At 58.3% G+C, this 56,143-nt stretch carries 55 protein-coding genes and 1 pseudogene (2 of these 56 only partly in view); 13 read left to right on the top strand and 43 right to left on the bottom strand.

Annotated elements, in window-relative coordinates:
* Positions 1-231 carry the end of a hypothetical protein gene (locus CPPEL_RS11015; protein WP_123961160.1) on the top strand. Its footprint begins 375 nt before the window's first position, so only the last 231 of its 606 coding nucleotides appear in the window; the start codon falls outside the window, past its left edge; it ends in the stop codon at positions 229-231.
* Here the strand turns inward: CPPEL_RS11015 and CPPEL_RS11010 are convergent.
* From CPPEL_RS11010 to CPPEL_RS10980, 7 genes and pseudogenes are all read right to left on the bottom strand, one after another.
* Positions 228-1,412, bottom strand: a complete 1,185-nt coding sequence (locus CPPEL_RS11010; protein ID WP_123961159.1) for an N-acetylmuramoyl-L-alanine amidase — start codon at positions 1,410-1,412, stop codon at positions 228-230. The genes CPPEL_RS11015 and CPPEL_RS11010 overlap by 4 nt on opposite strands.
* A 94-nt stretch (positions 1,413-1,506) precedes the next feature.
* Positions 1,507-1,830: a thioredoxin gene (gene trxA, locus CPPEL_RS11005; RefSeq protein WP_123961158.1), complete on the bottom strand. Its 324-nt coding sequence runs from the start codon at positions 1,828-1,830 to the stop codon at positions 1,507-1,509.
* A gap of 49 nt (positions 1,831-1,879) precedes the next feature.
* Positions 1,880-2,809, bottom strand: coding sequence for a thioredoxin-disulfide reductase (trxB, locus tag CPPEL_RS11000; protein ID WP_123961157.1), 930 nt, complete (start codon positions 2,807-2,809; stop codon positions 1,880-1,882).
* Positions 2,810-2,973: 164 nt separating this feature from the next.
* Positions 2,974-3,510, bottom strand: a complete 537-nt coding sequence (locus CPPEL_RS10995; RefSeq protein WP_164470426.1) for a sigma-70 family RNA polymerase sigma factor — start codon at positions 3,508-3,510, stop codon at positions 2,974-2,976.
* A gap of 262 nt (positions 3,511-3,772) precedes the next feature.
* Complete coding sequence (locus tag CPPEL_RS10990) at positions 3,773-7,081, bottom strand: murein biosynthesis integral membrane protein MurJ (RefSeq protein WP_123961155.1); 3,309 nt, start codon at positions 7,079-7,081, stop codon at positions 3,773-3,775.
* 47 nt (positions 7,082-7,128) lie between these two features.
* Positions 7,129-9,714 (bottom strand): DUF6049 family protein, encoded by a 2,586-nt coding sequence (locus CPPEL_RS10985; protein ID WP_123961154.1) that lies wholly within the window; start codon positions 9,712-9,714, stop codon positions 7,129-7,131.
* A gap of 8 nt (positions 9,715-9,722) precedes the next feature.
* Positions 9,723-10,232: pseudogene (locus CPPEL_RS10980) on the bottom strand (NUDIX hydrolase); the annotation flags it as partial.
* Between the two features lie 294 nt (positions 10,233-10,526).
* Here CPPEL_RS10980 and CPPEL_RS10975 point away from each other — a divergent pair.
* Both CPPEL_RS10975 and CPPEL_RS10970 read left to right on the top strand, forming a co-directional pair.
* Positions 10,527-11,963: a CCA tRNA nucleotidyltransferase gene (locus CPPEL_RS10975; protein ID WP_123961152.1), complete on the top strand. Its 1,437-nt coding sequence runs from the start codon at positions 10,527-10,529 to the stop codon at positions 11,961-11,963.
* Positions 11,960-12,565 carry a YqgE/AlgH family protein gene (locus tag CPPEL_RS10970; protein WP_123961151.1) on the top strand — a complete coding sequence of 202 codons (606 nt, stop codon included), beginning with the start codon at positions 11,960-11,962 and terminating at the stop codon, positions 12,563-12,565. The genes CPPEL_RS10975 and CPPEL_RS10970 overlap by 4 nt, the downstream gene beginning before the upstream one ends.
* A 4-nt stretch (positions 12,566-12,569) precedes the next feature.
* On the opposite strand, the gene CPPEL_RS10965 is transcribed toward CPPEL_RS10970, so the two are convergent.
* The 10 genes from CPPEL_RS10965 to CPPEL_RS10920 all read right to left on the bottom strand — a co-directional run bounded on the left by CPPEL_RS10965 (position 12,570) and on the right by CPPEL_RS10920 (position 21,779).
* Complete coding sequence (locus CPPEL_RS10965) at positions 12,570-12,869, bottom strand: hypothetical protein (RefSeq protein WP_123961150.1); 300 nt, start codon at positions 12,867-12,869, stop codon at positions 12,570-12,572.
* Positions 12,870-12,882: 13 nt separating this feature from the next.
* Positions 12,883-13,833, bottom strand: a complete 951-nt coding sequence (locus CPPEL_RS10960) for a bile acid:sodium symporter family protein (RefSeq protein WP_123961149.1) — start codon at positions 13,831-13,833, stop codon at positions 12,883-12,885.
* A gap of 95 nt (positions 13,834-13,928) precedes the next feature.
* Positions 13,929-14,315, bottom strand: coding sequence for a Rieske (2Fe-2S) protein (locus CPPEL_RS10955; RefSeq protein ID WP_123961148.1), 387 nt, complete (start codon positions 14,313-14,315; stop codon positions 13,929-13,931).
* Between the two features lie 126 nt (positions 14,316-14,441).
* On the bottom strand, positions 14,442-15,275 hold the full coding sequence (trpA, locus tag CPPEL_RS10950) for a tryptophan synthase subunit alpha (RefSeq protein WP_123961147.1): 834 nt from the start codon (positions 15,273-15,275) through the stop codon (positions 14,442-14,444).
* Between the two features lie 5 nt (positions 15,276-15,280).
* Complete coding sequence (gene trpB / locus CPPEL_RS10945) at positions 15,281-16,516, bottom strand: tryptophan synthase subunit beta (protein WP_123961146.1); 1,236 nt, start codon at positions 16,514-16,516, stop codon at positions 15,281-15,283.
* On the bottom strand, positions 16,509-17,942 hold the full coding sequence (gene trpCF / locus CPPEL_RS10940) for a bifunctional indole-3-glycerol-phosphate synthase TrpC/phosphoribosylanthranilate isomerase TrpF (protein WP_123961145.1): 1,434 nt from the start codon (positions 17,940-17,942) through the stop codon (positions 16,509-16,511). The genes trpB and trpCF overlap by 8 nt, the downstream gene beginning before the upstream one ends.
* On the bottom strand, positions 17,932-18,945 hold the full coding sequence (gene trpD, locus CPPEL_RS10935; protein WP_123961144.1) for an anthranilate phosphoribosyltransferase: 1,014 nt from the start codon (positions 18,943-18,945) through the stop codon (positions 17,932-17,934). The genes trpCF and trpD overlap by 11 nt, the downstream gene beginning before the upstream one ends.
* 7 nt (positions 18,946-18,952) lie before the next feature.
* Entirely contained in the window at positions 18,953-19,606 is a 654-nt protein-coding gene (locus CPPEL_RS10930) for an anthranilate synthase component II (RefSeq protein ID WP_123961143.1), read from the bottom strand.
* A complete protein-coding gene (locus tag CPPEL_RS10925; RefSeq protein WP_123961142.1) occupies positions 19,603-21,132 on the bottom strand; it encodes an anthranilate synthase component 1 in 1,530 nt (509 codons plus the stop codon). The genes CPPEL_RS10930 and CPPEL_RS10925 overlap by 4 nt, the downstream gene beginning before the upstream one ends.
* Before the next feature lie 197 nt (positions 21,133-21,329).
* Entirely contained in the window at positions 21,330-21,779 is a 450-nt protein-coding gene (locus CPPEL_RS10920) for an SdpI family protein (protein ID WP_123961141.1), read from the bottom strand.
* A gap of 140 nt (positions 21,780-21,919) precedes the next feature.
* Here CPPEL_RS10920 and CPPEL_RS10915 point away from each other — a divergent pair, with 140 nt between their 5' ends.
* Positions 21,920-23,161, top strand: a complete 1,242-nt coding sequence (locus tag CPPEL_RS10915) for a dicarboxylate/amino acid:cation symporter (protein WP_123961140.1) — start codon at positions 21,920-21,922, stop codon at positions 23,159-23,161.
* Here the strand turns inward: CPPEL_RS10915 and panC are convergent, their stop codons facing one another.
* Positions 23,162-23,980, bottom strand: coding sequence for a pantoate--beta-alanine ligase (panC, locus tag CPPEL_RS10910; protein ID WP_123961139.1), 819 nt, complete (start codon positions 23,978-23,980; stop codon positions 23,162-23,164).
* Complete coding sequence (panB, locus tag CPPEL_RS10905; RefSeq protein ID WP_123961138.1) at positions 23,980-24,819, bottom strand: 3-methyl-2-oxobutanoate hydroxymethyltransferase; 840 nt, start codon at positions 24,817-24,819, stop codon at positions 23,980-23,982. Before panB ends, panC begins: the two co-directional genes overlap by 1 nt.
* Before the next feature lie 44 nt (positions 24,820-24,863).
* On the opposite strand from panB, the gene CPPEL_RS10900 reads away from it, so the two are divergent.
* Positions 24,864-26,354: a DUF1846 domain-containing protein gene (locus tag CPPEL_RS10900; protein WP_123961137.1), complete on the top strand. Its 1,491-nt coding sequence runs from the start codon at positions 24,864-24,866 to the stop codon at positions 26,352-26,354.
* Here the strand turns inward: CPPEL_RS10900 and CPPEL_RS10895 are convergent.
* The 9 genes from CPPEL_RS10895 to CPPEL_RS10855 form a co-directional block, all read right to left on the bottom strand.
* Positions 26,351-27,793 (bottom strand): lipase family protein, encoded by a 1,443-nt coding sequence (locus CPPEL_RS10895; RefSeq protein ID WP_245990455.1) that lies wholly within the window; start codon positions 27,791-27,793, stop codon positions 26,351-26,353. The genes CPPEL_RS10900 and CPPEL_RS10895 overlap by 4 nt on opposite strands.
* Positions 27,794-27,865: 72 nt before the next feature.
* A complete protein-coding gene (gene dhaM / locus CPPEL_RS10890; protein ID WP_123961136.1) occupies positions 27,866-28,504 on the bottom strand; it encodes a dihydroxyacetone kinase phosphoryl donor subunit DhaM in 639 nt (212 codons plus the stop codon).
* Positions 28,501-29,127 (bottom strand): dihydroxyacetone kinase subunit DhaL, encoded by a 627-nt coding sequence (gene dhaL / locus CPPEL_RS10885; protein WP_123961135.1) that lies wholly within the window; start codon positions 29,125-29,127, stop codon positions 28,501-28,503. Before dhaL ends, dhaM begins: the two co-directional genes overlap by 4 nt.
* Positions 29,128-30,120: a dihydroxyacetone kinase subunit DhaK gene (dhaK, locus tag CPPEL_RS10880; RefSeq protein ID WP_123961134.1), complete on the bottom strand. Its 993-nt coding sequence runs from the start codon at positions 30,118-30,120 to the stop codon at positions 29,128-29,130.
* 46 nt (positions 30,121-30,166) lie between these two features.
* Positions 30,167-31,225 (bottom strand): HNH endonuclease signature motif containing protein, encoded by a 1,059-nt coding sequence (locus CPPEL_RS10875; protein ID WP_123961133.1) that lies wholly within the window; start codon positions 31,223-31,225, stop codon positions 30,167-30,169.
* A 90-nt stretch (positions 31,226-31,315) separates the two neighbouring features.
* Positions 31,316-32,476: a hydrogenase formation protein HypD gene (gene hypD / locus CPPEL_RS10870; protein ID WP_123961132.1), complete on the bottom strand. Its 1,161-nt coding sequence runs from the start codon at positions 32,474-32,476 to the stop codon at positions 31,316-31,318.
* Between the two features lie 10 nt (positions 32,477-32,486).
* Positions 32,487-32,750, bottom strand: coding sequence for a HypC/HybG/HupF family hydrogenase formation chaperone (locus tag CPPEL_RS10865; protein ID WP_123961131.1), 264 nt, complete (start codon positions 32,748-32,750; stop codon positions 32,487-32,489).
* Positions 32,741-32,974, bottom strand: coding sequence for a HypC/HybG/HupF family hydrogenase formation chaperone (locus tag CPPEL_RS10860; protein WP_206608932.1), 234 nt, complete (start codon positions 32,972-32,974; stop codon positions 32,741-32,743). Before CPPEL_RS10860 ends, CPPEL_RS10865 begins: the two co-directional genes overlap by 10 nt.
* Positions 32,949-34,001: a nickel-dependent hydrogenase large subunit gene (locus CPPEL_RS10855; protein WP_123961130.1), complete on the bottom strand. Its 1,053-nt coding sequence runs from the start codon at positions 33,999-34,001 to the stop codon at positions 32,949-32,951. Before CPPEL_RS10855 ends, CPPEL_RS10860 begins: the two co-directional genes overlap by 26 nt.
* Before the next feature lie 30 nt (positions 34,002-34,031).
* On the opposite strand from CPPEL_RS10855, the gene CPPEL_RS10850 reads away from it, so the two are divergent.
* Entirely contained in the window at positions 34,032-34,364 is a 333-nt protein-coding gene (locus CPPEL_RS10850; protein ID WP_123961129.1) for a hydrogenase maturation nickel metallochaperone HypA/HybF, read from the top strand.
* On the opposite strand, the gene CPPEL_RS10845 is transcribed toward CPPEL_RS10850, so the two are convergent.
* From CPPEL_RS10845 to CPPEL_RS10820, 6 genes are all read right to left on the bottom strand, one after another.
* Positions 34,361-34,816 carry a hydrogenase maturation protease gene (locus tag CPPEL_RS10845; protein WP_123961128.1) on the bottom strand — a complete coding sequence of 152 codons (456 nt, stop codon included), beginning with the start codon at positions 34,814-34,816 and terminating at the stop codon, positions 34,361-34,363. The two genes, CPPEL_RS10850 and CPPEL_RS10845, sit on opposite strands and share 4 nt — an antisense overlap.
* Positions 34,817-36,055 carry a Ni/Fe-hydrogenase, b-type cytochrome subunit gene (gene cybH / locus CPPEL_RS10840; RefSeq protein ID WP_123961127.1) on the bottom strand — a complete coding sequence of 413 codons (1,239 nt, stop codon included), beginning with the start codon at positions 36,053-36,055 and terminating at the stop codon, positions 34,817-34,819.
* Entirely contained in the window at positions 36,052-37,824 is a 1,773-nt protein-coding gene (locus CPPEL_RS10835; protein ID WP_123961126.1) for a nickel-dependent hydrogenase large subunit, read from the bottom strand. Before CPPEL_RS10835 ends, cybH begins: the two co-directional genes overlap by 4 nt.
* Entirely contained in the window at positions 37,824-39,014 is a 1,191-nt protein-coding gene (locus CPPEL_RS10830) for a hydrogenase small subunit (protein WP_245990454.1), read from the bottom strand. The genes CPPEL_RS10835 and CPPEL_RS10830 overlap by 1 nt, the downstream gene beginning before the upstream one ends.
* A gap of 210 nt (positions 39,015-39,224) precedes the next feature.
* The gene (gene hypB / locus CPPEL_RS10825) at positions 39,225-39,974 is read right to left on the bottom strand and encodes a hydrogenase nickel incorporation protein HypB (protein WP_123961125.1); all 750 of its coding nucleotides are present in this window, start codon (positions 39,972-39,974) and stop codon (positions 39,225-39,227) included.
* Positions 39,974-40,345, bottom strand: a complete 372-nt coding sequence (locus CPPEL_RS10820) for a hydrogenase maturation nickel metallochaperone HypA (RefSeq protein ID WP_123961124.1) — start codon at positions 40,343-40,345, stop codon at positions 39,974-39,976. The genes hypB and CPPEL_RS10820 overlap by 1 nt, the downstream gene beginning before the upstream one ends.
* On the opposite strand from CPPEL_RS10820, the gene hypF reads away from it, so the two are divergent.
* On the top strand, positions 40,344-42,602 hold the full coding sequence (gene hypF / locus CPPEL_RS10815) for a carbamoyltransferase HypF (RefSeq protein WP_123961123.1): 2,259 nt from the start codon (positions 40,344-40,346) through the stop codon (positions 42,600-42,602). The genes CPPEL_RS10820 and hypF overlap by 2 nt on opposite strands.
* Here the strand turns inward: hypF and hypE are convergent.
* The 3 genes from hypE to CPPEL_RS10800 are packed head-to-tail and all read right to left on the bottom strand — an operon-like array spanning position 42,599 to position 45,547.
* Positions 42,599-43,696, bottom strand: coding sequence for a hydrogenase expression/formation protein HypE (gene hypE / locus CPPEL_RS10810; RefSeq protein ID WP_123961122.1), 1,098 nt, complete (start codon positions 43,694-43,696; stop codon positions 42,599-42,601). The genes hypF and hypE overlap by 4 nt on opposite strands.
* 27 nt (positions 43,697-43,723) lie before the next feature.
* On the bottom strand, positions 43,724-44,332 hold the full coding sequence (locus CPPEL_RS10805) for a response regulator transcription factor (RefSeq protein ID WP_123961121.1): 609 nt from the start codon (positions 44,330-44,332) through the stop codon (positions 43,724-43,726).
* 9 nt (positions 44,333-44,341) lie between these two features.
* Positions 44,342-45,547, bottom strand: a complete 1,206-nt coding sequence (locus tag CPPEL_RS10800; protein WP_123961120.1) for a histidine kinase — start codon at positions 45,545-45,547, stop codon at positions 44,342-44,344.
* 116 nt (positions 45,548-45,663) lie between these two features.
* Between CPPEL_RS10800 and CPPEL_RS10795 the strand changes: the two genes are divergently transcribed.
* Together CPPEL_RS10795 and CPPEL_RS10790 are read left to right on the top strand one after the other, a co-directional pair.
* A complete protein-coding gene (locus CPPEL_RS10795; RefSeq protein WP_123961119.1) occupies positions 45,664-46,722 on the top strand; it encodes an ABC transporter permease in 1,059 nt (352 codons plus the stop codon).
* Between the two features lie 16 nt (positions 46,723-46,738).
* Positions 46,739-47,446 carry an ABC transporter ATP-binding protein gene (locus CPPEL_RS10790; protein WP_123961327.1) on the top strand — a complete coding sequence of 236 codons (708 nt, stop codon included), beginning with the start codon at positions 46,739-46,741 and terminating at the stop codon, positions 47,444-47,446.
* A gap of 6 nt (positions 47,447-47,452) precedes the next feature.
* Here the strand turns inward: CPPEL_RS10790 and CPPEL_RS10785 are convergent, their stop codons facing one another.
* The 4 genes from CPPEL_RS10785 to CPPEL_RS10770 all read right to left on the bottom strand — a co-directional run bounded on the left by CPPEL_RS10785 (position 47,453) and on the right by CPPEL_RS10770 (position 49,277).
* The gene (locus CPPEL_RS10785) at positions 47,453-47,953 is read right to left on the bottom strand and encodes a hypothetical protein (protein WP_123961118.1); all 501 of its coding nucleotides are present in this window, start codon (positions 47,951-47,953) and stop codon (positions 47,453-47,455) included.
* Positions 47,954-47,966: 13 nt separating this feature from the next.
* Entirely contained in the window at positions 47,967-48,347 is a 381-nt protein-coding gene (locus CPPEL_RS10780; protein ID WP_123961117.1) for a hypothetical protein, read from the bottom strand.
* A gap of 111 nt (positions 48,348-48,458) precedes the next feature.
* Entirely contained in the window at positions 48,459-48,785 is a 327-nt protein-coding gene (locus CPPEL_RS10775; RefSeq protein ID WP_123961116.1) for a hypothetical protein, read from the bottom strand.
* Between the two features lie 165 nt (positions 48,786-48,950).
* The gene (locus tag CPPEL_RS10770) at positions 48,951-49,277 is read right to left on the bottom strand and encodes a hypothetical protein (protein WP_123961116.1); all 327 of its coding nucleotides are present in this window, start codon (positions 49,275-49,277) and stop codon (positions 48,951-48,953) included.
* Positions 49,278-49,484: 207 nt separating this feature from the next.
* Here CPPEL_RS10770 and CPPEL_RS10765 point away from each other — a divergent pair, with 207 nt between their 5' ends.
* From CPPEL_RS10765 to CPPEL_RS10750, 4 genes are all read left to right on the top strand, one after another.
* Complete coding sequence (locus CPPEL_RS10765) at positions 49,485-49,778, top strand: hypothetical protein (RefSeq protein ID WP_123961115.1); 294 nt, start codon at positions 49,485-49,487, stop codon at positions 49,776-49,778.
* 406 nt (positions 49,779-50,184) lie between these two features.
* Positions 50,185-50,580, top strand: coding sequence for a hypothetical protein (locus CPPEL_RS10760; protein WP_164470425.1), 396 nt, complete (start codon positions 50,185-50,187; stop codon positions 50,578-50,580).
* A 90-nt stretch (positions 50,581-50,670) separates the two neighbouring features.
* The gene (gene leuS / locus CPPEL_RS10755; RefSeq protein ID WP_123961113.1) at positions 50,671-53,520 is read left to right on the top strand and encodes a leucine--tRNA ligase; all 2,850 of its coding nucleotides are present in this window, start codon (positions 50,671-50,673) and stop codon (positions 53,518-53,520) included.
* A 153-nt stretch (positions 53,521-53,673) separates the two neighbouring features.
* On the top strand, positions 53,674-54,219 hold the full coding sequence (locus tag CPPEL_RS10750; RefSeq protein ID WP_123961112.1) for an OB-fold protein: 546 nt from the start codon (positions 53,674-53,676) through the stop codon (positions 54,217-54,219).
* Between the two features lie 5 nt (positions 54,220-54,224).
* Here CPPEL_RS10750 and CPPEL_RS10745 read toward each other — a convergent pair whose 3' ends face one another.
* Both CPPEL_RS10745 and CPPEL_RS10740 read right to left on the bottom strand, forming a co-directional pair.
* Positions 54,225-55,610: an MFS transporter gene (locus CPPEL_RS10745; RefSeq protein WP_123961111.1), complete on the bottom strand. Its 1,386-nt coding sequence runs from the start codon at positions 55,608-55,610 to the stop codon at positions 54,225-54,227.
* Positions 55,611-55,613: 3 nt separating this feature from the next.
* On the bottom strand, positions 55,614-56,143 hold the end of the coding sequence (locus tag CPPEL_RS10740) for an NAD(P)H-hydrate epimerase (protein ID WP_164470424.1). The gene runs 964 nt beyond the window's last position; the window shows 530 of its 1,494 coding nt (coding positions 965-1,494); its start codon lies off the right edge, out of view; the stop codon is at positions 55,614-55,616.

The following is a 56,143-nucleotide window of genomic DNA, read 5'->3' as shown; positions in this document are numbered from 1 at the left end:
TGGCAGCACAAGGCCTTGGCCGTTGAAGCCTTCGGCTATAGCAGTACCGAGGATCCTCTTGCCTTGAGGAAAGAAGAGATTGGGCTCATGCCGGCGCAGTTATTGCAGGCTGCAGGCTTTGAAGTAGTAGCCCCGCATCCCAGCCTGCCCAGGCTACGCATAGAGTTACCGCCTGAGCACATGTTGAGTGCGCAGGCGGCAGAAGAGTTATTGGCAAGCGCGTTGGCTTAGGCGCGAGCCTCTTGCTCTAGCAGCTCATCAAAGCGGAAGGTGCCGGTGGGCTGATCGTCTTGTTCCTGCAAGTAGAGGCGCTTGACGGCCACCACGATGGCCTCTGCGATGGCGTCGCGGGCGGCAGGATCGGTGAGGATCTTCACGTCTTCAGGGTTGGTCAGATACCCAACCACTACTTCCACCGTGGGCATTTGGGTAACGCGAAGCAGGTCCCAAGTCCTTGCGTGATTCCCGCAGTTAATCAGGCTGGTGCGAGCGACGATCTCGCGTTGGATAAAGCCACTGAGCAGCTCGCCAATGAGCGAATTTGAGCCCATCTCCGAGCCGAAGTAGAAGCTGGCGCAACCAGATGCTTTCTCGTTTTGGTAGCGATCAGCTTGCAGGCAGATCATGAGGTCTGCATCGAAGGCGTTGGCGATTTCGGCCCGAGAGGTTTGAGAGGGATCATCCTGGCGTGGCCTGGAGATGATGGTTTCCATCCCCGCGGCGATCATGCGGCCTTCCACGCGGGTGGCGAGATCCCAGATGAGCTCTTCTTCGGAAATTTCCCCGAAGCGACCCTTGACTACCTGGCCACGGTTGCTGCCACCAAGGGCAGGGTCGATCACCACGCGCTTGCCAGCAAGGCGCGGGCCGGATTCGCGCACGCGCTCACGTTCACGCAACTGCTGCGGCGAACCACCGGTGATGCGGCGACCCAACAACCCGAAGGCGCGGATGGTATCTGGCCCACAGATGCCATCGACTTGGAGGCCGTAGTTCATTTGGTAGTTCATCAAGGCCGCATGGGTTTGTTCACCGAAGCGGCCATCGAGGCGGTCGGTATAAAAGCCCAGTTCCTGGAGCTGTTGTTGGAGCTGGAGTACGTCGTCGCCAACAAAGAGGTTATTGGGTTGAAAGCTTAAGACTCGCGAGCCCAGGGCATAGCTGGCCTCACGCAATACCCGCAGGGTGGGATCGTTGATGATCCCGGAGGCAATGATGCCACGGGCCTGCTGGAAAGCCTTGAGTGCCTCAGCGAGGGGTTCGTCGAAAAGCTTTTCTTCTTCGGTGAACGTCTGGCCTTTGCTACTGGAGACTTGGCGTGAGGTGCCCTGCAAGAAGCCTAGGCGTGCGAGTGCGTCCCTAACCTCGGCGACCCGGGCGCTTCGGTCGCCGACGCGGAGAATGTCAGACACACTGATCCTTTCCATTCACTGTATTCACACTGGTCACACTAACGGGCTTAAGTATAAGCCATTGTTAGTGGGTTCTAGCAGTCGAGAATACCAGTTAGGCGTGCTGAGTCAGTGCCTCGACAAGCGCAGCCTTGGGCTTTACGCCCACAAACTCGGCAACTTTTTGCCCACCAGAGAACACCAACACCGTGGGAATGGACATGATCTGGAACATCGCGCCCAAGGTGCGCTCGGCATCCACATCCACCTTGCCCACTACGGCCACGCCCTCGACCTCTTCGGCTACCTCGTCGATAATCGGGCCGAGCTTCTTACAAGGCCCGCACCATTCGGCCCAAAAGTCCACCAGCACGGGCTTATCAGACTCGATAACGATCTCGCGGAAATTCTCCTGAGTAATGGTGATTGGCTTTGCCATGCCCTGGCCTTTCTGTGCAGTGATAGTTACTTCCGAAGGAGTCTAGCCCCTAAATTTCCGCCAAGTAATGTTCCGCGTCGATCGCGCCGCGGCAGCCGGAACCGGCAGCAGTAATGGCCTGCTGGTAGGTGGCATCCACCAAATCGCCAATAGCAAAAACACCAGGAATATTCGTGCGGGTAGAAGGATGCTGGACCCGCACGTAGCCGGCATCATCGCACTCGACCTCGTCGCGGAAGAGCTCGGAGCGCGGATCGTGGCCGATGGCCACGAACATGGCGGTCACATCGAGGGTGGAAGTCTCGCCGGAGAGCGAATCGACAAGCTCCAAGCCCTCAACGGTATTTTCGCCAAGCACGCGGGAGACTTGCTTGTTGGTCAGGATGCGGATCTTCTCGTTTTCCTTGGCGCGCTCCAGCATGATCGCAGAGGCGCGGAATTCCTCGCGGCGGTGCACGATGGTGACGGACTTTGCAAACTTGGTTAAAAAGATCGCCTCTTCCATCGCGGAATCGCCACCACCGATCACGGCAATGTCGTGGTCGCGGAAGAAGAAACCATCGCAGGTTGCGCAGGCAGACACGCCGCGGCCGAGCAGTTGCTGCTCACCATCAACACCCAAGTAGCGAGGTGCCGAACCGGTAGCCAAGATCACCGCGCGGGCCTGGAATTCTTCATCATCAACCCAGATCTTCTTAATCTCGCCCTCAAGCTCCACGCGGGTGACCAGCTCCATGCGCAGATCAGCACCAAAGCGTTCCGCCTGTGCACGCATTTCTTCCATCAGCTCAGGGCCTAAGATGCCGTCTTTAAAGCCGGGGAAGTTTTCTACCTCGGTGGTGGTCATCAGCGAGCCGCCATATTCAATGCCCTCGAACACGATGGGGCGAAGCTCTGCGCGCGCGGCGTACAGGGCTGCGGTATAGCCGGCCGGGCCGGAACCAATGATGGCAACATCGTGAATCGTGGCATCAGACATGCTTGAAAAACCTTTCCTAGGAATACGTGAGCAGCAATCCCAGTCTAACCGTCACTGAGAGGCGTGCTGCTTTCACTGCAACGCAGCACCCCGCACACTATTCCCGGTTCGCTGCCGCCGCGCTAGGCGCCGTAGGCCAGCCGCTAGCCGCCCTAGGCCAGTCGCTATGAGTCATAGGCCAAGCGCTCGCGCAGCGCAGCCCTGGCCCTGGACCGCCGAGATTTCATGGTGCCGGGCTGCACGCCTTCGATCGCGGCGGCCATGGAAATTTCCACGCCCACAAAATCAACGAGGTAAATGGCGCGGCGTTGTTCCTGTGGCAGGGTGCGCATGGCCAGGCGTACCGCAGAGGTGGTGGCAAGATCGAGCCCGCCTTCTTGGTGCCGCGATCCCCCATACATCTCGGTGTCCAATGGGATGGTCGGCCGGTGCTTATTGCGGTGAACAAAGTCATAGGCGGTATTGGCCACGAGGCGATGCAGCCAGGTGTGCAGGCTTGCTTCCCCGCGATAGGAGCTGATCTTCTCGCTGGCTTTGAGCAGCGCTTCTTGGAGCACTTCCTCGGCATCAAAGTGATTGTGTACGTAGCGGCGCACCAAAAACCAGAGGCGGCGGTGGTGGTGTCTGAGGATTGCTTCGAAATCGGCGCTGGCGTTGTTTGGGATGCTTGGTGTTGGTGGGTGGTCGATGACGGTCTGCACGAACATTTCCCCCTGAAAAGTGGTGCATGGCTTGGTCGGTGGCGCTGTGGGACCTGCCGCGTTGCCACGGTGTTCCTGCAGCACTTGTGATTATGGAAAACGTAGCCATCAACCGCATTCGGAGCAGATGCCCAATGCATTGGGCATGCGCTGTGGGGGTAATCGTGCTGCTAGAACGGCTGAAATTACCCCCGAAATTCCACAGGCGTAATTTCCCTCCTTTGGGGGCAGAAACTAGCTTTTCGACGCCCCCGCTTCCAACCTAAGGCCTCGCCACCACCTGCACGTCTTTCACCTCAAGCGGTTCACCCTCGGGGATGCTTTCAAACCACACCAACACCGCAGTGGTTTCAGGCTGCTGGCGAAGCTTCACGCTTCCGCTGCCACCACGGACCTCACCATCACCTAAGAGCGTTGCAGTGTTGAGGTTGAAGGCATCTTCACCCACATACACCTCCACCTTGGTTTGCTCATCTACGTTCACAATCACCTTGGTGGGCTCAATTGGCTGCGCAAAGCTCAACAGCACGCCGCGCGCATTGCCCTGAGCCAACCAGGTGGTGGTGGCGTCATTATCCACCACCGCGGGAATCTCTTCCTGCTCTCCTGCACCATCGGCCCACACAGAAGCCTTTTCCGCCTTGGCCAAAATGGGGATCGCCTTTTCTAGGTGCTCGCGGCTAATGGAGTTGGTATCGATGGGAGCCTTCTCATCCCGAGCGCCAATCACGGCGGTGAGATAGGCGGTGCCAAGGGCAATCATCGTCACCAACGCCACCACAGCCAAAGCAACCGCGGTACGCCCGGTGCGCGTCATGTTCTTAGAACCAAAGCCAGGCTCATTGCTGGGCTTGGGGCTGCGATCGGCAGACACCTGGAGCTGATCTGGGCTTTGATCCGCAGTATCCGGCAGGGCTCTCAAAGCCTCGGGCAGATCAGCGGCCGGCACCTGCATGAGTTCAGCCACGGGCGCGGGAGCCTGCTCTGCATCCACCAGCGTGCACAGCGCGGTGCGTAAACAGGATTGATCGCGTTCCACGCTCGCATCGGGCAAGACTGCCGGGAAGGCCAAGACGGCCACACCATCGGTGCTGATGCGAATACGCGAACGATTATCCAAGCCCAAAGGCGTGTGAGCCTTGAGCTTGGCGGCCTCTGTGGCATCGCCAAGCAACTCCAAGGCATAGGCAGCAGCGAAAGGATCAGCGCCTTCTTCAGCCACCGACGCCAAAGTGGTGCCCGCCACCCAATCGGCAACCACAAGGCAGCCATTGCGATAAGAAAGCACCTCAATATTCGGAGCAATAGCCGGGTGGCGCAGCTTGCCCAGTGCCCGAGTGCGGCGGGACACCTCGGCGGCAGCCCCGGCGGCGGCAGCGGGGCTCAAAGGAGCCTGTGGTGCCGAACCGGAAGTATCCACAAAGACCAGGGCCACTTCCCTATCGGTGGCGACCTCGCGGGCCTGCCAGAAGCGGGCCTGGCTTACAGAGCCGTGATCGGCCAGCAGCCTAAAACGCCCATCAGATACGCGCGCACCCGGCACCAAACGCGGACCGCGCACCACACCGGCAGACATTGGTGGCGGCACGGGGGTGGCGTTGAAAGTATCGTCCAAGGCCAAAAGCTCAGGCGTTAAGGAGGTGGCCGCAGGAGCGCTCATAAGCTCCTTCTCCTTGACCTTGATAATTCTGTTCAGGCCCGGGATGCGCTGCAAGGAACCGCCGAGGCTTGCCACTTCCTGCAGGCCGGAACGCGAAAGCACAATGCCAGTAATGGCCAGGAAAACCACGCCGACGATGGCGAGCTCGACCAGCACACCTACGCTGCCCAAGGCCTCTAAGACGCCGATGCGGCGAATGAGGAAATCAAGGCCCAAAGCAATGGCCACGCCCACCAGCGAAGCACCCAAAGCCCACACACTGGTATGCACCACCGCGCCGGTGCCAAGGGAGCCGAGTTTGCGGCGCAGCAGCGTTGCACCGATGATGGCGCCGGCGAGGAAGCCGAAACCATTGGCGGCACCCAGCAGGATCACCACCTTCGAAGGATCAGTGGCCAGCACCGGAGCAAGGTAGGAAAGCAGAATCTTGGTGGTGGTAATACCGGCGATAATTAACGTGGGCGTCCACGCCTCCTCGCGGGCATAAAACACGCGCAGGTGCAGCAAGACCAAGGCATAAGGCAGCAGCGTGAAGGCCGAGAAACTTAGAGTCCAACCAAGGATCGAAGCGAGCGTGGCATCGAATTCGCGGTAGGCGAATAAGCCACGGCCAATCTGCTCACCGAAGGCGGTGAAAAACACCACGATGGGGATCAGCGCCAAGAAGGTGAGCTTGGAGCCCATGACCAAATCCTTGACCACGGCCTTATCGTCACCATCGGCAGCATTGCGAGAAAGCCTCGGCATGATCGCCGTGAGCAAGGTGACGCCGATGATGCCATAGGGCACCTGCAATAACAGCCAGTGCTGCTGATAGATATTCGGCGCAGCGGCATCAGCATTAGCAGCAATGCGGGTAGTGACCACATAGCCCAATTGGGAAATGCCCACGTACACCACGATGGCCACAGCCATGCCACCGAATTGCTTCAAGCGTGCATCAATGCCCCACAGCGGTTTTAAGGAGACACCAGAACGCAGGATCGGCGGCAGCATAATCAGCGCCTGCACCACCACGCCCAAGGTGGTGCCCAAACCAAGCAGCAGCACATGCGGGTCGGTGACGGGACTTTGAGCCGAAGCGTCGAGCTTGCCAGGTAAGAACATATACAGGGCGAGCACCGCGAGGGTGATCACATTATTGGCCACCGGCGCCCAAGCACCGGGTTTAAATATGCCCTTGGTATTAAGCACTGCCATGAGCAGGGCGAAGATGCCGTAGAAGAAGATCTGCGGCAAAAGCAGATAGGCAAAGCTGGTGGCCTGGGTGACATTGACCTTGCTCTCGGAATCGAGCATTAACTCTGTAAGCCAGGGCGCGCCGATGACGGCCAATAACGTCACCGAGATCAGCAGCGTGGCCGCCAAGGTAAACAGCCTGCGAATGAAGGCCTCGCCGCGGTCGGGGTCTTCTTTTTCTGCACGCACCAACACCGGCACCACCAGCGAGGTAAGCACCGCGCCGAGCACGATCTCGGTGATCAAGTTCGGAAGCGTATTGGCCACGTTAAAGGCCGAAGCAATGGCACCACCCAAGGTGGCGGTAATCATCACATTGCGCAAAAAGCCCGTGATGCGCGAAAACAGCGTGGCAATGGCCATGGAACCACCGGCTCGCACCACATCGGCGTCGCTGGCCTTGTTCGATCCAGCTGGCTCAGCCGAATCCTGCTTGCTTGCCGCCTGGCTCATCGCATGCTCGACGGCCTTGGCGTCTTGCTCGCCCTCAGGGTTCGGTGCCGGCACATTGCGCACGCGAGCCTGGCGGTTGGCAGGGCTTGCCAGGCGCGAATGATCCTGCTCCGGTTGAGGAGCAGGGGTCTGTTGAATCTCAGGCACCGGCGCGGGCGCGGAGGGATCGACGATGCGGTGGCGAATACCGTTAGCACCTGAATGGGTCACGGGGTCCATCCTTGAGCGTTGAGGGTTGAGGCGAAGTATGAGTGGTGGCGGGCATCTTAGTGCCCCTCCCCTTCCTCACGTCTGGGGCGACGCTGCGATTTTGGATGCGCAACATAGCGAGTGCTTTGGGCATAGCGCTGCGGCGGCCTCGGAGCGCGCTTGGAAGCGTCGAAACGCTGCACGCGCCGCTTAGCCCGGCGCCTGCGGATAACACCGAGGAACAGCAGGCCTACCAGCGTTAACACAATCAGCACCGTAGAAAGCTTGGAGCCGATGATGCCCGAGCGAGTTTGCACACCGATGGTCACGGGATTGGAAATGGCAGCGCCAGAAGGCGTGGCCAACCACAGGTCAATATCGGTGCGCCCAGAATCCGTGGGCAAGGTGGCCGTCATTTGGGCGGTAATGGAGCCCTTTGCGGGGATGAGCAGGCGCTCTTCGACGTTAACGCTTGCCCCCTCGGGCGCATCATAAAGAATCCGCGCATCCACCGGCAGCGGCAGACCATTGCGCGCGGCAATCAATAAAGGAGAAGAATCAGACCAGCGCGTGTACACATTGCCAGGCGGCAAAAGCGTGACCGAGGAACGAAGCTCGGTGAGTGTGTCGCGGTTTTGGTTCAACAGCGCATTCTCGCGCTCCACCGTTTGATCAAAGGTGGCGATAGAGCCGCGACCATTCGAGCTCAACGCGCGAAGTACATCCATACGCAGCGGAGCCGTAAAGCTATATGGCCCAATAGCTACCGCCGGATCGGGGACCATGAGCTGGGTGAGGTCGTCAATATAATCAGCCTGCTGGCGAGCGCGGCTAATCTCGGTATCCGAAATCACCGTCGGATCATCAAAGGGCGCACCAAAACCTGGGGGTTCTGGCATTTGTTGTGCTGCTAGCTCTTCAGTTTCCTCCGGGTCTAAAGCCAGATAACGATCCAAGGTGATGGTTTCGGCATCGCCACGCTCTACCAATTCGCCCACGGTATTTAACAGGGTTTTGGGGCTCGATGCATCAGTTGGCAACATGACCAGGACTGGGTCTTCGCTTTGTTCTGCCTCAAACTCAATGGCAGCACTGGCGGTGGCCAGGCGCGCCGGGGCTGCATCAAGGCGCGCATCAAAGCGAGTGTTGTAGTTGCTATACCCCTTCGTGTCTGGGGTGTCGGAGGCGTCGGCAAGCAAAGCGGCCAAAGAACCTGGATAGGTCTTGGCCCAAATATTTGGACCAAGCAAGGCTGTATTGCCGCTTCGTGGGGCAGCCCAAATGGTGTTATCCGCCATGAGCACGCGCACGGGCTGCTGTGGCCTGGGTGGCAAACTCGAAGGCGCCTGCGGCTGGGTTTGTTCCAGGGCGGAATCGGAGGTGTTTTCCGGCTCCGGTTTGGGGTTTTGCTCACCCTGCTCAAACCACGCCTTACCCAAAGGATCCAGCGTGCTCGATTGCGGGATCGAAGCCTGATCGGCCCAACCCATGCTGCTCACGCTCGGCGGGCTGATATAGCCCTTGCCCGGGATCACTACATTGTCGAGCGGCTCGCTGCCGAGCACATTGCTCAAGGTGATCTGCCCGCGCTGCAAAGCCTCGCGCATCAACCACTCATTATTGGTGGCCTGCACCGCATCCAGATCAGCATTGGCCCAGGGCAAGGCCACGGTGCAACTGCGCTCGGCAATCTCGCGCAAGTGGTTTAGCCACTGGGCGGCAATCTCTTGGCCAGTGCCCTCGGTGCTTTCAATATCTTCGCCGCCGCTGCCCCAGGAATCGCGCAGACGCTGCTTCTGGCTCACCACGCTGGGACGCTGTTGGGCCACCTTATAGCCCTGAGACATCCGCGCTGCGGTGCGCACCAGTTCCGGATCGATGCCAAGGCAGGTGCCCCGAGCTGCCTGAGGATACGCCGTGGCAAAAGCATCGAAGTCATTCAACGTTTGGCCAAGATGGCCACCGGGGCCGAAGTTGTGGGCGAGATCCTCAGACTGCAATAACAGCTCTGCAGGCTCGGGGGCATCGCCGGTTTCGCCACCAACGGCATCAATGGGAGCACTCAGGGGCACCAACACCGAAAGGGCGGTGCTTTCTTGTTCTTCTTCATCACTGCTACGCACAGCACTTAAGAAGCGTTGGGTGCTGACGATGCCCTCGCTGCTTGATTCCAAGGCCACCATCACCGGATACACCCCGCCGGCTTGAAGCCGCAGGCCATCGCCCTGCTCGGCAGTGCTTACTTCAAGGGAGATCTCTTTGGCTTCACCCGGCTCAATCACACCGCTGAGCTTGATGGGCGTTGCCCGGTAGGGATAGGCAGAGGGATCAGCGGCTAACACCTCGCGGCTTTGCCCAAGGGAATCCTCGCTATCGGCGTGGGCGATGAGGATGCGCAGATTATCGGCGTTGAGCGGCTCATCGGATTCGTTGAGCACCTCGGCGCGCAGCGAAAGTGGGGATCCAAGCTCCACGGAGGTGGGCACTTGGGTCAGGGCAATGCGAAGATCGCCCTCGGCATCAATCTCGCGAACATTCGGGTTGACCCAGCGTTCGCGGGTGCTTTGGGCAGAAGGCGATACGGGAAGCCCCTCGCCTAAGGCTGTATCGGGCATGCCAAGCACACCGACGAGCAAACCAACAGCCACGCCGGTGCTGAGCATTCGACGGCTTAACGTGGCGTGACCCTCCCTTCGGCGCGTTCTGCGCGGGCATATTCAGGCAAAAGGTTATAAGCCACCCGTGCAAGTTTGCGTTCATCAGCGTAGGCGAAATGCTCGCTGAGCTTATTCGCCGGGATCCAGGCAACCTCGGTCACTTCCGGATCTTCGTCGTTGAGGTCTCCGTCGACAAAGCGCAAGAGATGATGGTGCACGGTTTTATGGATCCGCACGCCTTCAGAAACGAACCAATAATCAATCACACCGAGCTCGGCAAAGACCTCGCCGTGTACGCCCGTTTCCTCCCACACCTCACGTTCTGCGGTGGCGGCTTTATCTTCGCCCGGTTCCACATGCCCCTTCGGCATCGACCAGAGGATGCGGCCGCGTCGATCCAGCCTGCCAATGAGCGCAACATAGATCTTAGAAAGATCCACATTGCCTTCGGCGTCTACCGCCTCGGCCAAACCAGACACGAGCAAGCCGCCCGCGGAGGTTTCATCGCGGGTGGGCATGGAACTGGCTTGTGGCCCACGGGAATTGTGGGTTCGCCGCTGCCTGCGCCCGGAGCTTCCTGCACGCCCGCGGGCACGCCGAGAAGCGCCGCCACCTTCACTATTTTGGTGGCCGCGCTGCTGTTGTGCCTGGGCACCGCGCTTCTTCGAGCGCCCCCGTCGCCTGCGCCTGCGGGGATGCTTCGAGGGTTGCGAGGAACCACCTGCGGCGGTCTCGTTTTCATCCATCCCGCTGATCGTAACCGCTGGCGCCCTGAAACGGTATAAGCCAGGGCGCGCCAAGAATGTAGAATCTTGCTAATGATGACGTCACGCAACGCAACTTTGCTGCTGCAGGGGCATAAGGAAATAGCCAAACTCCAACCGGTCCTGCGCCCGCTCGCACAGGCATTTCGGGATCAGGGCTACTCCTTATACCTAGTGGGTGGCTCCGTGCGCGACGCGCTCCTTGGCCGTTTAGGCCACGACCTCGACTTCACCACCGAGGCGCGCCCTGAACAGGTGCAGCAGATCCTGCAAGCCCTCAGCCCCAGCGTATGGGATACCGGCATCGATTTCGGCACCATCTCCGCAGAGATCCAGGGCATGCAGATTGAGATCACCACCTTCCGCGCCGATAGCTATGATGGCCAATCGCGCAACCCCGAGGTGCAATATGGTGATCGCCTAGAAGATGACCTGATCCGGCGTGATTTTCGCGTCAACGCTATGGCCTTAGAGCTCGATGTTGACGCAGAGCCGGTCTTTCATGATCCCCTCGGCGGTTTAGAAGATCTGCAACACCGCCTCCTTGATACCCCCGCCGCCCCCGAGCTGAGCTTTCACGACGATCCCCTACGCATGCTGCGGGCAGCGCGCTTTGTGTCGCAACTGGAATTCTCCCTAGCCCCGCGCGTGCAGAAGGCCATGGAGGAAATGGCCGGGCAGATCGAGCGCATCTCCGCCGAGCGCGTGCAGATGGAATTAGACAAGCTCATGCTCGGTCAGGCCCCTTGGGATGGTATCCGCGTCATGGTTGATACCGGCCTGGCCGATGTGGTGTACCCGGAAATTGCGGCATTAAGGCTCACCCAAGACGAACACCGCCAACACAAAGATGTCTACGAGCATTCCTTGACGGTGCTGCGCCAAGCCGTGGAGTTAGAAGAATCTCCCGATTTGGTGTTGCGCTGGGCGGCACTTACCCACGATATTGGTAAGCCTGCTACCAGGGAATTCCATGAAAATGGCCGGGTGAGCTTCCACCAACACGAGGTGGTGGGCGCCAAGATGGTGCGCAAGCGCATGCGCAAACTGAAATACTCCAAGCAGATGGTCAAAGACGTATCCCAGCTTGTGTTCTTGCACATGCGCTTCCACGGCTTTAGCGAGGATTCTTGGACCGATTCTGCGGTGCGCAGGTACGTTAATGATGCAGGCGATCAGCTTGAGCAATTAAATACGCTGGTGCGAGCCGATGTGACCACGCGCAATCGCAAGAAAGCCCAAAGGCTGCGGCGTTTATTTGATCTTTTTGCCGAGCGCATTGAAGATCTCGCCGCCAAAGAAGACTTGGCTAAAGTGCGCCCTGCGCTTGACGGCAATGCGATTATGGAGCTCCTAGGTCTTCAGCCAGGCCCCGAGGTTGGGCAAGCCTGGCAGTATCTCAAGGAGCTGCGTTTAGAGCGCGGCCCGATGGAAGTAGAAGAAGCCGAAGCAGCACTGCAAGCGTGGTGGAAAGAAAGGCAGGAAGCATGAACCTCTTTGGAGAACGGCTCTTCCAAGCCCTTGAACAGGCAACGCCAGAACCCGGCATGTTGCTAGTGACCGACCCCCTCGGCTTAGAGGGCAGCTTCTTTCACCGCAGCATCCTCTTGGTGCTGGAGCACTCCGAGACGCACTCCATGGCGGTGATTTTGAATCAGCGCTCCGATGTGGCGGTATTTAATGTCTTGCCCGCATGGGCGCCATTGGCCTCCAAGCCCCCGGCTGTGTTTATTGGCGGTGCCCACGAGCAGCGAGCAGTCTCCGCCTTGGGCATCTTGGCTAAAGATAAGGTGCGCGAAGAGCACCCGGATATGCTGCGCGTTGCCAACCGCATCGTGCGCATCGCCATGAGCGAAGATCCAGGTGAGGTAGGCGAGCTCTTAGAGGGTGTACGTATTTTCCAAGGCCTGCAGTTTTGGGGCCCTGGTGAATTGGAAGAAGAAATCGCCAGCGGCGATTGGTACGTCACCCCCGCGCTGCCCTCGGATATTCTCACCCCCGGCAATCAAGACCTTTGGGTAAATGTGCTGCGCCGCCAGCCCATGCCCTTGCCGCTGTTTGCCACCTACCCAAGTGAGATCGACGATAACTAAGAAGCTAGGAGCCAAGCTTGGCTTCGGCCTCTGCCCATAGCGCCTGGAAGCTTGCTGCGTCGAGATGCTCGGCCTGAATCCCCTCATATTGCTCGTAGGTATCGGGGTGGGGTACTTCCTGCATGGGCGGGGTGGCTTCGCCTTTGATTTGCGTGCCGTGGACGCTGCCGCGGATCACGCCTTGGGGGTCGAGCTCAATCATGCGGTGCATGCGGCAGGTGTGAGGCCCGATGGGTTCTAATTCTGCGATGTGGATGCTTTGGCCTACCCCAGGGATGGTGAAGGTGGTGCGTACATAGAGCATTGCTGCGCCCTTTCTAGAGTTTTTGGGAATGGAGATGCTGGGCGTACCAGGAGCACATGATTAATTGCACCTGGTGGAAGATCATCAGCGGCAAAATCAGCAGCGAAAGCTGCGCACCGCCGAAGATCACCGCTGCCATGGGAAGCCCTGATGCGAGCGACTTTTTAGAGCCGCAAAATTGTATAGCGATACGATCGCCGCGCCCAAAATGAAGCTTTTGTGCCACAAGCTTGCTCAACCAGAGCATCAGGGCAACAATCACGGCAGAAAGCACGATGAGGGCGAGGATCTGCATTGCGCCGATGCTGGCCCAAATCCCGGCCACCATGCCTTGAGAAAAGGCCGAATACACCACCATGGTGATAGAGCCGCGGTCGACTACCTTGGTGCCCTTCGTGGCAGCTACTGCCCCAACAATCGGCCTGAGTAATTGGCCGAGCACGAAGGGTAAGAGCAGTTGGGTGGCGATTTTGATAAAGACGCTGGTATCCACGTGCACCGAGCCGTCGTGGGTCATCAGCGCCATCACCAAGATTGGGGTGAGGAAAACCCCGAGCATATTCGATAGTGAGGCGCTGACGATAGCGCCTGCAACATTGCCCTTTGCAATGGAAGTAAAAGCCACCGAGGATTGCACGGTGGAAGGTACCAGGGTCAGATACATCAGCCCCATGGCGATGCCGGCGCCGAACCAGGAGCCTAGGGGTTGGAGTGCTATGCCGATGAGGGGGAAGAGTACAAAGGTAAATGCCAGGATGGTCAGGTGTAAGCGCCAGTGCTTGAGGCCTTCGAGGGCCTCTCGGGTGGAAAGCCTTGCGCCGTATAAGAAGAACAGCGCTGCGATGGCGATATCGGTGGCATAGCGGAACCACTCGGCGGCCTGCCCACGCACGGGAAAGACGATGGCGAGCAGGACTGCCGAGAGGATCAGGACGATCAGCGGGTCGATGGAGATTCGGCGCATGCCCAAAGCCTAGTCGCCGGGGCTAAGGCTCATGTCGCGCTGCCTCATGTCGTGCTGCCTGATGTCGCGCTACCTGGTGTTGAGCTACTCGCGGTTTAACCCACGTGGATTTGGCCGTTATCCATGTGTGCCCCCACTGATTCGAGGGGTTGCTGGGCTGGGCCGTTGAGCACGCTGCCGTCTTTGATGCTGAATTTGGAGCCGTGCTTGGTGCATTTGACGGTATCGCCTTCCACCACGGTAATTGGTGCGCCCTGGTGGGGGCAGACGGCTGAGTAGGCCTTGTAATCGCCTTCGGTGGGTTGGGCGATGATGTATTTATCTACGATCACCGCGCTGCCCACTGGAACGTCGTTGACGGCGATGTCTTGGGGTACGTTCTTTTCTCCCCCGCAGGCTACTAGGAGTGCACCAGCGAAGGTGGTTGCGCTGCCGATGAGGAAGGCTCGTCGGGAACAGAGGTGTTGCTCTGGCTGATTCATACCCTTGAGTATGGCACCGCGGCCTGATTGTTAAAACCAACCATAACCTAAGCAGAAGCCTAACGTCACCGTGACGTTAATCCCTTGAGCTTCCACATCACCATCCGACAGTGCAAAATCGGGCAATTATTGCTTCGTGGCGGCCTTCATGGCCTGAACAAATTCTCCCAACTCTTTGCCAAGCGCCTCCGGGTCGCGCACCTTTGCCGGCTTAGGGTGTTCGCCTTCGCAGTGGCGCTCGATAATCGAGGTGATTGCCGAACCACTGATCGCTCCCCTGGCTCCGGCCGCGATGGCCTCGGCAACGTGTTCCGGGGTGGAGATGCCAAAGCCAAGCAGAATGGGGGCACCGCCAAAGCGTTCAATATTTTCCACTACTTCGCGCAGCCCGGTGGTCTCCGATGCGCGCTCGGTGCCGGTAACGCCATCACGTGAAACGGCATAGATATAGCCCTTGGAATGTGCCGCCACTCCCTCCAGCGTTGCCTCGCTGGCCCTAGCGGGTGCGATGAAGATGGGATCAATGCCCGCCTTTTCGGCAGCGGAAATAAAGGGCTGCCCTTCGCGCACGGGAACATCGGGAATCAAGATGGAATCAGCACCGGCCTTGGCAAATTCCTCATAGAAGCGATCAATGCCCCGGGTAAAGGGCACGTTGCCGTAGATGAGCAAGCCGATGGGAACCTCGGGGAATTCCTCGCGGATCTGCGCAATGAGATCCAGGGAGCTATCCACCGTTGCCCCTGCATCGAGTGCGCGCAGGTGCGAGCGTTGAATGGTCGGCCCATCGGCTACTGGATCAGAAAAAGCAACGCCGAGCTCCAGGGCATCGGCCCCTGCGTGGATGAGGGTGCGGATGATGTGCAAGGAATCTTCGGGTGTGGGATCGCCCAACATGACGAAGGGAACAAAGGCGCCCTCGCTGCCCAGGCGTTGGAAGAGTGCTGCATAACGGGTCATGGTTTCTAGCCTTTCAGCTTGAGCTCGGGGTTGGCCTCGAGGGTGGCGCGAACATGGTCAATGTCTTTGTCGCCTCGGCCAGAAAGGGAGACGAGGATGTTCAGCGCTTTGCCTTCGCGGTCTGCAGTAGCGGCACGCTTGAGGGCATAGGCCAGCGCGTGGCTGGATTCGAGGGCGGGAATGATGCCTTCTTCACGTGAAAGCAATTGGAAGGCCTCGAGTGCTTCGGCATCGGTGATGGCCACATATTTTGCCCGGCCGCTGGCGGCTAAGTAGGCATGCTGGGGGCCTACGCCTGGGTAGTCCAAGCCGGCGGAAATGGAGTAGCTTTCTTCTACCTGCCCATCGCCATTGCGCATGAGGTAGCTGCGGGTGCCGTGGAGGATGCCGATTTGGCCGGCGCTAATGGTCGCGCCGTGTTCTCCAGAATCCAGGCCATGCCCACCGGGTTCTGCGCCTACGAGCTCCACGGAGGGCTCATCAATGAAGTCTGCAAACATGCCAATGGCATTGGAGCCGCCACCTACGCAGGCAACCACCACATCGGGCAGGCCGCCGGTGCGTTCAAGCATTTGGGCTTTGGCTTCGGTGGAAATAACACGGTGGAATTCACGCACGATGGTTGGGAAGGGGTGCGGGCCTGCGGCGGTGCCGAGCAGGTAGTGAGATTCGTGGAAAGTGGCCGTCCAATCGCGCAGGGCCTCGTTCACGGCATCCTTGAGCGTGCCGGAACCGGAATCCACCGGCACGACCTTCGCGCCCATCAGCTCCATGCGATAGACATTGGGCTGCTGGCGTTCCACGTCTTTAGCGCCCATATAAATGACGCATTCGAGGTCTAATAGCGCGCAGGCCAAGGCGGTGGCGGTGCCGTGTTGTCCGGCGCCGGTTTCCGCGATGATGCGCGTTTTGCCCATGCGCTTGGCCAGGAGTGCCTGGCCGATCACCTGGTTGGTTTTATGTGCGCCGCCGTGCACGAGATCTTCACGCTTGAGAAAGATGCGCACCTTGGATTCGCCGTTCTTGCGGCTTAGGGGCAGCTTTGAGCATTCGGTGAGCGGTGTTGGGCGGCCTAGGTAATCGCGGAGGTAGCCGCGCAGTTCTTCGCGGAAGGCCTCGGATTCCATGGCATCTACAAAGGCGCGTTCAAGCTGATCTAAGGCTGGGATTAAGGATTCGGGTACGAATTGTCCGCCGAATTCTCCAAAGTATGCGGGCAGGATGGTCGATGATTCAGTCACGTTTCGCGTCCTTTGCGTCGGTGCGGATGATGTGAAACGCCCGGCGTAGCGCGCCTGCGTCTTTGTGGTGATTAAAGGGGCCGGCGTGGTGGTATTCCACACCGGAATTCAGGTCCACGCCTGCGCACCCAATGCCAAGGGCCTCGTGGAGGTTATCCGGGCCGATGCCACCGGCGATGAGGCTGTGCTGGCGCACTTCTTCGGGGATCAATGCCCAATCAAAGCGTGTGCCGCTGCCGCCTTCTGCTGCATCCAGCACGAGAAGGTCCACCTCTTCTACGAGCGCGCGTGCAAGCTCCGGGCCTTCTGGGGCAGTCATAGAAATAGCACGCCAGACTTCGATGCCCTCCCCTACTTCCTCGCGCACGTGGGCGATCAGCGCGCGTTCGGCTTCGAGGGAACCTTGATAAGGTGCGTGGATCTGCACGGCTACGATGCCCTCTTGGATCAGCTCGGCCCAACCTTCGGTGCGTCTAGATACCGCCACATAGCGCAGCCCAGGTTCCGCGGCGATAATTTCGGCCGATGTTTCACGTGAAACATTGCGCGGGCTGGCTTGCTCAAAAATGAGCCCGCCGTAGAGAGCGCCTGCCGCGCGTGCGGCTTGGGCGGCGGAAGGAGAACGCAAACCGCACACCTTGTTATCGCCAAATACGAGGCTGCGCGCGGCCTGGTCTACGTCCTGCTGCCCGGTGAGGTGTGAGCCAACGAGGTAGGCATCGGAATGTGCCGCAAGCTCACGCACCACGGCGTGCTCGCGGATACCCGACTCGGATACCACCACTGCCCCCTTGGGCACCAGCGGTGCCAAACGGGCAGAGCGGCCAAGATCGATGGAAAGATCGTGAAGATTGCGGTGATTAATGCCGAAGATCTTTGCGCCTAAGCGCTGCGCGCGGGCCACTTCTTCTTCATCAATGACCTCCGTGAGCACATCCATTCCAAGGCGCTGCGCCTCCGCGGAAAGCACACGGTACTCATCATCGTCCAAAATGCTCAGCATGAGCAGGATGGCATCGGCACCGAAGTAGCGCGCCGCATGCACCTGCACCAGATCAATGATGAAGTCCTTGCACAACACCGGAAGATGCGTCGAAGATGCCACGGTGGCCAGGTGGTTATAGTCGCCACCAAAACGCTCCGGCTCGCACAGCACGCTAATGCCTGCCGCATAGCGCGAATACACCCGCGCAATTTCGCCTGGATGATAGGAGGCGCGGATCAGCCCCAACGAAGGCGATGCGGCCTTGCATTCCATAATGAAGTGCGGTCCGCCGGGGGCGGAAAGGGATTGGAATAGCGATCGCTCAGAGCGCGGCAAGGCCTCTGGATCCACGTGGTTGATCCGCTCGCGGATATCAGCAAGGTGCCCGCGCCGGGTTTGCACGATGCCCTCAAGCACGGTGGGTAGGGCCTTATCCGCCATAGTTGGCCTCCTCGTGGGTTGCTAACCACTGCTCCACTGCCCCGGAATCGAGCAGTTCCTTGGCACGCTCGACACCCTCGCGCAGCGAGTCGCTCGCGCCGGTGACGTAGAACATGCCACCGGCATTGGCGGCGATGGCATCGCGGTGTGCCACAGCCCCGCGCCCGGCGAAGGTATCGCGCATGAGGCGGGCATTCTCGGTGGCGTCGCCTCCGGCAAGATCAGCTAGGGCGTGGGTATCAAGGCCGAGCTCTTCGGGGGTGACTTCATATTCGGTGATCTCCCCGCCTTCGAGCTCCCAAATATGCGTGGGGCCGTGCACGGCAATCTCATCGGTGCCTGAGCCGTGCACCACAAGGGCGTGGTTGCGGCCGAGATCGCGGAAGGTCTCGGCGATTATTGGCCCCATCGATTCTTTGGCAATGCCCATGATCTGGAATTCCGGGCGCGCGGGAGAAAGGATGGGCCCGAGCGTATTAAAGAGGGTGGGGATGCGTAGCGCCTTGCGCACCGGCATCACATGGGCGATGGCCGGGTGGTATGCGGGGGCGAAAAGGAAGGTGAAGTTGGAGGCTTCGAATTGGCGCACGGCTCGGTCTGGGTCCAGGTCGAGGGGGATGTTGAGCGCTTCGAGCACATCCGCCGAGCCCGATTTGGAGGATACTGAGCGGTTGCCGCATTTGATGGTTTTGACTCCCCCGGCGGCGGCAACGAGCGAGGCGGCGGTGGTGACGTTAATGGTATTTGCGCCGTCTCCGCCGGTGCCGGCGGTGTCGAGTAGGCCTTTGCCTGTGATGGGGAATGGTCGCCCGGCTGCGAGGAAGGCTTTGGCTGCGCCGGTGATGTCTGCGGCTGTTTCTCCGCGCGTGCGGATGGTGGCCAGCAGCGCTGCGATGTGTACGTCGTCGTATTCGCCCACGGTGAGCGGGGTGAAGACTTCCACGGCCTCTTCAACGCTGGGGTTGGGGTTGTCCAGGTACTTGATTAATGTTTCTACACTCATAATGTTCCTAGCTTTTCGACGTCGCACCGCGCGCACTTAACAGCGCCTCGATGCAGCGATCAATCATTTTGGGCCCAGCAGGGCTGAGCACGGATTCGGGGTGGAATTGCAAGCCGATGGCGCCGGGTGTTTGTGCGGCCATGACTACTTCGCCGATTTCCGATTCGCAGGTCGCGAGCACTTCGAGCGCATCTGGGCTATCGGTGCAGCCGAGCGAGTGATAGCGCGCAATGGGCACCAGTGTGCCCTTGAAGTGGTTTTCGGGTCCGGCGTCGGTGGCAAGGCCCGCAAAGAGCGGGCTTTGCATACCGGCGGGGCTGAGTTTCATGTGGTCCATCTTGCCGTGCACTGGCCCGCAGGGGCGCACGGTGCCGCCAAAGTGTTCCAGGAGCGCTTGGAATCCAAGGCAGATGCCGAGCATGGGGATCTGCTTATCAAAGCAGGTGCTGATCAGTTCCATCATGCAACCGGCTTCGCGTGGGTGGCCAGGGCCTGGAGAAAGCACGATCAGGTCCGGCTGTGCTGCAAGGATTTCTTCTACGGCTACGTCATTGCGAAACACCGTGCAGCGATACCCTGCCACGGCGAAGGCATCGACGAGGTTGTACACAAAGGAGTCTCTGTTATCGAGCATGAGCACGTGGATATCTTCGGGCCTCATTTGTGCACCTCTACTTCTTTTCCTTGAGCCAATGCGATGGCGTGCAATACGGCATAGGCTTTGTGCAGTGTCTCATCGGCTTCGAGTTGGGGCACGGAATCTCGCACCACACCGGCTCCGGCCTGCACGACGGCCTGGCCGTCTTGGACGAAGGCGGAGCGGATCACGATGCAGGTATCCATGGATCCATCGCCGCGTAAATAGCCCACTGCCCCGCCGTAGGAGCCTCGGCGGATCCCTTCTACCTCGCGCAGCAGCTCCATTGCGCGCAGTTTAGGTGCACCGGTGAGGGTGCCCATGTTCATACAAGCACGATAAGCATCGAGTGCATCGAAGTCTTCGTGCAGGGTGGCTTCGACGCGACTGATCAGGTGCATCACTCGCGAGTAGCGATCCACTTGTAATAGTTCGGCTACTTTTCGGGTGGCGGGCACGGCAACGCGGGCAAGGTCGTTGCGGGCAAGATCCACCAGCATGGAGTGCTCGGCTACCTCTTTGGCATCGGTGCGCATATCTAATTCGGCGCGGATATCGAGTTCGTGGTTGATGGAACCGTCGGGGTTTAAACCACGTGGGCGGGTGCCGGCGATTGGGTAGAGCTGCACGCGACGCGAGGGCATCTCGAGGGTCAGGTTGGATTCCGGTGAGGCTCCAAAGAGTTCATAGGGTCCGGCCTCAGACACGCTGCGCATATAGAACATGTAGGGGCTGGGGTTGGTGGCGCGCAGGTGGCGATAGGCGATGTAGGCATCGGGGCATTCGCAGGTGAAGTGGCGCGCGGGCACGACCTGATAAATGTCACCTTGACGAATATTGCCCTGGAGTTCGGACACGGCTTGGCGGAAGTTGGCATCGGAAATATTCGTGTGCACATCCAATTTCCCCTGCGGCTGGCCAAGCGGGGGCTCTTCAAGCTCGATCGCCTCGATCTCCTCGCGAAGCTGAGCAACCGCAGCTTCTGCCTCCTGCTGGCTTAGGCCCACGGCCTCCACGGCAGCCTCTTGGGTGCGGTGATCGATGGTGAGCAGGGTTTCGGCTACGAGGAATTGATAGTCGGGGAAGGTATTTGGCCCGGGCGCTACCTTGGGAAGATCCTCGAAGGTGGCCACAAAATCGAAGGCGAATCCACCGACGATAAAGGGCAGCATCTCGCCTTCATACCCGGCGTCGAGCTGCAGGCGGCGCAACACCTCCACCTGGCTGCGATCAAGGAGTCGATCGCGTTCATCGTGGGCGGTGGAGGGCTCAAAGCTAAAGGTGGTTTCCTGCTTGGCATCGCCATCGAGCCGTGCCAGCATGGCTTCGCCGGTGGGGCTTAATGCCTTAAGGTGCACCTGCTCGCCGCGGCAGGTCACTCGCAGCGCGGCCTTGAGTGCGGCTACGCATCGGGTTTTCTTCTTGGATTCAATATCGGCTGATTCCAGCAGCACTGCGTCGTGCGCCTCGATGCCGCCGAGTGCAGCAAAGAGTGCGGCTGCGTCGCTGTGATAGCGCACCCTCGTGCGCGCGCTAAAAAATTCCATCATGCCCTTTCGCCGGTGTGGCTTCTTGCCTTGGAGCCCGTGCGGTAAATAGAGCAAAAGGCCCGTAGCAAGAAGCTGACGAGCCTAGTGTTGTTGCAATGCAAACGTGACCCGCCTTAAGCGCGCCACCACCAGATGCATTGTTGTGTATTCACGAAGATTTAGATTACTGGGTCTTGGCTCACACTGCAAGAGAAGCCTTAGTGATCCTTCACCGCACGGCGAAGCGCTTCCACATCCACCTCGGGAGCGGTGGGGGCTTCCTCTTGCCCACCGGCACTGCAGCAGGAGGATTGTGCTGCTTCTTGTTTGGCGTCGTGATCGGCGAGCACGGCAACGGTGCGCGAGCCGAGGCTAGAGCCAAGCGCTACGAGCACTATGCCGAAGAAGGTGAGCACGGCGGCCAGCAGCCAGAGCCAAGCGTTATTCACAAAGCAGAGCAGCCCGGCAAAGGAGAAGGCGACGCCGCTGATCACCCAGAGCGGGCCTGCGGTTTGGTGGGCAGCATCCCACATCTGGCGCGACTTGCGCACCTCGGGCACTTTAATGCCGATATAGGAATTGCCGGGTAGCTTGCGAGTCCACCCGAGCACGCCAAGGATGATCGCGCAAAGGGCAATGATGAGAAGCAAAATGCCGACGAAAGTCATGCCAGACATGCTACTCGCTTAGGCCAATGTTTCACGTGAAACATGCGAGCACTGGGACGTCGAAAAGCTAGGAAATGCGAGTTAATAGGGTATTTTGAGTACGAATGCGGTCCCCTCGCCGCGATCGAAAGGAAATTTTCATGGACTTCAAGCGACTCTCCAGTTCGCTGCTATTTAGGATCATCCTCGCGATCATCCTCGGCATTATCTGCAGCCTCTTCTTCCCTGTGTGGCTCGCGCGGGTATTTGTCACCTTTAACAGCCTGTTTGGTAACTTCCTCGGCTTCTTCATCCCCGTACTCATCTTCGCGCTGATCACGCCCGCCATCGCCGGTCTGGGACGCGGCGCCGGTAAATGGCTGGCCATCACCACCGGCATCGCCTACGGCTCCGCGGTTGTTTCCGGCCTGATCTCCTGGGCCGTGGCCATGCTGGCCTACCCGATCCTGCTGAACAACCAGGGCGATGTGGCCGTCCACGATGTGGAAGAAGGCGCGCTGGCCTCATATATCGACATCCAAATGCCAGCGCCGATGGAAGTGATGACGGCCCTGATCCTCGCCTTCGTGGTGGGCGTGGCCATGACCACCGTTAAATCCGACACCCTCTACTCCGGCGTTGCCGATCTGCGCCGCGTGGTAATGAAGGTGATCTCGGGCTTCATCGTGCCCCTGCTGCCGCTGTATATCTTTGGCATGTTCCTCTCGCTGGGCATGAACGGCAACCTCACCGCCACCCTTTCGGCCTTTGCCAAGGTGCTGGTGCTGGCCATCGTGATGAGCTTCGTGCTGTTGCTGCTGCAATTCCTCATCGCAGGTTCCATCGCGCGCCGCAATCCCTTTAGCTCTTTGAAGAACATGATGCCCGCCTACTTCACGGCCCTGGGCACCTCTTCTTCTGCAGCCACCATCCCCGTCACCTACGAATGCGCCCGCAAAAACGATGTGAGCCAGTCGGTGGCAGGCTTTACCGTGCCGCTCTGCGCCACCATCCACCTCTCCGGCTCGATGATGAAGATTACGCTCTTCGCCTTCGCCATCATGTTCATGGACGGCATGGATATCCCGCTGACCACCGCGATTGGCTTCATTCTCATGCTGGGCGTGACCATGGTGGCAGCCCCAGGCGTACCAGGTGGCGCCATCATGGCCGCCGTTGGCCTGCTTTCTGCCAACCTCGGCTTCAACGATGATCAAGTGGCGCTCATGATCGCCGCCTATATCGCCATCGACTCCTTCGGCACCGCCTGCAACGTCACCGGCGATGGTGCGATCGCCATGGTGGTAGACCGCTTTGCCAAGGGCAATATCGCCCGCACCGAACTCGACGACGACGATGACCTCGGCCTGGCCGCGGCCATCGAAGGCATCGAAGAAAAATAACTAATCCAAGGGGGCGGCGTCGAGCAGGCGCACGCCCTCTACCCATGCCGCGCACAGCACCAGGGCGGGCACGGAATCTTCTAAGAGATCCTCACCCACCAGCTTGAGGTAATCAAGGCTCACCCCAGGTGCTGCGGCTAACTCCTGCCTTACCTGATCAATCGCACCAGGATTTGCACGCACGGCCTCCACCGCCTGCGAAAGCGCCAAGGCCTGCTGCTTGCCCTTGGCACTGAGCCGAGCATTGCGGCTTGATTGCGCCAAACCTTCCGCGCTTCGCACGATGGGTACGGCAACGATCCGAACGGGGAAGTTCAAGTCCTCCACCATGCGTCGAATAATGGCGAGCTGCTGGGCATCTTTTTGCCCAAAAAACGCCACGTCTGGCTGCACCAGATTCAACAGCTTGGCCACCACGGTGACTACCCCATCGAAGTGCCCAGGCCGCGAAGCGCCCTCTAAGATCTCCCCCATCCGGCCCGAACGAACCCAAATATCCGGCACGCCTTGGGGGTACATTTCTTCTACCGAAGGCGCAAAGACCAGATCCACGCTGCCTTCGAGCAAGGCCAGATCCTGATCAAGCTGGCGCGGATAGTTGCGATAATCATCGCAATCGCCCAGATCAGCAAATTGCAGCGGATTGGCAAAAATGCTGAGCACGCGAATATCGCAATCCGACGCCGCTCCCACCAACTGCAGGTGGCCTTGGTGTAGCGCCCCCATGGTTGGAATGAGCCCGATGCTGCCGGGCTTCGTTTCGCGCAGGCTTGCTAGCGCCTGCTGCAGTTCGGCAATGCTGTGGACAAGCTGCGGCATTAGCGCTCCTCGGTATCGGAAAAGGATTCAGCCTCGGCCGGGAAGGTTCGAGCATGAACCTCCTGGATATACTCGCGTGCGGCTTGATCGAGCACAGAGGCGACGTCGGCAAAGCGGCGCACAAAACGCGGCGCGCGCCCCTGGCCCAAACCAAAGGCATCGGTCCACACCAAAATCTGCCCATCGGTGGCGTTACCCGCGCCGATACCGATGGTGGGAATGCGCAGCGCAGCGCTAATTTCGCCTGCAATTTCTTGAGGCACCATCTCTAAGACCACGGCGAAGGCGCCGGCTTCTTCTACACGGCGAGCGGATTGGAAGAGCGTTTCACGTGCCTCGCCCTTGCCCTGCACCACAAAGCCGCCGAGCGCGTGCTCGGATTGGGGCGTAAAGCCAAGGTGCGCCATCACGGGAATGCCGGCCTGAACAATGGCGCGGATAAGCTCGGGGCGCTCGCCTTCTAATTTGATGGCGTCTGCCCCGGTGGCCTTCATTAGTTCGATGGCGCTTTGCACACCTTGTTCGCAAGAGACTTCATAAGAACCGAAGGGAAGGTCTACCACCACGAGTGGTCGCGGTGCCGCATCGGCTACAGCGCGGCCAAGCACGGCCATTTCATTCAAGGACATTGAAAGCGTTGAGGCCCTGCCAAACACCACATTTGCCGCGGAATCCCCCACGAGCAAAATATCGATGCCGGCCTCGGCAAAAATGCGTGCGCTTAAGGCATCGTAGCTGGTTAAAGCGCTAATGGGCTGGCCTTGATCCTTCATCGCTTGGATGTGACGAATGCGCAGGCGCTTGGGCGAAGACTGTTGATTATTGCCATACACGGACATGCCAAGGAGTATATTCTGCGCCCGTCTTGTTATGATTAAAGTCCATGACATACCGAATCGGTTTCGACCGCGATAAGTACATCGAGCTGCAATCCCAGCACATTAAGGCCCGCCGCGAAGAACTTGGCGGCAAATTGTATCTAGAAATGGGAGGCAAGCTTTTCGACGATCTCCACGCCTCCCGAGTCCTCCCCGGATTCACCCCAGACAACAAAATTGCAATGTTGGATCGCATCCGCGACGAAGTGGAAATCCTCGTTTGCATCAATGCCAAGGACCTCGAGCGCCACAAAATCCGCGCCGACCTTGGCATTTCTTATGAGGACGATGTGCTCCGACTCATCGACGTCTTCCGTGACCGCGGCTTTCTTGCAGAGCACGTGGTGATCACCCAACTCGACGACGACAACCGCTTGGCCATGGCCTTCATCGAACGCCTGGAGCGCCTCGGCGTGAAAGTGGCTCGCCACCGCGTGATCCCCGGCTACCCCACCGACCAAGACTTCGTGGTGAGCGAGGATGGTTTCGGCCGCAATGAATACGCCGCCACCACCCGCGATTTGGTGGTTGTGACGGCACCAGGGCCGGGCTCAGGCAAGCTGGCCACCTGCCTTTCGCAGATCTACCACGAGCACCAGCGCGGCACCGCTGCAGGCTACGCAAAGTTCGAGACCTTCCCCATTTGGAATCTGCCGCTTGAGCACCCGGTGAACCTGGCCTATGAGGCAGCCACCGTGGACCTCAACGACGCGAACATCATCGACTCCTTCCACCTGGCCGCCTATGGCGAGCAGACGGTGAATTATAACCGCGATGTTGAAGCATTCCCGCTGCTCAAGACCCTACTTGAGCGCCTGACCGGCTCTTCGCCCTACCAGTCGCCTACCGATATGGGCGTGAATATGGCCGGCTATTGCATCTCCGATGATGCCGCGTGCCGCGAGGCCGCCGAGCAGGAAATCATCCGCCGCTATTTCAAGGCGCTTGTCGACGAAGCAAAGCAGGGCATCGACTCGACCCAATCCGAGCGTGCCGCTGTGGTGATGGCAAAGGCTGGCATTAAGCCCTCCCAACGCAAAGTCGTCGCCCCTGCGCGCGAAGTTGCAGAGCGCACCGGGGAACCAGGCAGCGCCATTGAACTTCCCGATGGCACAATCATCACCGGCCGCACCAGCGAACTGCTTGGGTGTTCGGCAGCGATGCTGCTCAATGCCTTGAAGCACCTCGCAGGCCTTGAAGATGTCCACCTGCTCTCCCCCGGTTCCATCGAGCCGATCCAGCGCCTAAAGACGATGCACCTGGGCAGCCAGAACCCTCGCCTGCACACCGACGAGGTGCTCATTGCGCTTTCAACCTCCGCCGAAACCAATGAGGATGCGGCGAAGGCCCTGGAGCAGCTCAAGAACCTCCACGGTTGCGATGTGCACACCACCACCATCCTCGGTTCCGTGGATGAGGGCATCTTCCGCAACCTGGGCGTGCTGGTTACTTCCGATCCGAAGTTCCAGCAAAAGAAGCTGTACCAGAAGCGCTAAGCAAAGCGCAGCGCCGCGGATCCTTGGGCTGGGCCTGGATCCACGGGCTGTGCCTGAGGCTCTACCTCCACCGGTGCAAACACGGTGCCGGCGGGGTATGTGCCGCAATTATTCGGCGCAGCTTTGCCCTCCAAGCGTGGTTGAATCCACTGATTTGCCACCAAGGCCCATTTAGCAATGCCGGGCGTGTGAGAGATGCTTGGGTCGGTGATATATTCCACCGTCACTCCTGCTTGGCAGTATTTGGTGGCAAGACCACGCACATCATTTTCTAACATGACGCCGTCGCCAAGCCCCTGCTCGCCGGGAATGGTGCCCTCGACAATCCCTCCGTTGGATTGCCAGATCTGCAGCGGAATACTCGGATTGGGCTGCAGACCAATATTGAGGCTATTGACGGCACCGACAAATTCGGGGATAGAAAATGGGTTTTGGTATTCGGGCTTGGCCATATCCACCCAGCGCAGGCCACCATATTGGCCCTCAACTTCTGCGATCGAGGCGCGATTGACGCTTTCGAGGATCCGGATGCCGTAATCGTTGAGGTAGGGGGTGAGATCGAAGCCGGGAATGGAACGAGAAACACCCACGATGGTCATGGCCGAAATGCCAGCCCAGACGGGCGAACCATCGATGTATTTGATGTTATTTGCAGGTGCTACGAGCACACCACCCATGGCGGCGCCGATGAGGTGCTCATTGACATCCGGTGCAAATTCGGGCGCCATTGCAGCAGCCCAGCTCGTAGCAATGCTGCCGCCTGAATAGCCCATCATCGCGATCTGCACGTCTGGCGCAAGCTCACCGGAACGCATGGCGGCGCGAAGCGAATCAAGGGTAACGCGCCCATACTCAGGCCCTACGGCAAAGCGTGCTTCTGGGCCTTCAATATCGGGCAGTGCCACGGCGTAGCCCTGAGTGAGCAGGTTGGCAAAGAAGGCGGTTTCGGCCCACACGGGTGCAGTACCCAAAGAAACATTGCCCGCAATTGCACGCGAGGGGGAATGCTCGGGGTTGAGCGAGTCATACACCGAGTGATAACTGACCATACTGCCATTGAAATTATTCGGAATCGCAATGGAGGTCACGTTGGCCTGGGGTGCGCCAAAGGCATCGGAAGTCTTGTACAACAACTGCACCACGCGCAAAGGCGTTGGAACTCCCAGCACGTGGTAAGGCAGCGTGCGCGAACGGATGACATCACCTGGCTCAAAGGCGCTGAGATCACCGTTGAAGTCGTAGAAACGCTCGCCAACATGAGCATCACGCTCGATAGAAGATCCACCCAAAGGTGAACCAGGCACCGAGCCCATGAGAGCCCCTTGGCCTAAGGGGATCTGGTGCTCACTGATGGAATCTGCAGGTTGTGCATAGGCGGTGGGCAGCATTGCCAAGGCGGTAACCAGGCCCAAGCCAATTGCGAAGGTACGACATTGCATGAGAATCTCCAGCCCTTGATGAATGTTTTATTAGCATAACTGCTTGGGTGGAGAAACTATGCAATACACGCCCTAATCTAGGCCTTGCTCAATGGCCTGCACAATACGATCCACCACCGCCTGATCCCCACTGACTTCTACCTCCTGGCCAGCAGTGATGCCCAAACTCATCACCATGAGCGCACTGGAAGCCTCGACGCCGTTGATAAACACCTCGGCCTCGCCTGCCAATTCTGCAATCTGCGCCGCAGGCCGGGCATGCAAGCCCGCTGCATCCTTCACCACAGCCTTTTTGGTGTAGCCAGCATTAGGTTCTGCGGCTTCTTGCACATCGAAGCTTTTCAGCGCATCCAAGGCCGCCTTGGCCACCTGATCAAGATCATCACCTTGCTGTGCTGCCACAGCGGCGGCGATTGCTCCTTCTACGAAGGGCGCATCCACAAAGCGAAGTGCCTCGCCTTCATGGAAATCCACCACCATTTCCACTGTCATGGTGGCTGATCCTAGGTCGCTGAGTAAGAGCACTTCTAAGCCTTGGGCCAGCAGAGACTCCGCGGCCTGCTCAACGCGGTCATAGGAGGTGCCAATTGAGCCATCTTCAAGCCCGCCGGCGGCGATAATCGTGACCTCGCTTGCCATCTGTTGGGCCAGTTCACGCAGCCCTTCGGCCAAGCGCTGCGAGTGAGAGACAAGCACAATGCCTACGCTCATTGCGCCTCCTGAGCCGTGCGCGCAGCCGCCTCGATAAATAGTGCAGACGAGGTAGCGCCTGGATCTTTATGCCCTAAAGAACGTTCACCCAAATACGAGGCGCGGCCCTTGGTGGCAATCATCTGCGTTGTTGCATCCGCGCCCGCTTGGGCAGCGCCTGCCGCAATCGCGAGGACTTCGGCAGGAGAACCAGAGGCCAATGCTGCGGCGTGGGCAGCCGGAGCCCAGGCATCCACCATGGTCTTTTCGCCCTCCTTGGCTTTGCCGCGCTGTTGAATGCCTTCTAATGCAGCCTGCAGCAGGGCAACCACACCTTCACTGTCGATCTCCCCATCGCCGGCGGCTTTGGCTGCACGAAGAAAGGCGGTGCCCAAAAGCGGCCCCGATGCTCCACCGACGGTAGAAATCAGTGTCTGAGCAGTGGTTTTGAGCACATCGCTGGGGGTTTGGGGTGATTGCGCATCGAGTTTTGCCACCACGGCTTGAAATCCGCGATCCACATTCTCGCCGTGATCGGCATCGCCGATGGCGCGGTCGAGGTCAATCAGCAACTCACGATTTTCAGCCGCAGCGTCCGCGCAGGCGTGAATCCAGTCCAGAGCCCACTGAGTACCTAAGGTCATTTAGAGTCCTTTCATAGGGGTGTCGTAGGGGGCGTCGAAAAGCTCAAGCATGGAGCTATCAACCTTCATCAGGGTCAGGGAGGCGCCTTGCATTTCGAGGCTGGTGACGAAGTTGCCAACAAGCCCGCGTTCGATGCGGATGTCGAGGGCTTCGAGGCGCTGCGCGAGGCGGCGATACAGGATGTACAGCTCGCTGGATGGGGTGCCGCCCATGCCGTTGACCAGGGCGATCACGCGGTCTTCTGGCTGCAAATTCATATCGGCCAGGATCGGATCGAGGAGTTGGTCGGTGATGGAATCGGCGTTGCTCATGGGGATGCGCTTGCGGCCGGGTTCTCCATGGATGCCGATGCCGATCTCCACTTCATCTTCACCCAAATCAAAGGAGGGCTTGCCCACATGCGGCACTGTGCAGGCGCTTAAAGCAACGCCCATGGAACGCACATTGGCGACGGCCTTTTCAGCCACCTCCACCACCTGATCCAGTGAATCGCCGCGTTCTGCTGCTGCCCCGGCGAGCTTTTCCACCAGCACAGTGCCCGCCACACCGCGCCGGCCAGCGGTATAGAGGGAATCTTCAACGGCAACATCGTCGTTGACAATGACTTGGCGCACGTCGATGTCTTCGAATTCGGCGAGTTCTGCTGCGGTATCGAAATTGAGCACGTCGCCGGTGTAGTTCTTCACTATGAACACCACGCCAGCGCCGTGATTCGCGATCTTTGCCGCCTCGAGGATCGGATCTGGGGTTGGGGAAGTAAACACAGGTCCAGGCACTGCGGCATCGAGCATGCCTGAGCCCACGTACCCGGCATGCAAGGGCTCATGGCCGGAGCCGCCACCGGAGACAAGACCAACCTTGCCCTGGGCTTTTGGCTTCGTGCGGTGCACCACGATGGGATCGTATTGCGCTTGCACTTGGGTATGCGCTGCGACGAATCCCTCCACCGTTTCGCGCACCACATCCTGCGGGCTGTTGATGAGCTTTTTCATAATCACACCTTTCGGCTCGACTACGCCCGAGAATACGCGCCTTTAATTAGGGAGGTTCCTCGGATTTTGCACATACGCCCTTTGGTGAAGTGGTGATTTTTACCCCACTAGCCGTAAACCAGGTGATGGAGCCATCTCCAGGTGTTTCGCAGAAGACTTTGCGCTCCGTTTTTAGGTTGTGGTGGTGCCTACACAGCAGTTGGGCGTTGCTCATGCTCGTAGGCCCGCCTTGGGAATATGGAACGACATGGTCGATATCGCACCATTGCGCTGCAATCTCGCAGTCGGGGAAACGGCAGTGCGCATCCCTTCCGATGATTGCCGCGCGCATGGATGGCGGGAAGCGATAGCCCTTCGCTTGCGCGTTGGTGTCTATGCAGCGCTCATGGGCAAAGCGTAGAAGCACGCTTGCATCTTCGGCATTGAAGCGTTCCCCACTGGCAGTGGTGATCTCCTCGCAGTGCTGCTTGCGGTAGACGTTGATGGCTACCTTCGGCGCCTCCCCCAACGCCATGCTGAGCAAGGCTTGAGCCTTGGTGCATTGCTGCTGCTTAGCCAGGGTATTGATCGCTTCCTGGATGGTTTCTATGGCTCCTTCGGAACTGACAAGTTCGAGGCAAGCCCAGCCAGGGGCAACGGAGTAGCTATACAGTGTTTCCAGTGGTTCTGGGGGTGTGGGTTCCGGATCGAGTTGTTGGCGCAGAAAGCGCCGGATTTGGCGCGCCGAAGGCACAGCTTCATCTGCTCTTCTTGGATGAAGGTAGTTGGCCAATAAATAATCAAACCGCGGCATCTCGGATTCGGGTTGGCTAGAGAGTGCATGCCCGATGGCCATGAGGCGTGAAAAGTCTAGGTGCCACAGTGAATCCTGCAACGCGCTGAGCAGGGGTAATTGCCTCAAGGTGTAAATCGCCCAAAGCCTGGAAAGCACATAATCTTTAGAGTGCTGGAGGCTAAACGCAAGATCGAGCGCTGCGGATTCAAAGGCGTATCCGGGCTCTTGGGGCACATATTCGGCCCAAAAGTTGAACTCTTGTTTGAGCAATTGGCGTTGGCGCCGGCATGCTGCATCTCGCATATCGCAGCGGCGATAGTAAGCGAGCATTTCCCCTCCCCCGAGTAGATCACCTGTTCTAAAACCATAATAGAACACATGAGCGAAGCTGGCAAGGGCTCCGCAAAAATTTCTTCTCTATCACCTCTGAGCTGCGAGTTCTTCGGTAGTGGCTCTGTCGATACGCCCGAAGTTATAAAAGGCCGCACACGCACCTTCTGGGGACACCATGCACGTACCAATGGGCGTGTCAGGCGTGCACGCCGTGCCGAAGACCTTGCACTGCCAAGGCTTGATCCTGCCGGTGAGCACCGAGCCGCATTCGCAGGCCTTGGGGTCTGCGATTCTGTTTCCCGGTACCTTAAAACGCCGCTCTGCATCCCAATCCGCATAAGCATCGGCAATGCCAAGCCCTGAGTGTTCAAGCCACCCAAGGCCGCGCCACTCGAAGGTGTCGCGCAGGCTGAAGACCTTATCCATCAGGGCAAGGGCTGCCGGGTTGCCCGTGGGGCGCACTACCCTGGCGTATTGGTTTTGCACTTCCGCATGGCCTTTGGCAACTTGGCCGGAGACGAATTGCGTGAGCAACATCGACACTGCTTGCAAAATATCCAGCGGCTCGAAGCCGGCCACGGCCACGGGTTTATTAAATTCTTGGGCCAGGAAGTCAAAGGCCTTGGTGCCAACGATCGTGCTCACGTGCCCTGGGCCAATAAAGCCGTCTACGGCCGTTTTGCCGCCGTTGATGATGGCACGCATGGGTGGCTCGATGGTGACGTGATTGGAAAAGACGGAAAAATTGCGCACGCCATGTTTCTTCGCAGCCTCCAGGGTGACGGCGGTAGAAGGAGCCGTGGTTTCAAAACCAACGGCGAAAAAGACAACTTCCTTCTCTGGGTGTTCTTGGGCAAGTTTGAGGGCGTCCAGCGGGGAGTACACGAATTGGATATCGCAGCCCTCGGCGCGGGCGTGCATGAGCGAATCCTTTGAGCCCGGCACGCGCATCATGTCTCCGAAGGTGGTCAGCAGCACGTTGGGTTGCTTGGCCATCCAAATGGCATCATCGACACGCCCCATGGGGATCACGCATACCGGGCAACCCGGCCCGTGGATGAGGTCGATAGATTCGGGCAGAAGATTTTCCAGCCCATAGCGGTAAATGGTGTGGGTATGTCCTCCGCACACCTCCATCAGGCGTAGGGGTTCATCGCGCTTGGTGGCAAGTATTTCGGCGTCGTGTTGGATGCGCTGGATTAGGGCACGGGCAGCGGTGGGATCGCGGAATTCATCTACAAATTGCATGGTTTGAGCCCTAAATATCCGAGGTTTTAAAAGAATCGAGTTCGTCTTCAAACGTGTTTGCACCGAGTTGTTGGATTTGCTGCAAGGTGGTGGCCGCTTCTTCCTCATCGATCTTGCTCAGCGCAAAACCCACGTGGATCAATAACCAATCTCCTGGCGCTATTGGCTCTGTGATGAGGTCGGTGCTGACGTTCCTGAGCACCCCAGAGATGGAAACTTTTGCGCGATCCTCACCTTCGATTGAGACGATCTTGGCTGGGATACCTAGGCACATGATTCATCCTTTTCAATCAAGCCATGAGATTGCATTGTGTGCAATGCTTGTGCGGCTTCTTCGGGGCTGAGTGTGCTATGAGAAAAACCATTTTGCACCAACACAAAATCACCCACCGCAACCTCAGGGGTATAGGCGAGACAAATCCGCCGCTCCTGCCCCGCCATCGTCACCGTGGCCATGGGCATGAGCCCAGGTTCAATGCGCTGAATCTTCGCCGGCACACCCAGGCACATCCTCTTCACCTCCATCGATACGGATCCGCATGGCACCCTCCGGAGCTTGCACAATGGGCAAACACGGATTGACTATGCGAATCGCCTGCTCGAAGCCCCTTCCATTGTCCTCCGTGTCCTCTGCCGCATCAACCTTGTTGAGCAACTGTGTTAGCCACGCCTCATTTTGCACGGTAGGCGTGAGGATTCGTGCCGAAACCAGCGCGCCTTGCGCATCGGCAAAATACTCGTGGGCAAGGAGTCCGCGTGGGCCGTCGACAAGCCCGATGCCATGATTTGATTGCAATGGCTCGGCCTGCGTGAATTCGATATTGCCGCTGATCACGCGCTCTAAAGTATGCAGCGTTTGAGCGATATTTGCCCCAAGCACTCGGTATATTACCTGCTCACCGCCAATATTGAGCATTGGAACGGCGCTGGCTTGCATAAAAGCTGCGGGGCTGAGTAACTGCGAAAACCCCAGCTTTTCGACGCACACCTGTTGCCCAAGTGGGTGCGGGGCTAAAGAGACGCTCGCGCCATCGAATGCAGGTGGCGCGGTTGATTCTGGTGGCTTTGAAGGAAGATTGATTGCGCGCAATGCAGACCAATCCACCTCCTTGCGCACCCCTCCCGGCACCGCGACATCTGGGAAATGGGTACTGCAACCGGCAGTGGCCTTAATCGCCTTGCCCAAAGCGATAAAAGCGGGCAGCTTGCGCATGATGCCGAGCTGCTCAAGGTTGCTGCCCAGAAGCAACACCAGGCGAGTCATCTGCGCTGCCTCTGGAACATGATCAATGCCCATGACCTGCTCCAATGCTTTCACACCAGCCAGATGGTGCGGAACCGGACAGATGCCGCAGAGGTGCTTTACCAGGTCCGGCACCTCCTGTACCGGACGCCCAATGAGCATGGGCTCGATCGCGGGCAAAGCACTAAGGTCTAATTGGAGGCCTTGCGGTGTGCGCTTTAAACGCACCTCGAAAGGATCAATGAATTCATTTACTGCGATGCGCTGAAGAAAGTCACTCACGTTGCTCGGCTCCTCGCTAACATCAACAATATGCACGAACTCGGGCTATTAACCTCCGTGGTAGACGTGGTGATCAAGGCGGCGCAGGGGCGCACCGTGGAATCAGTCAACCTCGAGGTGGGTGAACGATCCGGTGCCGTTGTAGAGGCACTGCACGCTGCCTGGCCACTTGCCGTGCGCGGTGAGGTATCGAGCGCGCGTTTAATCATCGACGTCGTTCCAGCGACTGTCTGGTGCCCAACATGCGCATGTGAACAACACATTGACCAGTTCTTTGCCTTGGCGTGTCCGGTCTGCGATACCCCCACAGCAGACCTGCGCAGGGGCAGAGAATTTCGCGTATTAAGCATCGAAGTCACCTAAACGCCCCAACGCTGCAATACTGCCTCGGCCTGCAAGCAGGCCTCACCCAAGCTTTCTTCAACGCACTTGCTCAAACCAATATGCAATTCAGTACTGTGCGCCACGATTCCCACCACCGCAACCCGCTCGGGTTCTTTACCTAAAAGGCGTGCTGCACTGAGCAAATCTAAAAGGCCAACCTGGTGGGGAGACAATTGTTGCTGCAAAAGACGAGGAATCTGATCCCCTTCGATGGTGTGCACCTGGCCAGGAGCACCAGGGCCTGCAAGCGCATCAAGCACGAGCAAGTCCTTCGCATCTTCGATAGCGGGAAGGTTTTCCATGCCCGCGGTGCCACCGTGGATAAATTGCACGCCAGCGCGCGGACGTTGTGCCAACGCATCCAAGATGCTTAATCCCACACCATCATCGGACATGATCTGATTGCCAATACCAAGCACAGTAACTTGCATCTAGCCCACCTTCGGAGCATCCATTGGCTTGGTGCCGCGACGCAACCACACACCGCCATTGATCATCGAAGACACACCACCGTGGCGCTCCACCGAATCGGCGCGAACCGCAAGATAGACGTGGATCACCACAAAGGCCCAAAGCACGAACATGATTATTGCGTGGATGAAGCGGATGGTGGGCACCTGCACCCAGTGCATTGGATAGGCCATCGCGCGCCAGAACCAGTTGTACTGGTTATACAGCCCATAAAGGGCTAAGCCTGTGTACATCTGCAGCAGGCAGATGGCATAAATTCCGGTATAGCTTAATTGCTGCAGCGGATTGTGCGCCAAGTAGGTGGGGCCGTGGCGATCGAGAAAGAGGTAGTAGCGAATTGTTCCTTTGAGGCCTTCCCAATCTTTCTTGGAACGAAGCGGCCAAAGGCTACGCCAACGCAGTTGCTTATCTCTTGCGTAGAAGGCTAACCAGAGGCGAGTAGCCCCCAGGAAGAGCCACCCGAAGCCGCAAAGATAGTGCACAAAACGCACCAGGCCGAACATATAGCCAGTATCGGAACTTGAGCTCGGCACGGGCAAGAGATCCGGGGCCATGATCAAGTATCCGGTGATGCTCAGCCCAATGATCAAAAACATATTGGCCCAGTGCTGCACCCTGAGCGTTACCGACCACAAATTCACCCGAACCCACGCATTTGGATTACGCGCAACTGATGCTACTGCGGCGCGCCGGGACTCTACGGCGAGCGCGATCACGCCTTCCATATAGAACGTGCCCACCTCGCCCTGCTCCCCCACCTTGGCGCTGGCTACAGCAAGGCAGCGATAACCAAGGCGCTCCATCATTTCCACCTGCTTGCGCAAAGGAGTGCGATCCTCAGCATTGACCTCGGCTTGAGCGAGCACCGACTCGAAATCGCCGCGCATCACCACTAAATCTTGGGGCTGGTTATCAATGAGGAAGCCTGCAACGCGCGCAAGGGAATAGCGGCGATCTGGGGTTGCTGCTTCAAAGCGCTGGGCATAGATGCGCTGAATATCCGGTCGATTCTTCTTCAGCGATGCAGCGAGCGCTTCGTCTACTGGGTCTTTGGCTTGCTTAGGCGTTGCCAGCGCCATCGCGAGCAGGCGCCCAGCAGTGAGCCTTCGACATGAATAGGTATCTGCTACAACCACCACTCGCTGTTCATCAATACTGCCCTGTGGGTTATAGGCTGCTGGGCGAACACTCAGGCTCATGGGGTAATCACCTCAAAGGTTGGGTTCCCGTCGGGATCGAGCACATGCACCGCGCAAGACATGCACGGATCAAAAGAGTGGATGGTGCGCAAAGGCTCAAGCGGCTGCTGCGGATCTACCAGCGGATGCCACTTGCCACGAGCCTTACCCCGACCGTCTTTTTCCCCGCCGAGGGATTCCTCATAAGGGCCGAGCTGCCCTTCTGGGTCGCGGCCACCCGCAAGCCAAGTGGTGGGCACCACGGCCTGGTAGTTTTTCACTTTCTCATTTTCGATGGTGAGCCAGTGCGAAAGGCAGCCACGGGCTACTTCCATCATGGCGAATCCCTCAGCCTGCTTGGGCCAGGACTTTGGCTCCCAACGGGTGGGGTCGAACACTTCGATGTCTCCGGCTCGAAGCCTTCTGGTGAATTCAGGCAAAAGGACATTCAGCAGCGCATCGGCCGTGGTCACGGCCTCCACCGCCCGGGCTAAGGTGCGCCCAGCGGTGGAATTAAGCTGATGGATTTCCAAATCCAGCTTCTTTAATACCTCATCAACCATCTGCTTAGTCTTCGGCTCGTCTTGGAGATACGCCAGCAAGACTCGGGAGACGGGCCCGACTTGGACTGCGCGGCCGTCGTAACGCGGTGCTTTAGACCAGGTGTACTGTTCCCTATCCGCCAGCCATTCATAGGGAGGTGTAGGGCCGGTGTAGTTCACCGTGGTTTCGCCCTCAAGGGGGTGCAGGCCCACATCGTTTCCGGCCTCATAGGAATACCAGGCAGAGGAGATATATTCCTTGATCTTGTTCGTATCCAGAGGCTGGATCTTGGTGTAGTCGCCATCGAGGATCACACCGGGTTTGATTTCTCGGTGATGGAAGCTCACCGGCACACCTTGAGGAGTACCCCGATAGGTGGCACCAGCCATGCCCACGGCCAGGAAGTTCGGGGAAGAAGCACCGATATCGAAGTAGTCCTTATAGGCGCTCATGATGGCCACGGCGTCGGGGTAATAGCATTCGTTGATGAACTCGTAAATCTCCTGCGCCCAGGCCTGCACCTGATCCAGCTTTACCTGATTTACGGTTTCCGATTTATCGGGGTCAATTTGGCAGGCCATGCCGCCGACGAGGAAGTTCGGGTGTGGGTTCTTGCCGCCAAAAACGGTGGAGATACGGATAATCGAGCGTTGATACTGCAGCGCATCCAGGTAGTGCGATACCGCCATGAGGTTGGCCTCTGCGGGCAGGCGATAATCGGGATGATCCCAATATCCTCCGGTGAAAATGGAAAGCTGCCCAGAATCGAGCACCTCTTGGATTTTGGCTTTGACCTTGGCAAATTGTTCGGGCGTATTGCCCTTCCAGCTACTGCCGATGGACTTGGCAAAATCGGCGGTTTTCTTCGGATCTGCCTCTGCGGCGCTGACGACGTTGACCCAGTCCAGTGCGTGCAAATGATAAAAGTGCACAACGTGGTCGTGCGCCTCATGGGAAGCCATCACGATATCGCGGATCAATTGCGCTTGAGGCGGAGGTACGGAGCCGATGGCGTCTTCTACTGCAGTGACACTTGCTACGGAGTGTGTGCCGGTGCAAACGCCACAAATGCGTCCGACAAATGCCCACACATCACGCGGATCGCGGCCTTGCACGATGGTTTCGATCCCACGAAATTGCGTGGTTTCGCTCCACGCATTGGTGATTTTCTCATCTTCTCGTTCCAGCTCAATGCGCAGGTGGCCTTCGATGCGGGTGAGCGGATCGATCACTACTTTCTCGGCCATTAGTTTTCCTTTTCTTCCTTTGCCTGCGTCCCGGCATCGCCATCTGCTTCAGGCGCATCGCCGAAAGCGGCAAGCAGTTCAGTATCGTGTTGGCTATTGCGCACCTTGATGGTCTTGAACGTGGTGATGCCTGCATGGGCAGCAACACCAACGGCTGCGGCACCCACGAGGCCTAAGCCGACTTTTTCAACCGTGGATTCAATGCCGAAGCCGCTGACGTTCGGAAGCTCCTCGTAGAAGGGCGTGAAACGATCAAAGAAGTGCTTTTCGGTACAGCCAATGCAGGGGTGGCCGGCGCCGATGGGCCAGTCGGTGTGCATATTCCATTGAATGATCGGGCAGGGAGAAAAGGTAGAGGGGCCTTTGCAGCCAACCTCGTAGAGGCACCAGCCATTCTTGGCGCCTTCATCGTCGAAAGAGCGAACGAATTGCCCGGCGTCGAAATGCGCGCGCTTGGGGCAAGAATCGTGAATCCTCTGGTCATAGGCGAAAAGCGGCCGACCTTCGGCATCGACCTTGGGCGGCTGGCCGTGGGTGAGCAGATAGGTGATGGTGGCGGTAATAACTTCACCGATGGGCGGGCATCCAGAAACGTTGATCACCGGTTTGTTCTTGATAATCTCATCTACTCCCACTGCCCCGGTGGGATTGGGTTTTGCCGCTTGCACTGATCCATACACTGCGCAGGCACCCACGGCGAGGATGGCGTCTGCGTTTTCGGCGGCTTCGATGAGGATCTGCTCGGCCGATTTGCCGCCGATGGTGCAATACACGCCGTTTTCATTCAGCGGCACGGAGCCATTGACCACCAAAATGTGTGGAGTGGCATTGAGCTGCTCGAGGGCCTGTTCTGCGGCCTGCCCGGATGGGGCCATGACCAGCTCGTTGTAATTCACACTGAGCAAGTTGAGCACCATATCTTCGATGGTGGTGCCGCCTGATCGCAGCACTGATTCCATGCATCCGGTGCATTCTTGGAGCTGCAGCCATGCAACATTTGGTTTTTCTACCTGTGCAAGCTTCTGGGCAATCTCTTGTGCCTGGGCTTCGGAGCCCATGGAGGGCACGCCCGTGGCGAAAATCGCGGCGAGGCCACCGCAGAACTTTAAAAAGGAGCGGCGGCTTATGCCTTGGTGTTCCAATGCTTCGCCGAGGTTGTTGCCCTGCCAATTGTTGTTCAGGGCCATCATGATCGACGGTTCCCTTTCTTTAGCCCAAGGATCTACCCCTTACTGTATTGGCAAAGACACTGTTCAGAGAGGATTTATTCTTGGGCAAAGTTGGGAAAAGTCGCTCTTTTCGGCATATCCTGGGGCTTCGGCCCTATGTCACTTCCCGCTCGTGGTTGGGATCACGCTACAGTGCCGGGGTATGGGCCGCTCTAATACCCCCAAAAATGGCTATGTCCGGCGGGAATGCTGGGTGACCCACTTAAGCCAGTCGGCAACCCCTTCCCCTGTAAAGGTGGAAAGTTCGAAGATTTTTGCCTCTGGGTTCACTTGGCGCAAGTTCTTTCTGAAGAGCTCAAGATCGAATCTTAAATAAGGCAACAGGTCGATCTTGTTTACCACCACGGCCTCAACGCTGCGGAACATCACCGGGTACTTCAGCGGCTTATCTTCGCCCTCCGTAACGGAGTAGACCATCGCCTTTGCATGCTCGCCAACCTCGAATTCTGCCGGGCACACGAGATTGCCCACATTTTCAATGAGCACCACATCTAGCGTGGAGAGGTCGAGTTGCTCCAAAGCCCTAGCCACCATTGGGGCATCCAGGTGACATTCGCCGCCGAAGCCATCGCCGGTGTTGAGCAGCGCGATCTGCGCGCCGAGATCTTTGAGGCGATCGGCGTCGATGGAGGTTTCTATATCGCCCTCCACAACGCCCGCGCGAATTCCTTCTGATTGGAGATGTTCGAGGGTGAGCTTGAGCAGCGAGGTTTTTCCAGATCCTGGTGCGCTCATGAGGTTGATGGCGCGCACGCCATGAGCTTCGAATGCTTCCCGATTATGTTCGGCGCGGTGGTCGTTTTCGTGGAAGATGTCTTCTAATACTTGGATTCGCTCGCGGCCTGTCTCGTATCCCGAGTGATCCCCGTGCTCGTGGTGCGGGTGCTCGTGGCCTTCGTCGTGGCGGTGGAATCGTCCCATTATCTGCTCCTCAAAACTTCAATATCGATCACGCGGAATTCTTCGCCTTGAATCACCGTGCCCGGCCTGCCGCATTCGGGGCACAAGACGCTGTATTCCCCGTTCATGCCGCCTTCAAATCCGCAATCGCAGCGGATTATGCAGGGTAAAAACTCCAACGCGAGTTCGCTATCTTCTAGCGATGTTTCACGTGAAACAAAACGCCAGGCGTAGTGCAAAGAAGCCGGCACCACCTGCCTCAACGCCCCGATTTCTACGTTGATGCGCGCAACGGGGCGTCCCTGGGCGGCCCTCTTCACCACGGCCGCGAGCTGAGTAGCAAGCGCAACTTCATGCACGTCTCCCACCCTAATCGGTAGATTTGAAGCCATGAGTCGCCTTGATGCCGAGGATCCAGAAATCAGGGTACGTCTCACCCTTGAAGGGGTGGTACAAGGCGTAGGTTTTCGCCCACATGTGATGGCAACTGCGCAGCGCTGCGGTGTTCGGGGATTTGTGGGCAATAGTGATACCAGCGTCTTTATCGAGGCCCAAGGGCATACACAGGCGGTCCGGCGGTTTGAGCAAGAGGTGGTGGAACAATGCCCACCGCTTGCAACGGTAATCAGCAGCACTTCCCAGCGAATGCCCTTGGTGCAAGAAGAAGCTGCATTTCGCATCGTCGAATCAACACATACCTCGGGCGTGCGCAGCCTCATCCCTCCCGACGTAGCAATGTGCCCAGATTGCCGCAATGAACTTAAGAACCCGAGCAATCGGCGCTACCGCTACCCCTTCATCACCTGCACCCAATGTGGCCCGCGCTTGAGCATCATCCAAGACCTGCCCTATGACAGGCCAGCGACCACCATGCGCGCCTTTGATATGTGCGAGCGCTGCACGAAGGAATACCAAGATGTGCACGACCGCCGCCACCATGCCCAGCCCATTAGTTGTTTTGATTGCGGCCCCACACTTTGGCTGGAAGGGGCAAGCGGAGATCCGCTCACCCAGGCGCGCGAAGTGCTGCGTAAAGGCCAGGTGCTGGCGCTTAAAGGCATCGGTGGCTTTCACCTGATGGTGCGCGCAGATGATCCTCAGGCCGTGGAGCTTCTGCGCCAGCGAAAGCACCGCCCTTATAAACCCCTTGCGCTGCTTGCCCGCGATATCGAGATGGCAAGAACACTGATTCAATGCCCCGATGCGCTATTGCAGCAGCCGGCCCACCCCATCGTGATCGCCCAGAAGCAACAAGGAGCACCGGTGGCCGAGAACGTGGCGCCGGGAATGCAGGAGCTGGGCGTGATGCTGCCCTACTCCCCGGTGCACGAGCTCTTGATCAACGACCCGGAGGATCCGCTCGACTTTGCCCTCGTGGCAACGTCCGGCAATCCCTCGGGAGAGCCCATCGCCATTGATAATGAACAGGCGCTGAAGCGACTAGCGGGCATTGCCGATGCCTTCGTTTTGCACGATCGCGGCATTGCAATCCCGGTGGAGGATTCGGTGATTCGCTATTGCGCAGATGGCCGCGTTCTTCCGATTCGGCGCTCAAGGGGATATGCGCCACTGCCTATCCCGCTTGCTTTCGACGCCCCCAGCGTCTTGGCCATCGGCGCGGAGATGAAAAATACCGCGGCACTAACAGTTGGCAGCTTTGCCCACCTCAGCGGCCATATTGGAGATATGGCTTCCCCTCAAACGCAAGTGGCAGCGAGCAGTGCTCGCGAGCAGCTTCTGGCAATCCGCCGCGCTGAACCGAAACTGGTTGTGGCCGATATGCATCCAGGCTATGCCTCCACCGCCGTGGCCTTTGAACAAGCTGCGGCCTTGGAGCAAGGTGCCGACGTACTTCAAGTGCAGCACCACCACGCGCATGCCTTATCGCTTTTAGCGGAGCACTCAATTTCCAGCGGGCCTGCAGCGGTGTTGTGCATCGATGGCACCGGTTATGGCGAGGATGGGACGATATTTGGTTGCGAGCTACTCAGTTTTTATGAGGATCTTCTGCAACCAGAGCGAGCCTGGCATCTACCAACCTTCCCGCTACTTGGCGGTGATCATGCCATCCGCGAACCCTGGCGCGCATTGATTGGCGTGGCACATGCATGGAAGCTGCCGCTTGGAGCGGCAGAAGATATAGCCATGTGGGATGGGGTGAGCCGCAATATTGAGCAAGGGGTGCCTACGTCTTCGCTTGGCAGGCTCATCGACGCCGCCGCTGCCGCCTTGTGGCTCTACGGTGATGCGGCATTGCCAGGGGCTCAAGAATCAAGCTATGAAGGCCAGGCCGCCTGCGAATTTGAGGCATTAGCGGCCCAGGCAGCAGCGGTGCAGGTGCAGGCTGAACACCCGCGCCGGGCCTTTGCGCTGTTGCTTGAACAAGCGGGCTTGAAACCTGCAGCGCAGGTGGCACGAGAGTTTCTCGAGCGCATCGGTTTGTATTTCGGCCAAGCGCTTCTTCAGCAGCCTGGGGTGCTCGGGGTCAGTGGCGGCTGCGCGGTGAATCAGATACTGGTCCAAGCAATCCGCAGGCCAATAGAGCAGGCGGGCAGGGTATTGCTTGAACATGAGCAGGTGCCCGCCAATGATGGTGGGCTCAGCCTCGGCCAAGCCTATGCAGGCGCACTGTATTTGCGCGGCTTTTAACAGATCCTGGGCAAAGGATCACCCACCAGCATGTCCACCATGCGTGTGCCTCCAAAGCCGGTGCGAAGCACCACCGAATGTGCAGGTGAATCGGCAATTCGGCCGATGATGGCGGCTTCTTCGGCACCCGCAGCGTGCAAGGCTTCGAGTGCGGCCTGGGCATCGCTGCCCTTGACTACGGCAATGAAGGTGTCTTCATTGGCCACGTAGAGCGGGTCAATGCCGAGTACGTCGCAGGCGCCACGGGTCATGGGGCGCACGGGGATGGATTCGTCTTCTAACACCACGGCAAGGCCACTGGCTTGGGCAAGCTCATTGCATACCGTGGCTACTCCCCCTCTGGTTGCATCGCGCATGAAGTGCGTTTCTGCCTGCTTGCACATGGCATCGATCAGGTGGTTCACGCTGCGGGTATCGGAATCAATGGCAGCTTCCATTGCAAGATCTCCGCGGGCCATCATCACTGCCATGCCGTGATCGGCGATTGGGCCTGAAACCAGGACTGCGTCGCCAACTTCCACCCTGGAAGGCAAAGACTCACGCCCCTGCTGGACTACTCCCACGCCTGCGGTGGTGATGTAGAGCTTGTCGCAGGCGCCTTTGGGCACCACTTTGGTATCGCCGGCGATAATCTTGACCCCGGCGAGTTCGGCGGCACGCTTCATGTCTGTGCAGATCCGGCGCAAGGTGTCTACATCAAGGCCTTCTTCGAGCACGAATGCTGCGGTGATGACCTTCGGGCATGCGCCGGCTACGGCTAGGTCATTGACCGTTCCATTGACTGCTAGTTCTCCGATGCTGCCGCCTGGGAACTCAATCGGATTAACCACATACGTATCCGTTGACATGGCCAATTGGGTGCCTTCTCCGAGCGCGCTGAGCTCCACAATGCCTGAGTCTCCGGCGGCGTGTAATGCCTCGTTATCGAAGATTTCAAAAAACACGTGCTGCACAAGCGCTGCCGAGGCTTTGCCTCCTGCGCCGTGTGCCAGGGTGATCACGGAATCCCGAAGCCTCGAACCTCGCTCGCGAACCTTGGAGATTTGCAGATTCACATGCTCTTCGTTGGTGTTGAGGCGATTTTTCGGGTCCATAATTCGAGTGTAGCCACCCGATGGCGCCTAAATCAGGCGTTGCTCCCGCGCCTTAGTAATGGCCTCGGTACGGTTGCTCACACCCAATTTGGAGTAAATATGCACCAGGTGCGTTTTCACCGTGGCCTGAGAAATAAAAAGCTTTGCCGCCAAGGCCTTATTGGTGGCTCCGCTGGCAAGTTCCTGCAAAATCTCAATTTCACGCGAAGAAAGCGCCTGCTGCGGCTGCGCTACTCGCTGCATCAACGCGGTGCTTACCTCGGGAGCTAAGGTCCTTTGGCCTTTCGACGTCGCCACGACCGCATCATGCAAGGCCTGCTCAGGGGCATCTTTGAGCAGATATCCCATGGCCCCGGCCTCCACGGCGGCCACAATATCTGCTTGGGTGTCGTAGGTAGTCAGGATCAGCACCGGAGGCCCACCGGATTCCACCAGTGTGCGCGTCAGGCTAATGCCATCTACCTCGGGCATCTGAATATCGCTGACCACCACGTCGATGTTCTTGGTGTTCTCAGCGCTAATGCCTGCACCGCTACTGGCTTCGGCTACGACGGTGACGTCTTCAAAGCTGTCGAGGATAGCGCGCAGGCCGGCGCGAACCACCGGGTGGTCGTCGATAAGCATGACGCGGATCATGGCACTAGCTTAACGTTTGCTGGTCAGCGGTAGGCGACATGCCAGGGTGCTGCCGTGTTCATTGGGCTCGAAAAGGAGGCTGCCGCCCACAAGTTCCACACGCCGAGCCATGCCTTCGAGCCCGAAGCCCTCCCCCTCAACAGAGCCCGTGGCATTGCTGCCATTATCGACGATATCCAGGCTTAATTCGTGCTCCCAGATGCCTTGAGTGATTACCACTTTGGTGGCGTCGCTGTGCTTGATCACGTTATGGATGCCCTCTTGCGCCACCCTGAGCGCGGTCCTGAGTATCGGCTCCGGCAAGGCTTGCTGCTGGCCAAGCACCGCAACGGAAATGTCGATGCTGCGTTGCAGGGCTGCTTGGGTGCGCATGGTGCGCTGCGCTAGATCTTCAAGGGCCTGATCTAAGGGCTGATCACTCTTCGGAGAAGCAAGATCGCGAACGAAACGCCTGGCCTCATCCAAACCTTCCTGGGCTTGGTCATGAATCAAGCGCAGTTGATGTGCCGTCTCCCCCGTCGCTGAATGCTCCGCAGCACGCGAAAGCAACACGATAGAACTTAGGCCTTGGGCGACAGTATCGTGGATTTCTCTTGAGAGGCGCTCTCGCTCTTCCATGCGTCCTGCCTCTTTTTGGCGGTGGGAAAGCTGAGCTTGGGCGTCGAGAAGCTCTAAAGCAATAGCCTCATTTTTTGCAGCTACCTGGCTTAAAACCGAATACACATGGTGGATCACCACCGCGAAGCTCGCGCCGATCAGCGGGCCAAACCACTGCCCAAAGGTGAAAGTGGGTTGATGGATCAAGGGCAAAAACGCCGCCATCGCCCACAGCAGACCCACCGCCGCGATCCCCTTGAGCCCAGGAAAACAGTGCAGTACCACAAACACGAGGGGGAACATCAACCAAATAAATGCCGGGCTGAGGATCACGGCCAAAGCCCAAATACCCACCACCGCCACGAGCCACACAGGAACCCAGCGGGCATATTGGATGCTGGTTCGCCCCTGATGCCCACGGTTTTCTAAAACCGTGCCCGCTAAGTAGAGCCCTCCGAGCAAGACGGTGGTGCCAAGAACGCAGACGGCATGGAAGGCATGATTGCCGTTGTTGATGGCGCTGATCATGGCAAAGAGGAGCAGCGTGGCAAACATTACGTGCAATGCAACGCGCAGCAGTGTGAGCAGATTGGCGGCGGAGGCGGGGGTATTCACCATGCCAAGTCTAGGCCGGATCAACCAGGTGGTTGATTGGAACTTCGCCCACCTTCCCGACGCGCCCGGGCGCCGCGATGAGCAGGATGGAAAGCAACGTTGCTACAAAAAGGAGTTCCATGTTCCTGTCCATTCGAGAAATCCGCCACGCCAAAGGGCGCTTTACGCTCATCGGCTCGGTGATCGCTCTGATGACGCTGCTGGTGGTGATGCTCACCGGCCTCACCGAGGGCTTAGGCAAGCAGAACATTGCCGCTTTGGAGTCGCTACACCCCGACAAGGTGGTGTTCGCGGCACCGAGTGATAAGGAAAAGCCCGAGGCCTCTTTTAGCTCATCGTCCATTTCTGAGGACGTGCTTGCCCAGGTGAAGGGCGAATCTGGTGTAGAAGAAGCCACACCGCTTGGCACTACACAGACTCGCATGGAAGGCCCCACCGGTGCGCAGCCGGTAGCGGTGCTGGGCATGCCCGAAGGAACGCAATTGCCCGAAGGCCGCGGCACCGTCGGTGATGGCGTAGTGGTTTCGAAGACCGCCGCCGAGGAAACCGGGGTGAGCGTTGGCAGCAGCATTACTCTTGGCGGGCAAAACGTGCAGGTGAAAGCGATTGCGGAGGACTCCTTCTACTCTCACAGCCCCGTCGTGTGGGCCGATACCGCCACCTGGCAGGACGTCAGCCATGCCAAGCCGGGCACCGTCGGCACCGCAGTGCTGGTCACCGGTAGCTTGGACGGCGATATTCCCGGCACCGTGAGCACCAACCTGCGCAAGGCCTTCGATGCGCTCCCCGGTTACGCCTCTGAGCATGGTTCTTTGGTGAGCATGCAAGGCTTCCTCTACGGCATTTCCGCGCTGGTCACCGTGTCGTTTTTGACCGTGTGGACGCTGCAGCGCACCCGCGAAATTTCCGTGCTAGCCGCCCTCGGTGCATCGAAGCGCTACCTCTTTATCGACGCGCTCACCCAAGCGGCGATCGTGCTGGGTATTGGTGCGCTTATCGGCGCGCTGCTTGGTGCAGGTCTTGGTGCCCTGGCCCAGGGTGCGGTGCCCTTCGAACTCTCCGCGTTTACGGTGCTCGCCCCCGCAGTAATCATTTGGCTTCTTGGTTTGGTGGGCTCCGCTTTGGCGGTGCGCAAGGTAACCAAGGTTGATCCCCAACGCGCACTCGCCGCGGCTTAAGAAGAAGGTAGAAGAGATGAACAACGTTGTTTCGCTTATCGACGCCACCGTGGTCTACCCCGACGGCGAATCCACCATCACAGCGCTCGACCACGCCACCCTGGACCTACGCGCCGGGCAGGTGCTGGGAGTTGTGGGTGAGTCCGGCTCCGGCAAGTCCACCATGCTGTCCGTGGCTGGTGCACTGCAGGTGCCGACCTCCGGCGAGGTGATCATCTGCGGTGAGCACGCAGAGAAGGCCAGCGTGGTCGAGCGCACCGAGATCCGCCGCGAGCACATTGGTTTTGTGTTCCAGTCCCCCAATCTTTTAGGCGCACTCACCGCGCGCGAACAGTTGCTCATTACCGAGCACCTGCGCGGGGTGCGTGGCAAGGCGCTGCGTGCCCAGCGCGAGCGCGCCGAGGAATTACTGCAGCGCGTTGGCCTGGAAGGCATGGGTGATCGCCGCCCCGAGCAGCTATCCGGTGGCCAACGCCAGCGCGTGAACATCGCCCGCGCCCTGATGAGCAAGCCTCAGCTTCTGCTTGCCGACGAGCCCACGTCCGCCCTTGACGCAAAGCTCTCACAGGAAATTGTGCAGCTCATTCGCGAGCTGACGGACGAATTCCAATTCGCCACCATGATGATCACCCACAACCGCAGCCAACTGGATATTGCCGACCGCATTGTGGAGATGCGCGACGGCAAGATGCAGGAGATTCCCGCCAGCAAGGTTGGGGTGTAGCTCCGGCTACCAGCCCAGCAGTTCCGGCAGTTCCGATAGGAAAGCCCGGAATGCGTTGGGCACTGCTGCCTTAGAAACGAATGTGGCGGTAACCTGGAGCAGGTGGAGTTGGGTGGGATCAAGGGCGTAGAGCGTGAGTGAGTGGTAGGCAATATCTTCTAAGGAATAGTGCGCATCAATGAGGTAGGTGCGAGCATTGATTGGGATCACCGATGCCTTCGCGTACCGAGCCCACTGCGACTCCGCTTTGACGGCTGATTCGAGTTCAGATGAGGTGATTTGCTCTTCTGAGGTGAATTGGAGAATTGCCACTGAGTCGCGCACCTCCAGGTCAGGATGTGGAGGTGCCTCGGAAGCTACAAACACTCTGCCGCCGGTGACCGTGGCCAGATCGGGGTGCAGGATCCAATCGTCACCGACAAACTGTGCAACCTCAGCCTCTGCAGCGGCGTTGTTGGTCAGGGCGAGATGGTGTGACTGAAGGATCGATTCTGTGGCACTCGGCATGGTGGCTTCCTTTCTAGTACTTCGGGTGGGCGTCGGCGATGCGCATGGGATCCATGATGAAGACTGGGATCTTGCCTGAGGTGAGGTGGGTGATCAGGCGGTTGAGCCAGTAGATCACCAGGTGGAATGGAAAGAGTGTGACGATGTACATGTCGCACAGGATGCGCAGGAAGCTGGTGTGATCCCACCAAAAGACCCAGGAGCCGATGAAGAACACAGCCTGAGTTACAAATAGATTTGTCCCAAAAGATTCATTGGGTTCCCACAGCAGGATGACGTAGCCACTCATTCCCGCTACGGCGGCGATTCTTTGTTTGAATCCGTATGGCTCCTCCATAATTGATGCAATGATGACGGCGACAAACATCATTGCGGTCGCCGAATAGTAATTCATGTGATTAACCCAACTTTCGATCGTAGAGTTCCTCTGCTAGTTCGGACCCGCCTTGAGAGAACAAAGCAGCGCCGATGAGTCCTCCTACAAGTGCGCCAGTTGGCTTCCTTTCTAGTACTTCGGGTGGGCGTCGGCGATGCGCATGGGATCCATGATGAAGACTGGGATCTTGCCTGAGGTGAGGTGGGTGATCAGGCGGTTGAGCCAGTAGATCACGAGGTGGAATGGAAAGAGTGTGACGATGTACATGTCGCACAGGATGCGCAGGAAGCTTGTGTGTTCCCACCAAAACACCCAGGAGCCGATGAAGAACAAGCCCTGAGTTACAAATAGATTAGCCGCAAGAGATTCATTGGTGTCCCAACAGAGAATTACTGATCCACTTAGACCGACGACTGCAACAATTCTTTGTTTGAATCCGTATGGTTCCTCCATCATGAACGCGATGATAAGAGCAACTATCATCATTGCGGATGCGGAATAGTAATTCATGTGATTAGCCCAAGTTTCGATCGTAGAGTTCCTCTGCTAGTTCGGATCCGGCTTTAGAGAACACAGCAGCGCCGATGAGTCCGCCTACAAGTGCGCCAGGTGGCTTCCTTTCTAGTACTTCGGGTGGGCGTCGGCGATGCGCATGGGATCCATGATGAAGACTGGGATCTTGCCTGAGGTGAGGTGGGTGATCAGGCGGTTGAGCCAGTAGATCACGAGGTGGAATGGAAAGAGTGTGACGATGTACATGTCGCACAGGATGCGCAGGAAGCTGGTGTGTTCCCACCAAAACACCCAGGAGCCGATGAAGAACAAGCCCTGAGTTACAAATAGATTAGCCGCAAGAGATTCATTGGTGTCCCAACAGAGAATTACTGATCCACTTAGACCGACGACTGCAACAATTCTTTGTTTGAATCCGTATGGTTCCTCCATCATGAACGCGATGATAAGAGCAACTATCATCATTGCGGATGCGGAATAGTAATTCATGTGATTAGCCCAAGTTTCGATCGTAGAGTTCCTCTGCTAGTTCGGATCCGGCTTTAGAGAACACAGCATCGCCGACGCCCACCCGAAGTACTAAGGAGCGTTGCAGGAGTCTTGGGCGAATGAATTGGATTCGAGAGGATCCTCCAATCAGAAATGTCTAAGATGTCAATTGACCCAATTACTCTAAAGTTTCTCATTATGATGTTGCCGATGTACAACCCCGGTTTTGCTTACATCTTGCACCGCCCTAATGATCCCAGGCTTTCCGAAACGGAGCGTGTGCGGAAGGCTCTGGGGGATACCCTCAAGGTCACGCTTCCTGGCTTTGTGTTCTCGTTCATTATTTCCTATTGGGTGCAGCCAATTTCAACAGATTGGGGAGATAACATCTTTTTTGTCTGCGTGGCGTATCTTGGCGTCCTCGTCCTTGCCTTGCGATGGGGATAGCTATGATCGGGCGATTTGCGATCAAGAGTTCCTACCGGTGCCCCGTCATTAGGATGTAAATCGGCTGTCTCCCGATCGCGAGCCCGGGGCACTTTAACCCGGGCTACTTTGACCTCGTATTTGGCGACATTGTCATAGGTGAAGAAAAGAGGCGAATGCGCATGGAACAGCTGAAAAAGTTTTACGTCTATTCGCTGCCAGGCTTCCTGATCTCGGCGCTAGCAGCGCTTTGGCTGGAGCCCGTCTCTTCCGGTTGGACGCAGACTATCCTTTTGTTGGTGCTATTGCATTTCGGGATGCTCGTGATCTTGTTGAAGTGGACTTGGCGGCCCGTGAGGCAACCAGGCGCGATATGGCTATCCCTGCATTCGAGGGTCTGCTCTCGCCGAGGACACTGGGGAGGAACATGCAAGAGCTGCTAATTATCGTCCTAGTGGGTGGCATCGGTGTTCCGCTCAGCATGCCGCTGCCCTACCGCCTGAAGCATTGCCTTATTGTTGCTGGCTGCGGTCTGGGTTTGAGTGCCATTGCCTGGGCGTCGGTGGATTCACTTCTAACAAAAATTCTGCTCACCTACGTCATCTTCGCCTATTCGTTTTCGATCCATTGGTTTCGTCATCGCAGTTGGACTCGCCTGCTTTGTGATCTCTACTTCGTATCAGCCTTCCCCGTCCACGCCCTCATGTATGGGCTCAACCGGCTCATGACCAGCCTCACCTCCGGCCGCGTGCCCCTGATCGTGGGCGATCCGATGTTGGTGGCGGACTTCCCCGCCGCCCCGCCCAAGCACCGCAAGCAATAGCAGTCGCCCCAAATTGCACACGCGTCACTTCCTAGGGTGTGCGTGGGTAAACGCGCGGCGTGGCGCGTCGAAAAGCTAAGATATTTGCCTATGACTACACCTTCCGAGAACTCCCAAGGACCCGCCTACCGCTACAATGCCGAGCTCGCGAATTCGCTGGAGCGCACCTGGCAGCAGCGTTGGGTGGCCGAAGGTACCTTCAACGCGCCGAATCCGGTGGGCGATCTGGCCCCGGCAGACCCTGCGGAGTTGGAGAAGGAAAAGCTCTTCGTCCAGGACATGTTCCCCTACCCTTCCGGCGCGGGCCTGCACGTGGGACACCCGCTGGGCTACATTGCCACGGACGTCTTTGCGCGTTTTAACCGCCAACTGGGCAAGAATGTGCTGCACACGCTGGGCTATGATGCCTTCGGCCTGCCCGCCGAGCAGTACGCGATTCAGACGGGCACCCACCCGCGTGCCACCACGATGGCCAATATTGAGAACATGCGCCGTCAGCTCGATGCGCTGGGTCTGGGGCATGATCGCCGCCGTAGCGTTGCCACCACGGATCCTGAATTTTATAAGTGGACGCAGTGGATTTTCCTGCAGATCTTTAATTCTTGGTTCGATACCAAGCAGCAGAAGGCTCGCCCCATCGATGAGCTGGTTCCCTTGCTCGAATCCGGTGAGGTCGAAACCCCCGGCGAAGTACCTTTTGCACAATTAGATGAGGTCGCGCGCCGCGATGTGATTGACTCCTTCCGCCTGGTCTACCGCAGTGAATCCATGGTGAACTGGTGCCCCGGCCTGGGCACGGTGCTGGCCAACGAGGAGGTCACCGCCGATGGTCGCTCGGAGCGCGGCAATTTCCCGGTGTTCCGCAAGAAGCTCTCGCAGTGGATGATGCGCATCACCGCCTACTCGGATCGCCTGATCGATGACCTCGACACTCTCGATTGGCCCGAGAAGGTCAAGAGCATGCAGCGCAACTGGATCGGCCGTTCCCGCGGCGCCGAGGTCCACTTTGACGCCGCCGGACACCGCATCACCGTATTCACCACCCGCCCGGATACCCTCTTCGGAGCCTCCTACCTCGTGCTTGCACCCGAGCATGAGCTTGTCGACGCCCTCCTGACCCAGGCACCCGACGCCTACCAGGAGGCGCCAGCGAAGTGGACCTATGGCGAGGACTCCCCCGCTGCCGCCGTGGCCGCCTACCGCAAAGCCATTGCCGCGAAATCCGATGTAGAGCGCCAAGAAAACAAGAAAAAGACTGGTGTGTTCTTAGGCGTGTACGCCACCAACCCAGTCAATGGTGAACAACTGCCCGTGTTCATTGGCGACTACGTCTTGGCTGGCTATGGCACCGGCGCTGTGATGGCCGTGCCCGCCCACGACGAGCGCGACCACGAATTTGCCCTCGAATTCGACCTCCCCCTGCTCGAAGTAGTAGCTGGAGGCGAAGTGACCAAAGAAGCCTTCACTGGCGAAGGCGAAGTGATCAACTCCGCCAATGACGAAGGCCTGGATATCAACGGCCTGAACAAGGCAGAAGCCAAGAAGGCTGTGAATCAATGGCTAGAGCAGCGCGGCGCCGGCGAGGAGAAAATCCAGTACAAGCTGCGCGATTGGCTCTTTGCCCGCCAGCGCTACTGGGGCGAACCCTTCCCCGTGGTCTACGACGAGCACGGCCATGCCCATGCGCTGCCCGAGTCCATGCTGCCCGTGGAATTGCCGGAGGTAGAAGATTATAAGCCGGTGAGCTTCGAGCCCGATGATGCCGACTCTGAGCCGCAGCCACCTTTGGCAAAGGCAAGCGATTGGGTCACGGTTGAGCTGGATCTTGGCGATGGCCTCAAAACCTACACTCGCGATACCAACGTGATGCCGCAGTGGGCCGGTTCCTCTTGGTACCAACTGCGCTATATCGATCCCAATAACACCCAGGCCTTCTGCGATATTGAAAATGAGCGCTACTGGACTGGTCCGCGTGGCGAAAATGATCCCGGTGGCGTGGACCTTTATGTCGGCGGCGTGGAGCACGCCGTGCTGCACCTGCTCTACTCGCGCTTCTGGCACAAGGTGCTCTTCGACCTGGGCTTCGTCACATCCAGCGAGCCCTATCGCAAGCTCTTCAACCAGGGCTATATCCAGGCCTACGCCTACACGGATGCCCGCGGCGTGTATGTCCCGGCTGCAGAGGTAGAACAGCGCGAGGGCAAATTCTTCTACCAGGGCGAAGAAGTATTCCAGGAATACGGCAAGATGGGTAAGTCGCTGAAAAACAGCGTCTCCCCCGATGAAATCTGCCGCGACTACGGTGCAGATACATTGCGTGTCTATGAAATGGCCATGGGCCCACTGGATACTTCCCGTCCCTGGGCCACGAAGGACGTGATTGGTGCGCACCGCTTCCTGCAGCGCCTCTGGCGCCTCGTGGTTTCCGAAAACAGTGGCGAACTGGTGCTCAGCGATGCAGAACTCACCCAAGAAGACCTCAAGCAGCTTCACCGCACCATCGCCGGTGTGCGCGAGGATTACACCGAATTGCGCATCAACACCGTGGTAGCGAAGTGCATTGAGTACGTGAACTACCTGACCAAGACCTACCCGAACGGCGCACCTCGCGAAGCCGTGGAGCCGCTGGTGATTATGATCGCCGCCGTGGCCCCGCACATTGCCGAGGAACTCTGGCACCGTCTTGGAAATAGCGGCAGCGTTGCTTTTGCACCCTTCCCCGATTTTGATGAGCAGTGGCTCAAAGACGATGAAGTTGAGATGCCCGTGCAGATCAACGGCAAGGTGCGCTCCCGCATCATGGTGCCCGCCGATGCTAGCCAAGAGCAGATCATCGAGATCGCCCTGGCTAACGAGGCCGTTGCCGCTCACACCGAGGGCAAGGAAGTATTCAAGACCATCGTGGTGCCTGGCCGCATGGTCAACCTCGTGGTGAAATAAGCGCTCTTAGAGCTGGCACCGTCCCGTTGTGGGGCGGTGCTTTTATTTATGCTCTAAAGTGGCATGGGGGAATGAGAATAAATACCCCCTGTAACAAGGATGAGAAGGATCACGCTGGTCTAGCTGAGTCACTTTAGTAGTTGAAAGGTAAATATGTACTCAGCTTCGCAAGAGCCCAAGATCCCGCCGTACAAAAAGAAGGGCTTCTGGCTCATCGCAGCTCCAGTTTTGGTCTTTTTTGTCATGCTGATGGGTGGCAATAAGGATGTCGACAGCGATAAAGCGTCAAAGACAGAAGCTGCGCTTGCGACCGCTGAGGCGCAGGTGAACCAAGATCCTAGCGCTGAACCTGTATCGGTTGAAGAGGCAATCATTCCGGTAACCGCCGACGAGCTGATCGCTGAATATTCAAGTAATGAATTAAGAGCGGACGAAAAATGGAAGGGCAAAACCCTTGAAGTGTCCGGTGTGGTGCGAAACGTTACTGATATTTTGCGAAGCAAAGCCGTGAATATCGAGGGCACCGATAGTTGGGATCTGCATTTCGTCTCCTGCGAGTTGGATCCCGAAGATCTTGAATCCGCGAAGATGCTTAACAAGGGGGATCAAGTGACTGTACGCGGAAAAAACAGCGGCTATAACCAAGTAAGTGTCAATATCGACCACTGCGAAATTCTTGGAGTGCCTGCAGCGCAGTAGCGCTGTTAGTTCTTGCGCCCGTTCGGTAACAGGAAGAGCACCAATGTCACCGGGAACAGGAGCAGGAGTGAGTGGCCAAGGGTGAGGAAGTTCTGCATCCAAGCCAAGACTAAAGGCATAGCAAACACCACTACTCCCCCGGCAAGCGCTGATAACGCTGCGGCACGATTTGGAGAAAGTGAAGGCTGCGCAACCAAGTCATCAACGGTGATGGGATATAGCAGGGCGTTGCCCATGCCGGCTACAAGCAGTCCCACCACAACCACCACGGCAGAAGTGCCTGTGCCGATGATGATGGTTCCAAGCATGGCGCCGGCCACGCTGGCATGGAAGATGTAGCGCCAGCGAATGAGCACTCCGGCAGATAAACGGCCTGCAGCCATACCAAGGGGGAACACCGCACCAAGGGTTGCTGCAGTGGCATTGGGTACACCGATATCGAGTAGGCGAGCCACACCCCAGGTGTATAACGCGAACTCAGCCACCAAGCTCAGCGCTACGCGCAGCAGTCCCACCTTGATTTGGCGGCGTTCGCGCTTTGAGGCCTTGGGCAGGTGCTCAGAAGGTGCATCGTGAAAGGAAGAAACGTGCACGCTTTGAGCACTTGAAGCTACCGCTGCTCGGGCAAGTTCATCATCGGCCACATTTTTGGCGCCGCCAAAGGCCTTGACGGAAGGCACTTTGCCAAAGGCATCTGCAAGATCGCGGCGTCGCTTCCCTTTTCTTCCTGCACGTCGCTCAGCAAAAGCGGAGGGGGTATGCACGAAGTCCACATTGCGGATCGTCACCATCACGTACAGGGCCGGGAAGGCCAACATCAGTGCTGCCCAGCGTCCTTCCAGCAGTGGCAGCGAGGCAAAAAGGCCATAAAGCAGCGGTGAGGCGATGGACGCGGCAGAAGAAGCCCCGTTGGCAAGCGCAATATCTCGCGCACGGTTCGGCCCCGCTAATACCGATGGCACAATCAAAATGACGAGGGACGTGCCCAGCGCAACGCTTAAACCAGAAGCGATGGCCAGGTTGGCCCAGGGGGCGAAAGCTAGACCAATAGCCCCCAGCATCACCATGGTCGAAGATGCTTTCAGCACCATGCCAGCGGTGGCTTCCATGAGCCACTTGGAAAGCAAGCTAAACAGCACCATGCCCACGCCAAGGAAGGAACCGAGAATAGCGAAGTGGCTGATCGGAAGATCAAAGTCTTGAGCAAGCAGTGCGATGAGTGCACCGACGCCACCGACATGGGCGCCGACGGCAATCTCGGAAACGAAGGTGGCGGCAAAGATTCTGGGGCGGGCAGGCGAAGTTGGCCTTGCCAACGTAGGCGCAGCAGACATGGTGGTGTCCTTGTGGTCTCGTTGTGTACTGGCCGCCGGGTTGTGCGGCTTTGGCACAGTTTAACCTGTCTGCGCTGTGGCCTCGGGCACAGCCTCGGCAATGGCTAAGGCAGTCATTGTGCTGTGGCCTGAAGGGGTGCGAGCCGCCAACCAACCAGCGCGAGCATGCAGCGTGGCCGCCTGGGTCGCTACCTGAACGTAATCCACGCTAGGGCCACCATGAACAGCTTTGGCCACCAAGGCCACTAGGATCCCGCTGAGTACATCGCCACTGCCTGGTGTTGCTAGCCACCCATGGCCAGCATCTACAGAATAGGAGTGCGTGCCATCACTGATTAAGGTGAAGCGCCCCTTGAGCAGCACGGTGCACTTGAGCTTTTTGGCCATGGCTTGCACATGTTCAAGCCTAGGCTCAGCGCCCACACCGCAGGCGCTGGCCAGGGTGGCAAATTCTCCTGCGTGCGGGGTGAGTATTGTGGGCGCCTGCCGCTGCTGCAGCCCAGCAATATCTTCTGCCACCATGCCCAAGGCGCTGGCGTCGAGCACCAGTGGCTCTGGGCGCTGCATTAATGCCATCAGGGCTGCACGTT

Source organism: Corynebacterium pseudopelargi (assembly GCF_003814005.1).
GTDB classification, from domain to species: domain Bacteria; phylum Actinomycetota; class Actinomycetes; order Mycobacteriales; family Mycobacteriaceae; genus Corynebacterium; species Corynebacterium pseudopelargi.
This window is presented reverse-complemented; position numbering and strand designations above follow the sequence as displayed.

Excerpts from the sequence above, each read along its gene's own strand:
- trpD (WP_123961144.1), bottom strand. The coding sequence starts at position 18,945 with ATGAGTGTAGAAACATTAATCAAGTACCTGGACAACCCCAACCCCAGC.
- CPPEL_RS10920 (WP_123961141.1), bottom strand. The coding sequence starts at position 21,779 with ATGACTTTCGTCGGCATTTTGCTTCTCATCATTGCCCTTTGCGCGATC.
- CPPEL_RS10960 (WP_123961149.1), bottom strand. The coding sequence starts at position 13,833 with ATGCGCCGAATCTCCATCGACCCGCTGATCGTCCTGATCCTCTCGGCA.
- CPPEL_RS10780 (WP_123961117.1), bottom strand. The coding sequence starts at position 48,347 with ATGAATTACTATTCGGCGACCGCAATGATGTTTGTCGCCGTCATCATT.
- trxB (WP_123961157.1), bottom strand. The coding sequence starts at position 2,809 with ATGTCTGATGCCACGATTCACGATGTTGCCATCATTGGTTCCGGCCCG.
- dhaK (WP_123961134.1), bottom strand. The coding sequence starts at position 30,120 with ATGAAAAAGCTCATCAACAGCCCGCAGGATGTGGTGCGCGAAACGGTG.
- CPPEL_RS10965 (WP_123961150.1), bottom strand. The coding sequence starts at position 12,869 with ATGCTCTATGTACGCACCACCTTCACCATCCCTGGGGTAGGCCAAAGC.
- dhaL (WP_123961135.1), bottom strand. The coding sequence starts at position 29,127 with ATGACCTTAGGTACTCAGTGGGCTCTGGACTGGATTCACGCCTGCGCG.
- CPPEL_RS10805 (WP_123961121.1), bottom strand. The coding sequence starts at position 44,332 with ATGATCCGCGTCATGCTTATCGACGACCACCCGGTGGTTCGCGCCGGC.
- trxA (WP_123961158.1), bottom strand. The coding sequence starts at position 1,830 with ATGGCAAAGCCAATCACCATTACTCAGGAGAATTTCCGCGAGATCGTT.
- CPPEL_RS10975 (WP_123961152.1), top strand. The coding sequence starts at position 10,527 with ATGATGACGTCACGCAACGCAACTTTGCTGCTGCAGGGGCATAAGGAA.
- hypF (WP_123961123.1), top strand. The coding sequence starts at position 40,344 with ATGAGTCGCCTTGATGCCGAGGATCCAGAAATCAGGGTACGTCTCACC.
- cybH (WP_123961127.1), bottom strand. The coding sequence starts at position 36,055 with ATGAGCCTGAGTGTTCGCCCAGCAGCCTATAACCCACAGGGCAGTATT.
- dhaM (WP_123961136.1), bottom strand. The coding sequence starts at position 28,504 with ATGAGCGTAGGCATTGTGCTTGTCTCTCACTCGCAGCGCTTGGCCGAA.
- CPPEL_RS10770 (WP_123961116.1), bottom strand. The coding sequence starts at position 49,277 with ATGATGGAGGAACCATACGGATTCAAACAAAGAATTGTTGCAGTCGTC.
- CPPEL_RS10835 (WP_123961126.1), bottom strand. The coding sequence starts at position 37,824 with ATGGCCGAGAAAGTAGTGATCGATCCGCTCACCCGCATCGAAGGCCAC.
- panC (WP_123961139.1), bottom strand. The coding sequence starts at position 23,980 with ATGCCGCAGCTTGTCCACAGCATTGCCGAACTGCAGCAGGCGCTAGCA.
- CPPEL_RS10775 (WP_123961116.1), bottom strand. The coding sequence starts at position 48,785 with ATGATGGAGGAACCATACGGATTCAAACAAAGAATTGTTGCAGTCGTC.
- CPPEL_RS10750 (WP_123961112.1), top strand. The coding sequence starts at position 53,674 with ATGTACTCAGCTTCGCAAGAGCCCAAGATCCCGCCGTACAAAAAGAAG.
- CPPEL_RS10955 (WP_123961148.1), bottom strand. The coding sequence starts at position 14,315 with ATGAATCAGCCAGAGCAACACCTCTGTTCCCGACGAGCCTTCCTCATC.
- CPPEL_RS10865 (WP_123961131.1), bottom strand. The coding sequence starts at position 32,750 with ATGTGCCTAGGTATCCCAGCCAAGATCGTCTCAATCGAAGGTGAGGAT.
- CPPEL_RS10800 (WP_123961120.1), bottom strand. The coding sequence starts at position 45,547 with ATGGTGAATACCCCCGCCTCCGCCGCCAATCTGCTCACACTGCTGCGC.
- CPPEL_RS10895 (WP_245990455.1), bottom strand. The coding sequence starts at position 27,793 with ATGCAATGTCGTACCTTCGCAATTGGCTTGGGCCTGGTTACCGCCTTG.
- CPPEL_RS10845 (WP_123961128.1), bottom strand. The coding sequence starts at position 34,816 with ATGCAAGTTACTGTGCTTGGTATTGGCAATCAGATCATGTCCGATGAT.
- CPPEL_RS10830 (WP_245990454.1), bottom strand. The coding sequence starts at position 39,014 with ATGATGGCCCTGAACAACAATTGGCAGGGCAACAACCTCGGCGAAGCA.
- CPPEL_RS10915 (WP_123961140.1), top strand. The coding sequence starts at position 21,920 with ATGGACTTCAAGCGACTCTCCAGTTCGCTGCTATTTAGGATCATCCTC.
- CPPEL_RS10930 (WP_123961143.1), bottom strand. The coding sequence starts at position 19,606 with ATGAGGCCCGAAGATATCCACGTGCTCATGCTCGATAACAGAGACTCC.
- CPPEL_RS10850 (WP_123961129.1), top strand. The coding sequence starts at position 34,032 with ATGCACGAACTCGGGCTATTAACCTCCGTGGTAGACGTGGTGATCAAG.
- CPPEL_RS10795 (WP_123961119.1), top strand. The coding sequence starts at position 45,664 with ATGTTCCTGTCCATTCGAGAAATCCGCCACGCCAAAGGGCGCTTTACG.
- CPPEL_RS10765 (WP_123961115.1), top strand. The coding sequence starts at position 49,485 with ATGTCTAAGATGTCAATTGACCCAATTACTCTAAAGTTTCTCATTATG.
- hypD (WP_123961132.1), bottom strand. The coding sequence starts at position 32,476 with ATGCAATTTGTAGATGAATTCCGCGATCCCACCGCTGCCCGTGCCCTA.
- panB (WP_123961138.1), bottom strand. The coding sequence starts at position 24,819 with ATGTCCGTGTATGGCAATAATCAACAGTCTTCGCCCAAGCGCCTGCGC.
- CPPEL_RS10925 (WP_123961142.1), bottom strand. The coding sequence starts at position 21,132 with ATGATGGAATTTTTTAGCGCGCGCACGAGGGTGCGCTATCACAGCGAC.
- CPPEL_RS10820 (WP_123961124.1), bottom strand. The coding sequence starts at position 40,345 with ATGGCTTCAAATCTACCGATTAGGGTGGGAGACGTGCATGAAGTTGCG.
- leuS (WP_123961113.1), top strand. The coding sequence starts at position 50,671 with ATGACTACACCTTCCGAGAACTCCCAAGGACCCGCCTACCGCTACAAT.
- CPPEL_RS10790 (WP_123961327.1), top strand. The coding sequence starts at position 46,739 with ATGAACAACGTTGTTTCGCTTATCGACGCCACCGTGGTCTACCCCGAC.
- trpA (WP_123961147.1), bottom strand. The coding sequence starts at position 15,275 with ATGACCCGTTATGCAGCACTCTTCCAACGCCTGGGCAGCGAGGGCGCC.
- CPPEL_RS10970 (WP_123961151.1), top strand. The coding sequence starts at position 11,960 with ATGAACCTCTTTGGAGAACGGCTCTTCCAAGCCCTTGAACAGGCAACG.
- CPPEL_RS10985 (WP_123961154.1), bottom strand. The coding sequence starts at position 9,714 with ATGCTCAGCACCGGCGTGGCTGTTGGTTTGCTCGTCGGTGTGCTTGGC.
- trpCF (WP_123961145.1), bottom strand. The coding sequence starts at position 17,942 with ATGGCGGATAAGGCCCTACCCACCGTGCTTGAGGGCATCGTGCAAACC.
- CPPEL_RS10900 (WP_123961137.1), top strand. The coding sequence starts at position 24,864 with ATGACATACCGAATCGGTTTCGACCGCGATAAGTACATCGAGCTGCAA.
- CPPEL_RS10875 (WP_123961133.1), bottom strand. The coding sequence starts at position 31,225 with ATGCTCGCTTACTATCGCCGCTGCGATATGCGAGATGCAGCATGCCGG.
- hypB (WP_123961125.1), bottom strand. The coding sequence starts at position 39,974 with ATGGGACGATTCCACCGCCACGACGAAGGCCACGAGCACCCGCACCAC.
- CPPEL_RS10760 (WP_164470425.1), top strand. The coding sequence starts at position 50,185 with ATGCAAGAGCTGCTAATTATCGTCCTAGTGGGTGGCATCGGTGTTCCG.
- hypE (WP_123961122.1), bottom strand. The coding sequence starts at position 43,696 with ATGGACCCGAAAAATCGCCTCAACACCAACGAAGAGCATGTGAATCTG.
- CPPEL_RS10990 (WP_123961155.1), bottom strand. The coding sequence starts at position 7,081 with ATGGACCCCGTGACCCATTCAGGTGCTAACGGTATTCGCCACCGCATC.
- CPPEL_RS10785 (WP_123961118.1), bottom strand. The coding sequence starts at position 47,953 with ATGCCGAGTGCCACAGAATCGATCCTTCAGTCACACCATCTCGCCCTG.